General features: G+C 52.3%; 55 protein-coding genes, 3 tRNA genes, 1 pseudogene and 1 riboswitch (2 of these 60 cut by a window edge). Of the genes and pseudogenes, 44 read left to right on the forward strand and 15 right to left on the reverse strand.

Annotated features, from left to right (window positions below; all coding sequences use genetic code 11):
* The 3 genes from MGLY_RS08070 to MGLY_RS08080 all read left to right on the forward strand — a co-directional run.
* Positions 1-341: the 3' portion of a hypothetical protein gene (locus MGLY_RS08070; RefSeq protein WP_156272919.1), read on the forward strand. The gene continues 154 nt to the left of window position 1, outside the view; 341 of the gene's 495 nt are visible here — the last part of the coding sequence; its start codon lies beyond the left edge, outside the window; its stop codon occupies positions 339-341.
* A 335-nt stretch (positions 342-676) separates the two neighbouring features.
* Positions 677-1567: a radical SAM protein gene (locus MGLY_RS08075; RefSeq protein ID WP_156272921.1), complete on the forward strand. Its 891-nt coding sequence runs from the start codon at positions 677-679 to the stop codon at positions 1565-1567.
* 171 nt (positions 1568-1738) lie between these two features.
* A complete protein-coding gene (locus tag MGLY_RS08080) occupies positions 1739-2056 on the forward strand; it encodes a zinc-ribbon domain containing protein (RefSeq protein ID WP_054936134.1) in 318 nt (105 codons plus the stop codon).
* Positions 2057-2125: 69 nt separating this feature from the next.
* Here MGLY_RS08080 and MGLY_RS08085 read toward each other — a convergent pair whose 3' ends face one another.
* A complete protein-coding gene (locus tag MGLY_RS08085; protein WP_156272923.1) occupies positions 2126-3208 on the reverse strand; it encodes a coiled-coil domain-containing protein in 1083 nt (360 codons plus the stop codon).
* Positions 3209-3760: 552 nt separating this feature from the next.
* Here MGLY_RS08085 and MGLY_RS08090 point away from each other — a divergent pair.
* From MGLY_RS08090 to MGLY_RS08120, 9 genes are all read left to right on the forward strand, one after another.
* Complete coding sequence (locus tag MGLY_RS08090) at positions 3761-5575, forward strand: IS1634 family transposase (RefSeq protein ID WP_156272643.1); 1815 nt, start codon at positions 3761-3763, stop codon at positions 5573-5575.
* A 173-nt stretch (positions 5576-5748) separates the two neighbouring features.
* Entirely contained in the window at positions 5749-6660 is a 912-nt protein-coding gene (locus MGLY_RS08095) for a Druantia anti-phage system protein DruA (RefSeq protein ID WP_156272925.1), read from the forward strand.
* Between the two features lie 2 nt (positions 6661-6662).
* On the forward strand, positions 6663-8081 hold the full coding sequence (locus MGLY_RS08100) for a transposase family protein (RefSeq protein ID WP_156272927.1): 1419 nt from the start codon (positions 6663-6665) through the stop codon (positions 8079-8081).
* Positions 8082-8381: 300 nt separating this feature from the next.
* Positions 8382-8457: transfer RNA gene (locus tag MGLY_RS08105), tRNA-Ala, on the forward strand.
* 15 nt (positions 8458-8472) lie between these two features.
* A tRNA-Val gene (locus MGLY_RS08110) sits at positions 8473-8547 on the forward strand.
* A gap of 601 nt (positions 8548-9148) precedes the next feature.
* Positions 9149-9292 (forward strand): hypothetical protein, encoded by a 144-nt coding sequence (locus MGLY_RS18205; RefSeq protein WP_246187444.1) that lies wholly within the window; start codon positions 9149-9151, stop codon positions 9290-9292.
* Between the two features lie 41 nt (positions 9293-9333).
* Entirely contained in the window at positions 9334-9528 is a 195-nt protein-coding gene (locus MGLY_RS18210; RefSeq protein ID WP_246187445.1) for a hypothetical protein, read from the forward strand.
* A gap of 2 nt (positions 9529-9530) precedes the next feature.
* Positions 9531-9665 carry a hypothetical protein gene (locus MGLY_RS18470; protein ID WP_277997908.1) on the forward strand — a complete coding sequence of 45 codons (135 nt, stop codon included), beginning with the start codon at positions 9531-9533 and terminating at the stop codon, positions 9663-9665.
* Positions 9666-9694: 29 nt separating this feature from the next.
* Positions 9695-10015, forward strand: coding sequence for a ribonuclease toxin HepT-like protein (locus MGLY_RS08120; RefSeq protein WP_211662107.1), 321 nt, complete (start codon positions 9695-9697; stop codon positions 10013-10015).
* A 40-nt stretch (positions 10016-10055) separates the two neighbouring features.
* Here the strand turns inward: MGLY_RS08120 and MGLY_RS18000 are convergent, their stop codons facing one another.
* Complete coding sequence (locus MGLY_RS18000; protein ID WP_211662108.1) at positions 10056-10337, reverse strand: hypothetical protein; 282 nt, start codon at positions 10335-10337, stop codon at positions 10056-10058.
* Positions 10327-10719 (reverse strand): thioredoxin domain-containing protein, encoded by a 393-nt coding sequence (locus tag MGLY_RS18005; protein ID WP_211662109.1) that lies wholly within the window; start codon positions 10717-10719, stop codon positions 10327-10329. Before MGLY_RS18005 ends, MGLY_RS18000 begins: the two co-directional genes overlap by 11 nt.
* 242 nt (positions 10720-10961) lie before the next feature.
* Between MGLY_RS18005 and MGLY_RS08130 the strand changes: the two genes are divergently transcribed.
* The 9 genes from MGLY_RS08130 to MGLY_RS18475 all read left to right on the forward strand — a co-directional run bounded on the left by MGLY_RS08130 (position 10962) and on the right by MGLY_RS18475 (position 23240).
* Positions 10962-11285, forward strand: a complete 324-nt coding sequence (locus tag MGLY_RS08130) for a PIN domain-containing protein (protein ID WP_156272929.1) — start codon at positions 10962-10964, stop codon at positions 11283-11285.
* A gap of 120 nt (positions 11286-11405) precedes the next feature.
* A complete protein-coding gene (locus MGLY_RS08135) occupies positions 11406-12752 on the forward strand; it encodes an IS1380 family transposase (protein WP_156271486.1) in 1347 nt (448 codons plus the stop codon).
* Positions 12753-13371: 619 nt separating this feature from the next.
* Complete coding sequence (locus MGLY_RS18215) at positions 13372-13896, forward strand: thermonuclease family protein (protein ID WP_246187446.1); 525 nt, start codon at positions 13372-13374, stop codon at positions 13894-13896.
* A gap of 46 nt (positions 13897-13942) precedes the next feature.
* Complete coding sequence (locus MGLY_RS08145; protein WP_156272931.1) at positions 13943-15076, forward strand: hypothetical protein; 1134 nt, start codon at positions 13943-13945, stop codon at positions 15074-15076.
* 38 nt (positions 15077-15114) lie between these two features.
* Positions 15115-16788, forward strand: a complete 1674-nt coding sequence (locus MGLY_RS08150) for an ATP-binding protein (RefSeq protein ID WP_156272933.1) — start codon at positions 15115-15117, stop codon at positions 16786-16788.
* 24 nt (positions 16789-16812) lie between these two features.
* Positions 16813-20106 carry an N-6 DNA methylase gene (locus MGLY_RS08155; protein ID WP_156272935.1) on the forward strand — a complete coding sequence of 1098 codons (3294 nt, stop codon included), beginning with the start codon at positions 16813-16815 and terminating at the stop codon, positions 20104-20106.
* Positions 20107-20132: 26 nt separating this feature from the next.
* Positions 20133-21035, forward strand: coding sequence for a DUF3800 domain-containing protein (locus tag MGLY_RS08160; RefSeq protein WP_156272937.1), 903 nt, complete (start codon positions 20133-20135; stop codon positions 21033-21035).
* Between the two features lie 165 nt (positions 21036-21200).
* Positions 21201-22721: a B12-binding domain-containing radical SAM protein gene (locus tag MGLY_RS08165; protein WP_156272939.1), complete on the forward strand. Its 1521-nt coding sequence runs from the start codon at positions 21201-21203 to the stop codon at positions 22719-22721.
* Positions 22722-23114: 393 nt separating this feature from the next.
* Positions 23115-23240, forward strand: coding sequence for a hypothetical protein (locus MGLY_RS18475; RefSeq protein WP_277997909.1), 126 nt, complete (start codon positions 23115-23117; stop codon positions 23238-23240).
* Between the two features lie 355 nt (positions 23241-23595).
* Here the strand turns inward: MGLY_RS18475 and MGLY_RS08170 are convergent, their stop codons facing one another.
* The 3 genes from MGLY_RS08170 to MGLY_RS08180 form a co-directional block, all read right to left on the reverse strand.
* The gene (locus tag MGLY_RS08170; protein WP_156272941.1) at positions 23596-24006 is read right to left on the reverse strand and encodes a response regulator; all 411 of its coding nucleotides are present in this window, start codon (positions 24004-24006) and stop codon (positions 23596-23598) included.
* Entirely contained in the window at positions 23981-24874 is an 894-nt protein-coding gene (locus MGLY_RS08175) for an HD domain-containing phosphohydrolase (RefSeq protein ID WP_156272943.1), read from the reverse strand. The genes MGLY_RS08170 and MGLY_RS08175 overlap by 26 nt, the downstream gene beginning before the upstream one ends.
* Before the next feature lie 116 nt (positions 24875-24990).
* Positions 24991-27840, reverse strand: a complete 2850-nt coding sequence (locus tag MGLY_RS08180) for an MASE3 domain-containing protein (protein ID WP_156272945.1) — start codon at positions 27838-27840, stop codon at positions 24991-24993.
* A gap of 477 nt (positions 27841-28317) precedes the next feature.
* Here MGLY_RS08180 and MGLY_RS08185 point away from each other — a divergent pair, with 477 nt between their 5' ends.
* The 13 genes from MGLY_RS08185 to MGLY_RS08245 all read left to right on the forward strand — a co-directional run bounded on the left by MGLY_RS08185 (position 28318) and on the right by MGLY_RS08245 (position 40674).
* Positions 28318-29097: a GntR family transcriptional regulator gene (locus MGLY_RS08185; RefSeq protein ID WP_156272947.1), complete on the forward strand. Its 780-nt coding sequence runs from the start codon at positions 28318-28320 to the stop codon at positions 29095-29097.
* Positions 29098-29120: 23 nt separating this feature from the next.
* The gene (locus MGLY_RS08190) at positions 29121-29720 is read left to right on the forward strand and encodes a flavodoxin family protein (RefSeq protein ID WP_170290974.1); all 600 of its coding nucleotides are present in this window, start codon (positions 29121-29123) and stop codon (positions 29718-29720) included.
* A gap of 25 nt (positions 29721-29745) precedes the next feature.
* A complete protein-coding gene (locus tag MGLY_RS08195) occupies positions 29746-30363 on the forward strand; it encodes a flavodoxin family protein (protein WP_170290975.1) in 618 nt (205 codons plus the stop codon).
* A gap of 140 nt (positions 30364-30503) precedes the next feature.
* Complete coding sequence (locus tag MGLY_RS08200) at positions 30504-31541, forward strand: BMP family protein (protein ID WP_156272953.1); 1038 nt, start codon at positions 30504-30506, stop codon at positions 31539-31541.
* Positions 31542-31609: 68 nt separating this feature from the next.
* Positions 31610-33124 carry an ABC transporter ATP-binding protein gene (locus MGLY_RS08205; protein WP_156272955.1) on the forward strand — a complete coding sequence of 505 codons (1515 nt, stop codon included), beginning with the start codon at positions 31610-31612 and terminating at the stop codon, positions 33122-33124.
* A 15-nt stretch (positions 33125-33139) separates the two neighbouring features.
* The gene (locus MGLY_RS08210; RefSeq protein WP_156272957.1) at positions 33140-34240 is read left to right on the forward strand and encodes an ABC transporter permease; all 1101 of its coding nucleotides are present in this window, start codon (positions 33140-33142) and stop codon (positions 34238-34240) included.
* On the forward strand, positions 34215-35156 hold the full coding sequence (locus MGLY_RS08215; protein ID WP_156272959.1) for an ABC transporter permease: 942 nt from the start codon (positions 34215-34217) through the stop codon (positions 35154-35156). The genes MGLY_RS08210 and MGLY_RS08215 overlap by 26 nt, the downstream gene beginning before the upstream one ends.
* Positions 35157-35179: 23 nt before the next feature.
* Positions 35180-35959 carry a class I fructose-bisphosphate aldolase gene (locus MGLY_RS08220; RefSeq protein WP_156272961.1) on the forward strand — a complete coding sequence of 260 codons (780 nt, stop codon included), beginning with the start codon at positions 35180-35182 and terminating at the stop codon, positions 35957-35959.
* A gap of 15 nt (positions 35960-35974) precedes the next feature.
* The gene (locus MGLY_RS08225) at positions 35975-37006 is read left to right on the forward strand and encodes a zinc-dependent alcohol dehydrogenase (RefSeq protein WP_156272963.1); all 1032 of its coding nucleotides are present in this window, start codon (positions 35975-35977) and stop codon (positions 37004-37006) included.
* A 74-nt stretch (positions 37007-37080) separates the two neighbouring features.
* The gene (locus MGLY_RS18775) at positions 37081-37506 is read left to right on the forward strand and encodes an FGGY-family carbohydrate kinase (protein ID WP_156276299.1); all 426 of its coding nucleotides are present in this window, start codon (positions 37081-37083) and stop codon (positions 37504-37506) included.
* Positions 37507-37576: 70 nt separating this feature from the next.
* On the forward strand, positions 37577-37840 hold the full coding sequence (locus MGLY_RS08235) for a MoaD/ThiS family protein (protein ID WP_170290976.1): 264 nt from the start codon (positions 37577-37579) through the stop codon (positions 37838-37840).
* Positions 37841-37966: 126 nt separating this feature from the next.
* Positions 37967-39874, forward strand: a complete 1908-nt coding sequence (locus MGLY_RS08240) for an aldehyde ferredoxin oxidoreductase family protein (protein ID WP_156272967.1) — start codon at positions 37967-37969, stop codon at positions 39872-39874.
* A gap of 350 nt (positions 39875-40224) precedes the next feature.
* Positions 40225-40674, forward strand: coding sequence for a GatB/YqeY domain-containing protein (locus MGLY_RS08245; protein WP_156272969.1), 450 nt, complete (start codon positions 40225-40227; stop codon positions 40672-40674).
* Between the two features lie 46 nt (positions 40675-40720).
* On the opposite strand, the gene paaI is transcribed toward MGLY_RS08245, so the two are convergent.
* The 3 genes from paaI to MGLY_RS08260 form a co-directional block, all read right to left on the reverse strand.
* Entirely contained in the window at positions 40721-41143 is a 423-nt protein-coding gene (gene paaI / locus MGLY_RS08250; RefSeq protein ID WP_156272971.1) for a hydroxyphenylacetyl-CoA thioesterase PaaI, read from the reverse strand.
* A 67-nt stretch (positions 41144-41210) separates the two neighbouring features.
* Positions 41211-41453 (reverse strand): hypothetical protein, encoded by a 243-nt coding sequence (locus MGLY_RS08255; RefSeq protein ID WP_156272973.1) that lies wholly within the window; start codon positions 41451-41453, stop codon positions 41211-41213.
* A 61-nt stretch (positions 41454-41514) separates the two neighbouring features.
* Positions 41515-42657 (reverse strand): glycerate kinase, encoded by a 1143-nt coding sequence (locus MGLY_RS08260; protein WP_156272975.1) that lies wholly within the window; start codon positions 42655-42657, stop codon positions 41515-41517.
* Between the two features lie 108 nt (positions 42658-42765).
* Positions 42766-42931, forward strand: a riboswitch (M-box (ykoK) riboswitch).
* 68 nt (positions 42932-42999) lie between these two features.
* On the opposite strand from MGLY_RS08260, the gene MGLY_RS08265 reads away from it, so the two are divergent.
* Both MGLY_RS08265 and MGLY_RS08270 read left to right on the forward strand, forming a co-directional pair.
* Positions 43000-44721 carry an ABC transporter permease gene (locus MGLY_RS08265; RefSeq protein ID WP_156272977.1) on the forward strand — a complete coding sequence of 574 codons (1722 nt, stop codon included), beginning with the start codon at positions 43000-43002 and terminating at the stop codon, positions 44719-44721.
* A gap of 8 nt (positions 44722-44729) precedes the next feature.
* Positions 44730-45488, forward strand: a complete 759-nt coding sequence (locus tag MGLY_RS08270; RefSeq protein WP_170290977.1) for an ABC transporter ATP-binding protein — start codon at positions 44730-44732, stop codon at positions 45486-45488.
* A gap of 111 nt (positions 45489-45599) precedes the next feature.
* Here the strand turns inward: MGLY_RS08270 and MGLY_RS08275 are convergent, their stop codons facing one another.
* Together MGLY_RS08275 and MGLY_RS08280 are read right to left on the reverse strand one after the other, a co-directional pair.
* Complete coding sequence (locus MGLY_RS08275) at positions 45600-46946, reverse strand: citrate/2-methylcitrate synthase (RefSeq protein ID WP_156276303.1); 1347 nt, start codon at positions 46944-46946, stop codon at positions 45600-45602.
* A gap of 775 nt (positions 46947-47721) precedes the next feature.
* Positions 47722-48731 (reverse strand): annotated as a pseudogene (locus MGLY_RS08280) (Rpn family recombination-promoting nuclease/putative transposase).
* 461 nt (positions 48732-49192) lie between these two features.
* On the opposite strand from MGLY_RS08280, the gene MGLY_RS08285 reads away from it, so the two are divergent.
* Positions 49193-49876 carry a response regulator gene (locus MGLY_RS08285; protein ID WP_246187449.1) on the forward strand — a complete coding sequence of 228 codons (684 nt, stop codon included), beginning with the start codon at positions 49193-49195 and terminating at the stop codon, positions 49874-49876.
* 135 nt (positions 49877-50011) lie between these two features.
* Here the strand turns inward: MGLY_RS08285 and MGLY_RS08290 are convergent, their stop codons facing one another.
* The 4 genes from MGLY_RS08290 to MGLY_RS18780 all read right to left on the reverse strand — a co-directional run bounded on the left by MGLY_RS08290 (position 50012) and on the right by MGLY_RS18780 (position 53057).
* Positions 50012-50314: a hypothetical protein gene (locus MGLY_RS08290; protein WP_156271665.1), complete on the reverse strand. Its 303-nt coding sequence runs from the start codon at positions 50312-50314 to the stop codon at positions 50012-50014.
* Positions 50315-50325: 11 nt separating this feature from the next.
* Positions 50326-51126 carry an ExeA family protein gene (locus MGLY_RS08295; RefSeq protein WP_156271664.1) on the reverse strand — a complete coding sequence of 267 codons (801 nt, stop codon included), beginning with the start codon at positions 51124-51126 and terminating at the stop codon, positions 50326-50328.
* Position 51127: 1 nt separating this feature from the next.
* Positions 51128-52384, reverse strand: coding sequence for a helix-turn-helix domain-containing protein (locus MGLY_RS08300; protein WP_156271578.1), 1257 nt, complete (start codon positions 52382-52384; stop codon positions 51128-51130).
* A 142-nt stretch (positions 52385-52526) separates the two neighbouring features.
* Positions 52527-53057, reverse strand: a complete 531-nt coding sequence (locus MGLY_RS18780; protein ID WP_422880088.1) for a DUF6431 domain-containing protein — start codon at positions 53055-53057, stop codon at positions 52527-52529.
* Positions 53058-53168: 111 nt separating this feature from the next.
* On the opposite strand from MGLY_RS18780, the gene MGLY_RS08310 reads away from it, so the two are divergent.
* From MGLY_RS08310 to MGLY_RS08330, 7 genes are all read left to right on the forward strand, one after another.
* Positions 53169-53339, forward strand: a complete 171-nt coding sequence (locus MGLY_RS08310; RefSeq protein ID WP_246187450.1) for a hypothetical protein — start codon at positions 53169-53171, stop codon at positions 53337-53339.
* A 328-nt stretch (positions 53340-53667) separates the two neighbouring features.
* Positions 53668-54378 carry a response regulator gene (locus MGLY_RS18225; RefSeq protein WP_246187451.1) on the forward strand — a complete coding sequence of 237 codons (711 nt, stop codon included), beginning with the start codon at positions 53668-53670 and terminating at the stop codon, positions 54376-54378.
* Positions 54333-55280, forward strand: coding sequence for a GGDEF domain-containing protein (locus MGLY_RS18230; RefSeq protein WP_422880103.1), 948 nt, complete (start codon positions 54333-54335; stop codon positions 55278-55280). Before MGLY_RS18225 ends, MGLY_RS18230 begins: the two co-directional genes overlap by 46 nt.
* Before the next feature lie 259 nt (positions 55281-55539).
* On the forward strand, positions 55540-56022 hold the full coding sequence (locus MGLY_RS08320; protein ID WP_170290978.1) for an AAA-associated domain-containing protein: 483 nt from the start codon (positions 55540-55542) through the stop codon (positions 56020-56022).
* A 59-nt stretch (positions 56023-56081) separates the two neighbouring features.
* A tRNA-Ala gene (locus MGLY_RS08325) sits at positions 56082-56157 on the forward strand.
* Positions 56158-56454: 297 nt separating this feature from the next.
* Positions 56455-56583 carry a hypothetical protein gene (locus MGLY_RS18480; RefSeq protein WP_277997910.1) on the forward strand — a complete coding sequence of 43 codons (129 nt, stop codon included), beginning with the start codon at positions 56455-56457 and terminating at the stop codon, positions 56581-56583.
* Between the two features lie 162 nt (positions 56584-56745).
* Positions 56746-57671 carry the 5' portion of an ADP-ribosylglycohydrolase family protein gene (locus tag MGLY_RS08330; RefSeq protein ID WP_156276307.1) on the forward strand. It continues 10 nt past the right edge of the window, so the window shows 926 of its 936 coding nt (coding positions 1-926); it begins with the start codon at positions 56746-56748; the stop codon falls past the right edge of the window.

Raw genomic sequence — 57671 nt, forward strand, 5'->3', positions numbered from 1 at the left:
ACTACTTTGGTTTCTGGGCCTTCCGCCGTGTCGACCTGGTTAGTATCAGCGGGATACCCCTTTTCCTGGCGGCAAGCTGGTTTCCGCTAATAATTGTCTTCAGCCATCTCCTGGCCCAGTACAGGAGCATCCTGCCGGTGGTACTTATCCTGCTGGCCTTTCCCCTGGGTGCCACCTTGCTCCATTTACTCCTGCGGGCCAATGGCATGCTGTTTTATCGCAACTGGAACCTGCCCTTAACTTTCATTCTCTCTTTAGGCATCCACCTGGTGATCATGTTTTATCTTTATGCGACGGGCCGGCTGGAGAACTTGCGTGGACTCGCCCAAACTCAAACTTAAGGAGAGCGCGGTATTTTCACCATAACCGAACCGCCAGAAAAGCAGGGTATAATTTCCATCCTCACTGGTAAATTAAAAGGTCAGCCCGGGTAGAAAGGCTGACTTTATTTTATCCTTTTCAACTTAAGCAGCAAACCTGGGGATTACCAGGTATGGAGAAAGGATTCCATTACTGCCTTACGGTTAGTTTGATTGCATGCCCTGGCTACCCGGGATGCTGGAAAGAGGATTCTCCTGTGCTGCAGCGAATATAAACTGAAGCAATACTTCCGCGAAGGGCAACAGGTTTCACTGGCAACCTGCTTCGCTTTTATTTCGCCTCAACCAGAGGAGAGATGCGGCAGGTGGACGTCTTAAAACACTGCAATCTCTGTCCCCGGGCCTGCGGGGTTAACCGCCTGGCCGGCGAACGCGGTTTTTGCCGGGCTGGAGCCCGGCCAAAGGTAGCCAGGGCAATCCTGCATCACTGGGAAGAGCCCTGCCTGAGCGGCAGCCGGGGGTCCGGTACAGTTTTCTTTTCCCACTGCAACCTGCGCTGTATCTTCTGCCAGAACTACCGCATCAGCTGGCAGGGCAGGGGCCAGGAAATGGCAGTGGAAAGCCTGGCGGCCCTTTTCCTCGCTCTCCAGGCTCAAGGGGCCCATAACATCAACCTGGTATCCCCGACGCCCTACAGCCCCTTTTTAGTTCCCGCCCTACGGGAGGCAAGGAAACAGGGGCTACAGATCCCGGTGGTCTACAACTGCAATGCCTATGAAAGTATAGCCTCCCTGCGCTCCCTGGAAGGCCTGGTGGATATTTATTTGCCGGATCTTAAATATCCAGACCCGGAACCCGCCGGGCGTTACAGCCATGCGCCTGACTATTTTAATGTGGCTACGGCAGCCATCCTGGAGATGCAGCGCCAGGTAGGCACCCTGGTCCTCGATGATGACGGCCTGGCGCGGCGGGGTCTTTTAATTCGCCACCTGGTTTTACCCGGCCAGGCCAGGGCTGCCTGCCGGGTGCTGGAATGGATAAAGGCCACTTTACCCCGGGAGACGCATATCAGCCTGATGGCCCAGTATGTACCCGTCTGGCAGGCCGGGCGCTGCCCCGAGATTAACCGCAAGCTTACGGCTGCCGAGTATGAAACTGTCCTCGATTACTTTGAAAACCTCGGTTTCGAAAATGGCTATTATCAGGAGCTAGAGGCAGCTACAACGGCCTATATCCCTGATTTTTAAGATTACAGGTTTAAATGGAGTTGCAAAATTTTAGGAGGTGCGCTATACTAAAAGAGCCTCTAAAGAACGTTGGCCTGGCCTACTACTAACTATCTCCCCTGGGATAGCCCTGGTAAGTATGGTACATGCCCCGTTGGCTTTAGGGAGACTATCTTGTGGGGAGAAAGAAAGATGTTTTATCAGGACAAAACGTTAACGTGCAAAGAATGTGGCAGAGAGTTTATCTTTACGGCCGGCCAGCAGGAATTTTTCGCTGAAAAAGGTTTTACCAACGAACCGTCCCGGTGTCCCGATTGCCGGGCCGCCCGGAAAGCGCGCCAGGGCGGGGGCCAGAGGCGCAGCGATTTCCGTTTCGGTCCCCGGCAGATGTATAAGGCCATCTGCAGCCAGTGCGGTTCCATGACGGAAGTGCCCTTTGAGCCGCGGGGCGACCGGCCGGTATACTGCCGGGATTGCTACAGCAGCATGAGGGTCAGGAATTACCGTTAGCTTGGGAAGCCTCTAAGGGGCTTTATCTGAAACCCGGCTTAGCACGTAAGCCGGGTTTCGTGCTGGTTGCTATCTTTCCAGGACCAGTAGCATCTTACCAGGTTCCAGGGATATATTTTTAAACTTTAAACCATAATCCGGCGGTGGTAAATTCAGGACCAGCTTGTCCCGCGGCAGGAGTTCGGTCCAGGTGGAGGGGTCAAGGGGCAGGCCGGCGAAGGCCACATTTTGCGGAATAAACAGGAGCTGGTGGGGGCCATAAACCTGGAGGGTACCCTGGACCTCAAAGTCAGGTCCCGGGATTTTTATAACTTCACCTGGCAGGACCAGGCGGATGTCCCGCAATTGTGCTTGCGAACTCAACAGGGTTTCATTGAGGTTTTGCTGGCTGAAGGCAGCTACTACCTCGCCCCGGCCTAAATCAACCTGAATGGAATCCGGCCGTAAGCTTTGCCAGGGCAGGGCCGGCAACTGCTGCAAGAGATACTGCAAAGCCGGCAGGGCGCCGGACCAGGCCTTTTCCAGGGCCAGCAGGTCCCGGGCCCAGGTGGTATTCTGCTGGCGCAACGCATTAAGCTTTTTTTCTTGTTCTTCCTTTAGTGCCGCCAGAGTTTTCTGGGCCGCCAGGCAGGCTTCCCGGGCCTGCTCCAGTTCCTTTTCTTTGGCAGCCACCAGGTTGCTTTTTTCGCGGGCCAGCCTGGCCAGGGCCAGGTTATGACGGACGATACCGTAGAAATGACCGGCCAGGTGCTTTAGTAGCTCCCAGCGTATAAAGAAATCGGACCAGTTGGTACTAAACAAGGCGGCCGTTATAAAAGGGGAAGAGCCATAGGTGTAGAAAAAGCGTAAACTGCGGCCAAAATCTTTGCGCCCGGCAGCCAGATCAGCTTCCGTCCTGGCCTGTACGGCCCGGGCAGCCCGCAATTCTTCCTGGACAGTTTCCAGGCGCTTTGCTAGCTCCTGGCTCTCGGCAGTAGTTTTTTGTAACCTGACATCCAGGCGCAGGATATCCTGCAAGATACGGCTTTCCTGGTTCTGGCTGTCCTGGAGACGCTGCCTTAAGGCATCTTTGATATCCACGGCCCTGGAGGTCGGGATATAAACGGCCATTAAAAAAAAGAAAATCGTAAGCCAAGCGATCTGGCGGCGCATTTTTTTCCCTCCCTGGCCATAATATTCGCCAGGGAAAGGTTAAATCCTGCTGGTGATGGAAAATAATGTAAAATAAAACTGCGGGTAATTCGCCTTGACAGGTATACTTGACAGGTATATTTGACATTCACACTTGACCAGTGCTGACGCATCAACAAAGAAGGCTTTGCGACGCCTGAATAAATAACAGGTTTCGAAAAAAATTTATCGCAAATAGGACTGGACAGGCACGAGCCGATCTGAGATAATAGCCTTGGGAAAGTAGCGAGGTGAAATTTCAGATGGACGTGCCTTTTTCGATTGGCGACCGAGAGTTTACCCAGGCGGATATCAACTTAATACGTATTACAGTAAAGGAATTTTTCCATTTAACCCAACTTTGACACTAAAACTTCTATTTCAAGGGCTTAAAGACCACCAAGACTAGTAATATCAACGATCTTTCTCTACCGAAGTCGGCAAAACGTAGTGAAAACAAATCTGCCTTAGAGTATTTTCACGCCGGGCATCTCTTGGTATAATAGTAATGACGATAACCGAGGTGATGCCCCTTTGTTCCCCCGTATTATCACTACCAGGCGCGGCGGCCATACCTACCATTATCTGGTCCTGGTAGAATCCTACCGGGAAAAAGGCAAGGTAAAACAGCGCCAGGTTGGGCATTTAGGCAACATCGACCAGTATTCCCAGGAAGAGATACAGCGGCTTATTAATAAACTGCGGGAATTCCTTAAGGAAGATGAGCTGGGCACTGTTAAGGACCTCCAGACCTTCGGCACCAAGCATTATGGTATCCCCTATGTGGTGAATTTTTTCTGGGAGCGACTGGACCTGGACGCCTTCTTTAAAAACTATCTCCAAAATCGTCAAGTAGAGATGGATGTGGCCTTATGCACCAAGATTATGATTTTAAACCGCCTCATCGCTCCTAAAAGCAAGCTTGGAGTATCCCAATGGTTAAGGCAAATTTACCTGCCGGAACTGGAAGAGAAACAGCCTGAGTTGCATCATTTTTACCGTACTCTTGACGTCCTGGAAGAAATGAAGGATTATCTGGAACGCCACTTGTACAACCGGCTTACGGATCTCTTGAGTTATCAGCTTAACCTGGTGTTTTACGACTTGACCAGCAGCTACTTTGAAGGTACCCATTGCCCCCTGGCCAGGTTCGGTTATTCCCGCGACCACCGGCCGGACTGCCGGCAAATTAATATTGGCCTCCTGGTGACTCCGGAAGGCATGCCTATTGCCCACCAGGTATTTGAAGGTAATATACCTGATAAAGTAACCGTGGCTGGCGCCATCGAACAACTTAAGCAAAAGTTTGCCATCAAGAGCTGTATTTTCGTGGGCGACCGGGGTATGCTGACCAGTCATAATTTAGAAGAACTCAAGGAGGCTAACTTCCGTTATATCCTGGGCTTTCATAAACGCGGCCGGGAAGTGAGCGATGAACTACTGGCCAGGTACCAAAACCTCGAAGAATACCAGCTAATAGACGGCGATAACCCCCTCTTTTATGTGGAAGTACCACCAGAGCAGGTACAGGCTCCCCCTAAAGAAAACTTGGTAGAGGGAGAAGAGGAAGAAAAGGAAAACTTCGAGCCTCCGGTTCGCTATATCCTTTGCCACAATCCTCTCAAAGCCCAAGAGGATTATGAATTTCGGGTCAAAGCGATAGAAGAAGCCAGGATAAAATTGCAAGAGCTGAAAGACAGGCTGGCCCGGGAAACCCCGCGGCGGGGGCGCAAGCCTACCACAAAAGGAGTCATGCTTAAAGCAGCTGCTATCCTTAACAAGAAGGGCCTTGCTCCAATTTTTGATATTACTTATGACGGCAAGTCTTTCAACTTTGAAATTAATGAGCCGGCTCTGGCTAAAGAGGCTTTGCGGGACGGCAAATTTTTAATCCAGACTAATGCTGACCTGCCAGCTGAGGAGGTAATTGCCGCCTATAAAAACCTGCTCCAGGTAGAAACCGCCTTTCGCCATATCAAGGACTTCATTCGCTTGAGGCCTATCTACCACTACAACGAAAGTCGGGTTAAGGGACACATCTTTATATGTGTGCTGGCTTATCTCTTTGAAAAATGGCTGGAGGTGATACATCGCCGATATATTGAAGATGAGATTTTTAAGGCGAAACAAATCCCTGATCCTGAAAGTCAAGAAAGAGAGTTACGCCGCTGGAAGGTTGCCCATAAAAGCGGCCGCCGTATCCTGGAATTATTAGAAGAGATAAAGGCTGTTGACCAGCAGTTTCTTGATAAGCGGATTTATAGTATCACCCAGCCCGGACAAAGCCAGAGTGAATTGTTAAAAATTTTGGGCCTTCCACTTCCACCTAAAATTTTAACCTTCAGGTAGCCACTAAGAGCCCCAGAAAGGGGTTGTAGTGACAATTGTCCCTATGGACCCCTTGATTTTTAAGGGGCGGTGTCAAAGTTGGGTTTCGAAAAAAATTTATCGCAAATAGGACTGGACAGGCACGAGCCGATCTGAGATAATGGCCTTGGGAAAGTAGCGAGGTGAAATTTCAGATGGACGTGCCTTTTTCGATTGGCGACCGAGAGTTTACCCAGGCGGATATCAACTTAATACGTATTACAGTAAAGGAATTTTTCCATTTAAGCCGTGAAGAGATCGCGGCGACCATATGCGAGAATTTGCCTTGGAAGGCCCCGAACGGACGATTAAAGATGGAAGCCTGCAGAAAGCTGCTGGAATTAGAACAAAAAGGGGTCATTACCTTACCACCGCTGCAAAAGAATAAGGTACGCCAAGTCGGCGGGGAGCGACTGGGAACTGTGATACAGACCCGGCTTAAGGCTAAACTTCAAGAAGTGGCGCCGGTTACCATAGATCCGGTCACCCCTTTAGAGAGGGCGGACTGGAACGCCACCATGGCGGCTTACCATCCTTTAGGGTATCTGCGGGCCATCGGGGCGCAACAGCGGTATTGGATTAGGGTAAAGGGAGTGAGAGGCCGGGAGATAGTAGGGGCGATGTTGTTTGGAGCTGCTGCCAAGGCGGTGGCGGCGCGGGATAAGTGGATTGGCTGGACAGCTGAGGAACGCCGGCGCTATCGCCCGCGTATAGTCAACAACAACCGCTTTTTGATTCTGCCGGAGGTGCACATTCCCCATCTAGCCAGCCACTCCCTTTCCCTGGTAGCGCGGCGCATTCGGGCGGACTGGCGGGAACGCTATGGTTATGAACCGGTTTTATTAGAAACCTTTGTTGAACCCGAGTATCAGGGCACCTGTTACCGGGCGGCCAACTGGATTAAAATTGGCGAAACCGCAGGTCGAGGCCGCCAGGACGCCTTTAAGCAATATGCCGTCACGGTTAAAACAATCTGGGTATATCCCCTGGTACGGGACTGGCGCCGGCGGCTGGTGGAACCCTTCCCGGAGCCTGTTGAAGAAACCCTGGACGAGGGAGGGGAATAAGCATGGCCTTACGGCATCCCGGGTCCATCCACCCGTCTACCCTGCCCACTTGTAAAAGCGCCTATGCCACCAGCCAAGAAGAGAAAGACGACCGGCAAGGGGCTTTAGCAGCGCAGCTACCAGTATGGCGGGCGTATCTACCAGTATTGCTCGAGAAATTCGCGCGCATACCCGACCCCCGCCGTCCCCAGAGTATTAAGCATAAACTGACTGTCCTGTTGACCTTTGGGCTATTTCTCTTCGTCTTCGCCTATAACTCCAGGAGGGAAGCCAACCGGGAACTGACCCGGCCCGTCTTTTGGGAGCTATTGCGGGAGGTTTTTCCGGAGATTGACACTATCCCTCATATGGACACCGTTAATCGTCTGCTGGCAAAGATCAATCCGGAGCAGTTAGAAGAAGTGCTGATACAAACCATCAAACGACTGCTGCGCAACCGCCGGCTGCAGGCCTTACTGGTAGAAAAGCATTATATCATAGCCGTTGATGGGACCCAGAAGTTGGTGCGCAGTTTACCTTTTGCTGAAGAAGCCCTCCACCGGCAACATGGGGAAGAGGTATCATATATTGCCTATACGGTAGAAGCAGTTCTGGTCGGTCCCCAGGGGGTAACCATCCCCCTGCTCACCGAGTTCTGCGAGAACCCTATAGGGGAAAAAGAGGCCTTCACCAAGCAGGATTGCGAACTAAAAGCCGGCAAAAGGCTGCTGACACGCCTGCGCAAAGCCTTTCCCAAGCTACGTATCATGGTAGTAGCCGATGGCCTGTACGCCAATGGACCCATGATGGCCCTGTGCCGCCAATTACATCTGGACTTTATGTTTATCCTACCCCAGGACCGCCTGAAAAGTGTCTGGGAAGAGGCGGGAGGCCTTAGAAAACTGGAAAAGGACCAGAAACTCAAGTATCATTGGGGGAACAGAGAGCAAAACTTCTGGTGGGCCAACGATATCGACTATGAGTTCCAGGAGGCTTCCGGAGCCTGGCGGCGGTTCAAAATTCATGTAGCGGGATGTACAGAGACGTGGGAAGAGAAAGGCGAAAAAAAGGAAGCCCATTGGGCCTGGGTATCCTCGCGACCTTTCACCAAAAAGAATATCATCGCCCGCTGCAATCATGGGGCCCGCCACCGCTGGAACATTGAAGAAAATATCCTGGTAGAAAAACATCAAGGTTATCAGTATGAACATGCTTTCTCTCTGAACTGGACGGCAATGAAAAACTGGCATTTGCTTATGCACCTGGGACATCTGTTAAATATCTTGACACTACATACGGAAGCCCTGGTGGAGAAAGTTCGACAATTGGGCTTCAGGGGAACCCTTAAGTTCCTCCGGGAGACTTGGAGCAACCCCTGGATTGATCGCGACCAATTGTTGGCTCTCTGCACTAAGCCGCCCAGAATACGCTTGGCCTTTTGAAACTTTAATCTCTGCGTCAGCGACAACTTAATTCTTTACCTTCAAGTAGCTTATAGCCGCTTACATAAAGATGGCTTGCTTTGCTGTACTCAATTTTACCCCTCTTTTTTCCTGTTCGGAGCTTTTTTATCGTTTATAGAGGGTACCTACCTCCCCTTTTTGAGTTCTCACTGTTCGTTCGCCTGATTTTGGTCCCTGAACTTTGTCTTTATATATTTTCATGCGTCAGCACTGACACTTGACATATATACTTGACAGGTATAAAGGAAAAGAATATAATTAAACCTGCACTAAGGATAAGGGCGTGTAGCTCAGTTGGGAGAGCGCTAGAATCGCACTCTAGAGGCCAGGGGTTCGAATCCCCTCACGTCCACCAAAAAAGGTTTTCTGCGGGCGCGTAGCTCAGTGGGAGAGCGCTTGACTCACATTCAAGAGGTCGCAGGTTCAATCCCTGCCGTGCCCACCAGGTATAGCAAGCCCTCCGGGGATTACCGGAGGGCTAAAAATTTTGCTGGTGTAGCAACCGTGTAGGCCATCCAGCTTGCCGATGGCTTGCTCTTTTAGATACACGCATCGTCGCCAGGGATGTCACGGACATTATCGCCGCATAGCGAGGGGCTCGCCCCTCTTTTTTAAACCAAAGGGGTGATCGCGATTGAGGAAATGCTGAAGCTGGCGGCCAACTACGGCTTCTCGATGGTCATAATGTCTTTATACAAGGACCGCAGGAGTAAAAATTCCTGCGGTTTTTTGGAGGGTATATATCTACCGGGTAACCACGTAGGAGTCGCGACTGGGACCCGCAAATTTACGCTCCTTCCAGACCTATCCACACAAGAACTGGACCCCGGTTGCAGGATATTCCAGGAAATCGTAGAATAATTATCTAAAGAAGCATAACAGCTCCGCCTTAATGTCTTAATGTGGTGGCTGGGGTCCAGGTAGGTAGTGCAGCCGGATAATAACTCTATGCTGCAATGTTACTGTGGTATACTTAAATTACTGGAACTATGGGAAAGAGAATGAGGGACGAAACTGACAACGCTATTTTAGCAGGGGGGCTAAATATGGGTACCCAACCTGACGAACTGGCTGCTTATTACGCTAAAAAATACCCTTTTACTTTTACCGACGATTTTTCGCAAACTGACCCGTCCCTAACCGAACGTTATAAGCCTGGCAGGTTGCTACCAGAGCTGCAGCCATCTTAAAAGAGAGATATGGTGCCCAAAAAGTAGTAGCTTTCGGCTCCTTGCTTGATCGTTCCCGCTTTACACGCTGGTCCGATGTTGACCTGGCGGCGTGGGGCATCCCGGACGACCAGTTTTACGCCGCAGTAGGGGTGGTGACAGGTTTAAGTGAAAAGTTTAAAGTAGACCTTGTTGACCCGGAAGCCTGCCGGGACTCTTTACGCAGTGCTATTGAAAGCGAAGGGGTCGAGCTATGAATATGAAAAAGAAGTACCTTGCCCTGGCCGGCCGCATCCGGGATGAGCTCGCTGAAATCCAGCAGTCCGTCGACCGGGCCCGAACCGGATGGGAACGCATCAACTTTCAGGCGATGATTTTTACCTTGACAGCGTAGCTTTTAATCTTCACAGCTTTTATACGGGGTTGGAAAGGATTTTTGAACTAATTGCCGTCAATGTGGAGCAAAGTAAGCCGGAGGGACAAAACTGGCATCAGGAGCTCTTGCGCCAGATGGCGGTAGAGATTGAACTAATACGTCCCCCTGTCATCTCCAGGGAAACCAGGATCAGCCTGGATGAATACAGGGGCTTCCGTCACGTTGTGCGCAATATATATACCTTCCGTCTTTCTCCTGCCCGCATAAAGCCTTTACTGGATAACCTAGTGGAAATTTGGGAGTGCACAAAAAGGGAACTAGAAAGGTTTCTTCTTTTTCTTGAAGCAAGGAAGAACGAAAAACAGTGAAGGACCTCTTTGCTGCAGGCGCTACCCGGCCTGCCTGCCGTCAGCCGTCGGCCGGGACCCGCCACGTGTCTTCGTCCCGGAAGAGTTCCTGCATCTGCCGCGTCAAAGCCAGGGCTTCCCGGAGGTAACCTAACTCAAAGGTGGCCTGGTAGAGTTCGATGAGCCCCCAGGTGAGAAAGGCGTAATCGTCCAGGTAGGCCGGGTAGGCCGCCTGGCCTTCCTGGTAGCGGGCCTGCAGGCGCCCTTCTGCATCGCGCAAGTGGGTAAGGATAAATCGGGCCGCCCTGGCGGCTGCCGTGGCATAGGCAAGTTTATCCAGCATCACCATTAAACCCATTGCCACCAGTACCAGCGGTAAAGAGAGCTTCTTCCCGGTCGATCAAATTAGGAATACTGCACCCCTTGAAATTGCCCCCGGCGGTAATATCAAAGTAATGGCAGAAGAACTCCCCCTCCTCCGTACCCAGGACCTCCCGTACTTGGTCGGGGGTCCAGAGATAAAAACGGCCCTCCTCCCCTTCGGATTCGGCATCCTGGGCGGTATAAAACCCACCCTCCGGGTCAGTAATATCTCGCAGGACATAGGTAAATATCTCGCGGGTCACACGGCCGTAGACAGCATTGCCCGTTGCTTGCCGGGTTTCCAGGTAGGCCAGGGCAAGCAGGGCGTTGTCGTACAACATTTTCTCAAAGTGGGGGACCATCCAGCTGCGGTCGGTGGCGTAGCGGGCAAAGCCAAAACCGATATGGTCATAAATGCCACCGCAGTATATGGCCTGCAGGCTTTTTTCACCATGGCCAGGGCGCCCGTCTCATCATATCTTTTCTAGTAACGCAGTAAAAATAAAAGCTAATGGGGGCTGGGGAATTTTGGGGCTTCGCTGAAACCGCCGTATAGGGGGTCGAAACTGGCCCGGAGTTGTTGCCTCGAGCAAGAGGGGAAACAATGAACAGGGCCGTTTTTGTTGATGCCTCGGCTTGGATTGCAAGTGTAAGGGTTAGCCAGATAATGGAGGAAGCCGGGCTGAAAATATTCTTTGATTACCAGGATAAGAACTGGGGAGTGGTGGACTGTATTTCTTTAGCTACTATGCGCTTACTAAACTGCCGGCGGGCTTTTGTTTTTGATGGCGGTTTTTTGGAGGGTATATATCTACCGGGTAACCACATAGGAGTCGTGACTGAGACCCGTAAATTTACGCCCCTCCCAGACCTATCCACACAAGAACTGGACCCCGGTTGCAGGATATTCCAGGAAATCGTAGAATAATTACCTGAATCCGTGACAACCCAATAACAAAATATCTGGATATGGCTCAAAACCTCGCGAAAAATAAGGTATAATAGGCTGGATGGCAAACGAATCCATGTTCACCTGCGAGGTGCGGCCATGAAATTCATCATTGAACAGTCTGATGAACACCTTACCCCCGTTGCCGGACTGGCTCTGGTGGGGGAAATCATTGATCATACTGCTCTGAAACTCAGGCTAAATAAGACCCGGATACCTGGTGTTTCTTCTCCGGATATTTCTCACGGGGATGTTATCACCTCTTACGTGGGCCTGCTTTGCCAGGGTCGCAGTGATTTTGACCATATTGAGCTTTTTCGGGATGACCCCTTCTTCGCTGCGGCGCTGGGTATTCAGGATGTGCCTTCAAGCCCTACCCTGCGCCAGCGCCTGGATATGATAGCTCATAGTGTACCCTACCAGGAGATTATCCTCGAGGAAACGGCCAGGTTCCTTAAGAAACTTAAGGCACCGGTAACTCCTGTTACCCTGGGTTCCAGGGAACTAAAGCGCCAATATGTCCCTTTGGATATTGATGTTACTCCCTTTGATAATTCAAATTCCAAGAAAGAGGGTGTTTCCAGGACCTATAAGGGCTACGACGGTTATGCGCCTATCTTCGCCTACCTCGGTAGGGAAGGCTACTGCGTCCATACCGAACTGCGGGCCGGGAAACAGCATTGCCAAAAAGGGACGCCGGAGTTCCTGCGACAAGCTCTAACCTTTGCTCGCGCTATCACTTCGCTGCCACTTTTAGTACGGATGGATGGCGGTAATGACAGCCAGGATAATCTCCAGGTCTGTTTGGACCCGGAAATCAAAGCCGATTTTATCATTAAGCGTAACCTGCGCAAGGAAACGCCGGAGGCCTGGCTGGCCATTGCCAAGGAAAATGGTACCGCCACCCTAGAACGGGAGGGAAAAACCGTCTATCGGGGGCACCAGATGGTGAAAATCGAGGGTGCTGACACCCCTGTCCGTCTGGTGTATAAGGTCACCGAGCGGACGATATTACGAAACGGCCAGCTTCTCCTGGTCCCGGAAATTGAGGTCGAAACCTACTGGACCACTTTACCCGACCCGGTGGAGGATATCATTACCCTCTACCACGACCACGGCACCAGTGAGCAATTCCACAGTGAAATCAAAAACGATTTAGACCTGGAACGGCTGCCCAGCGGCAAGTTTGCCACCAATGACCTGGTGCTACACCTGGGTGTTTTCGCCTACAACATTCTAAGGCTTCTGGGGCAGTTTAGCCTCCCGCTAAAGGAGGTACCGCTGCGCAATAAGAAAGCTCAACGCCGGCGGCTGCGTACCGTTATACAAAACCTGATTACCATAGCGTCCCGGCTGGTTCACCACGCCCGGCAGGTCAAATTACGATTTGGGCAGCACAGCCCGTGGTATCCAGCTTTCCGGTACCTATATAAAGCGTTGGCTTAATACAGAACTTCTAGCTCCAGTTAGCTGTATAAGCAGGCTCCAAGCCTCTTAGGACGAGAGGTCTACTTTGTTATTCCCTTATCCAGGGGACCCAAGGTAAGAGTAAATAGCCTTCGTCCACATAATCAACTTTAGACCCAATTCAATGTATCAGCAGATGTTAAATATAACTGTTAATACCATTTACTGTTAGTGCGAGTTCTACCCAGTTGTTATTATCACGGATTCAGGACAGAACTTCTAGCTCCAGTTAGCTGTATAAGCAGGCTCCAAGCCTCTTAGGACGAGAGGTCTACTTTGTTATTCCCTTATCCAGGGGACCCAAGGTAAGAGTAAATAGCCTTCGTCCACATAATCAACTTTAGACCCAATTCAATGTATCAGCAGATGTTAAATATAACTGTTAATACCATTTACTGTTAGTGCGAGTTCTACCCAGTTGTTATTATCACGGATTCAGGTAATTATCTAAGCATAACAGATCAGCTTAATGTGTTGGCTGGGGTCAGGTGACAGGGCTTAATAAAGGCTTACGATAGAGAACGCTGTTTAGAGAGAAGCAAAAGAAGAAAGGTTGAAGAAAAACCTGAACAGGCTGCGCGAGAAGTAAGGACTGGTTGTGGTTCACCGTGCTGCTCCTTTTTTAGCAACCATTCTAGCCGGGTGCAGCGGCAGCCCCGGCGCTTCCTCTGCGCTGCAGCAGAGTACGGCGAGTAGTGCGAAAATAGCCGACACCCAAAATGCCACCAATAACCAGCAGGGTTCAGAGCAACAGCCAAAAACTGATAACCCGGCCGCCGGCCCGCTCAAGGTCCTCCCGGCCGTGGTCACTAATGTGGCCGACGGCGACACCCTGCAGGTCAAAATAGGCGGCCGGGAAGAAAAAGTGAGGTTGATCGGCGTCAATACTCCCGAGATCGCCCACCCGGACCTGAGAATTAAAGAGCAGCCTTACGGCAAAGAAGCGGCGGCCTACACCCAGAAGCGGCTGGCCGGCAGGCAGGTCTACCTGGAGCTGGACACCGACCTATTCACGAAACTCCAAAGGGAGGCCCGGGAGGCGGGCAAGGGCCTCTGGAGTGCGGCCGTGACCGCACCAGCCCCGGCCTTGCGAGGTGGTGTCAAAGCGAAGCAAGAATTATAGATGCTAACCATAAATGATAGGTTAGAGGAAAGAAGGTTTATAAAAAATGCCTAATCCATTAAGGGAATTGGCTCCCATTTTAGAGGTTTTGGCTGAAAATATTGATGTTCTCCCGGCGGCTGGAAAGGCAGTTGAAGATTACCTACATCCGGACCCCGAAGAGTTAGAAGACGTTTTAATAAACAATGAAGTAGGTGAAGTGACAGCTTTTGCTGAAGTACCTGAGCCCAAGTTGACCAATCTTTACCGCCCTACTCCCCCTATATTTCGCCATCAAAAACCCTTCTATCGTTATTTCATTGACGGTAGCATACGTACTTACTTTTTAGCAACCGGTATTGAAGGTACCCGTTCTTTCCCTATTGAGCTAGCTCAAGTAGGGGCAGCAGTAGTTGAGCGTAATTATGACGGAAATGTAAAGGTGCTTGCTAGCAACCATAAAGTATTACTCTTAATTCCTAAAGGTGCCCAAGGTGTTTCAGATGCTGTATGGCAACAGCTCGAAAAAATTAAAACAGCAGATGGACTAATAGAAATTCATAACGTTGATAAAAAGCATGCGCTTAATAAAAGCGAGGAAGGGGAAGGGGACCTACGTAATAAGGCGGGTGCAAAGGCCAGGCATCGCATGCATGAGTTAGAGATAGAGCTCATTAAAGCCACCGAAGGTTTGAGGAATGAAAGTAACTGGCTGATCCTCGATGGGGCGGTTAAACTGGATGATTTTGTTAATAGTCCTTATCTTATTGGGGTGGCCAAGTCTTTTCGTAAAGACCCTCAGTTTTATTTTGGTCGCAAGCATGGCCGCAATCAAGAACGCCACGATGTTACCGCAATTTTAGCGGGTCTTCCTCATGCCCATCGCACTGTGGCCTTTAGTGCTTACGGCGGCAAGGTGGCTTTTTGGTATGTTCGTTTACGAGAGCAACGGGAACTAGATTACCCTCTTATGGGAGTGGTCAAGGTTGAGTTGCCGCGTCCTCACAAGACCCCGGTGGATGCGGAACTTGCAGATCTAATATCCGGAGCTTTAGTAGCCGAGCGCAATGTTGCCCCTTACGGTCGCGATCGCCGCTGGCACTGCCACCTTTATCCCATCTTTATAGCTGAACAGGTAATTAAAAGTCGTTTTTTTTCTCAAGATGTGCTTCTGGGAGCCATTCGTTGGCCCCGGCGTTAGGATATTTCCAAAAATACTTAAGCAAGGGGGCGACGTAAATGTCTAATGATAATGATAGCCTAAATACGGCTCTATTTCCTTTAGGACGCTCTTCAGCTACCGAAAGGGAGGCCAATACTTCCGATAAATTTAGCTTTTGGCTGGCTCCAGGAGTGATTGTAAACCCCTTTGATATTGTTCAGGTAGAGCAGGTTAGTCCTGAAGCCGGGGAACCCAGTAAAACTTATGGTTTAGTAACTCTACTGGAACACAGAACCGATGCGCCCAATCACCTGGCCAATTTTATCTCCAATAATTTTGGAGAGCTTTCCGAAGAACCCAATACTTTGCGTCAGGGAGCCACTATAGCCAGGGTAAACGTCTTAAGCAACAATAAAGATATATATATGCCGGTGGCAAATGAGAAGCTGGTGTATTTTGCCGATCCAGGTGGTATAGAAGAAGCTTTGGGGATTACCGAGATGCCGGTGGCTGACCGGGTGCCTGCCGGCTTGATCAAAATGAGCAATGGCGCTTCTACAGTCGCCTACCTTGACAGGCGTTACATCCTGGGGCCGGAATCGGCTCATATTAACATTTCCGGTATAAGCGGACTGGCTACCAAGACCTCCTATGCCATGTTTATTATCCAGGCGCTTCTTCAGAAAGCCCCAGATCCAGAAAAGATTGCCGTAATAATCCTGAACGTAAAACAGGCCGATCTTTTGCAGATCGATAAGCCCGGCCCGCCTTTGCCGGTAGAAGAAATGGAGAAATGGGAAGCCCTGGGGTTGGAGCCTCGACCCTTTAAAAATGTTGTATATCTTCTGCCTCGTAGCGCCGAACACCCTGGTAGGCCCAACAGTTTTTATGAGCCTGATACTTATCATATCTATGCTTATGATATTGACTCTACCGCTGATAAACTAGACTTGCTTTTTACAGATGTTTCCGATCCTACTGGTACAATGGAGGCTATTATTGGGGATATCATGCAAGGAATTGTAAATAACGAAGGGGAGTTCAGAAATGTCCACAGTTGGACCCAACTACTGAACGGTCCACCTTTGTTCCGCGACGGACAGACCCAAAGATGGGGCGACCACCATAAATCCTCTGTAGGTAAGTTCCGGCGGAATCTACGACGGCTAGTATATACGCGGCAGTCAGGAATTTTTGTAGATGCCAGGGCCAAAAACGAGAAGGTCCTTGCCGAGGAAATCCGCAAAATTAAGGGCGGGTATACCTATGTAGTAGATATTGCCAAGCTCTATGATAATGAACAGACCCTGGTTTTCGGGGATCTCCTGCGTACCGTCTATGAGCTAAAAGCTGAAGAGCCTGAAGACCGCACGGACCCCATTCCTGAAAAGATTATCTTTTTTGTAGACGAGTTGAATAAATATGCACCTGGTGGTTCAAGAGTTTCTCCCATCACCGAGCAGGTTCTGGATATTGCCGAGCGCGGCCGCTCCTTAGGGCTAATCCTCATTTCCGCCCAGCAGTTTATGAGTGCAGTACACAACCGCGTTACCGGCAACGCGGCTACCAAAGTTTTGGGACGTACTGGTGCGGCTGAAGTGGCCCAGCCGGATTACCGGTTCCTCGACGATGAATTAAAAATGAGCATGACCCGTCTGGGCAAGGGAGAACTATTGATCAACCATGCTGTCTATCGCCAGCCGGTGAAAATTATCTTCCCCAAGCCGGCTTATCGACAAGAACAGAAATAGATAAAGAGGAGAGGGAGAAGATTTATGTCCTTAGATATTTTAGAAACCGAGCGTATCATTAAAGAAGAAGCCCCCAGGGTAGCCGCCCTGATCAGGCAGGCCGGAATAGGGGGTAACGAAGAGCAGTTCCGGCAAAGGGTGGCCCCGGCCATTGAGGAATTTGGGCGGCGCCTGGGTCTTAATTTTCACACCGAACATGAACGTACATTACTAAATGGCAGGGCCGATACGGTTTACAATCGATTGGTGGTGGAATATGAAAGGCCCCGCTCCCTTAATAAGAGCAATAAGACCCGGTCCAACCGTCATGCCCTGGACCAGGTGAAGCAGTATATTGACGCGTTACACCGTCTCGAGCGACATCGGCGAGAGCGTTTGGCGGGGGTGGTACTGGACGGTACATACTATATCTTTGCCCGTTACAAAGAGGACCGCTGGTTGGAGGACGACCCCTTACCGGTGAGCCCGGCCTCCACCGAGCGCTTCTTACGCTATCTCACTTCTTTAAGTACCGAAAAAGCGGTAACTCCTGATAAGCTGATAGATGATTTTGGCGAGAATACCGTTATTTCTCGGAAAGTGGTCAGTACTTTCTATAAGGCCGTAATCCAGAGTTATTCTTCGCGGGTAAAAGTGCTCTTTGACCAGTGGTCCCGGCAGTTCAGAGAGATCTGCGGTTATGCCGAGAATTCCTCCAAGCTGGAGATAGGAGCAGTAGCCCGCCGTTTTGGGGTCCAGAGCACTCGGGTCGAAACCCTACCCTTTTTCTTTGCCCTGCATACCTACTACGCCACTTTTATCAAGATCCTGGCCATGCAGGTGGTGACTTACTATGCTTTTCCCCGCCTTGGCACGGGGCTGGCCCAGGTAGCAAGTTTCCCTCCAGATGAACTCCTCAAGTATCTGCGCAAAAACCTGCAGGAAGGTGGCATATTCCGCGAGTTCGGCTTAAAGAATTTCCTGGAGGGGGATTTTTTCAACTGGTATTTAGATACCTGGGATGAGGCCATAGCTTCTGCCTTGAGCAGCCTTATCGCGACCCTCGCCGATTATTCTCTCGTAACCCTGGATGTTGACCCTGAGGAAACCCGTGACCTTTTAAAAAAGCTCTACCAGCAGCTGGTGCCAGCCAGCCTGCGGCACAACCTGGGTGAGTATTACACCCCTGATTGGCTGGCCGAGAGGCTTCTAAACCAACTGGAAGCCGGGAAATTCCAGGGGGATTTAAATAAAAAGATCCTTGATCCGGCCTGTGGCTCGGGTACCTTCCTGGTTCTGGCCATCCGTAAGATGCGGGAGTACGCCCTGGAAAAAATGATCCCTGAAAGTCAGGTGCTGGAAAAGATCTTGGAAGGTGTGGTGGGCTTTGACCTTAACCCTCTGGCGGTGATTTCTGCCCGTACAAATTATTTATTAGCCATAGGTGATCTACTGGCTCACCGGCGAGGAGAAGTAGACATCCCTGTTTACCTGGCCGACTCGATCTTAACTCCCAGTGAGGAACAGAACCCGCTAAAATCCATGCAGCAAAATGCCGTCTCCTTTAAGGCGGCCGAGCCGGTGGGCACCTTTACCCTCCCCAAATCGCTGGTGGATGCCAGCTATGTTGACCGGCTGACTGGCCTTCTGGAAGAGGGTGTAAGGGATAAACTATCTCTAGCGCAATTCCACCGGCGTCTATTAGCCAGTTTTCCCCTCCTGGGGGGTCAGGACGAGAGGGATATAGCCCTGGTGGAGAACCTCTACCAAAAGCTATTAGATTTAGAGGCAGGCGGCCTTAACGGCATCTGGGCAAGTATTATCAAGAATGCCTTCCAGCCTCTTTTCCGGCAAAATTACTTTGACTATGTGGTAGGTAATCCTCCCTGGGTAAATTGGGAAAGCCTGCCGGAAGACTACCGGGCGGACACCAAATTTCTCTGGGAGTATTATGGCCTCTTTCCCCACGGCGGCATGGATACCATCCTGGGCAAGGGCAAGAAGGATATCTCTATGTTGCTTACTTATGTGGCAATGGATCGCTACCTCAAGCCACAGGGGAAACTCGGTTTTGTGATTACTCAATCGGTATTTAAAACCTCGGGAGCCGGCCAGGGGTTCAGGCGGTTTAAGCTACCTGGAGAGGTTCCCGTACGGGTTATGTTTGTAGATGACCTTTCCGAACTACAGCCCTTTGAGGGCGCCAGCAATCGCACCAGCATTGTTATCCTGCAAAAGGGTATGCCTAACCGCTACCCGGTAGGCTATAATTACTGGCGTAAATCAGGTAGGGGTAATAGAATCTCTCCCGATCTGGACCTGGACGAAGTACTCAGACGTGTACGGGTTATGCAGTTTGCTGCCGGGCCGGTGGCGGCCGATGATCCTACCTCAGCTTGGCTTACCGGCAGAGAAAAGGCAATAAAGGCGGTCAAAAAAATTATAGGGCTTTCGGAATACAAAGCTCATGAAGGGGTTAATTCTGGCGGGGCCAACGGCGTCTACTGGGTGGAGATTGTGGGTCGGCGGCCGGACGGCCTGGTGGTAGTGAGCAATATTACCGAGGGGACGAAGAGGGAAGTGGAGGAAGTCACGGCTGCCATCGAGCCGGACCTTCTATACCCCCTCCTGCGCGGCCGGGACGTACGTAAATGGCAGGCCAGGCCTTCGGCTTGGATAATTATGGCTCAGGACCCGGTAAGACGCCGCGGGATCCCTGAAGATGAGATGGTCGAACGTTACCCCAGGACTTACAGTTACCTAAAGCGGTTTGAGGAGGTTTTGCGAGAAAGAGCGGCTTTTAAACGTTACTTTATTCGCAAGGACCGTAACGGGAATGTTATAGAGACAGGGCCTTTTTATTCCATGTTTGATGTAGGCGATTATACATTTAACCCGTACAAAGTGGTGTGGCCTAATATTGCTTCAAAAATAGAAGCAGCTGTTATTGATAAGCTGCTGGATGGGAAAGTATTACTGCCACAGCATATTGTGACGCTTATCGCTTGTGGTGAACCCGCGGAAGCTCATTACCTTTGTGCTTTGATGAACTCCAGTACGGTCAACTTCGCCTTGCAATCATACTCAATGAAAGGTGGCAAAAGCTTTGGCGACCCACATATTTTAGAGAACGTAGCAATTCCCATTTTTGACCCAACGAATAAGCTACACTTTACCCTTGCCTCCCTTTCACAAAAGGCCCATACTATGGTAGTAAATGGCGACAATAAGGCTCTGGCAGAGATAGAAGAAGAAATAGACCTGCTGGCAGCCCGACTTTGGGGATTGACTGAAGCCGAATTAAAAGATATTAAGGATTCCCTGGCAGAACTCGCTTAAGCTTTGGTTAACCCAATTACTATGCTTTGTATGCAGGGAGAGGATTAGAAACGATCACCGCAAGAAAGCGATTCAGGCTCTACATTGACGAGTCCGGGGATCACTCGTATGGGAGAAAAGAGCAACAAAATTTAACTATTACAATGAAAAATAAAGAGTTAGCGTTTTCTATTGATTATTACCCGGAACTAAAAGAAATTCAAAAAAGATATTTAGGGTTGCTTGGTTGTATTGTAGAATATGAGGCATACCGTACCTCTTTTTACCCGTCCCTGGAGGCCTTAAAGCAAAAGCATTTTCCGCATAGTCCAGATGACCCTATAATTCTTCACCGTAAGGAGTTAGTCAATAAAGAAGGGCCATTTTGGCGGCTGCGGCAACCGGAAAAGGAAGAACAGTTTAATAACGACTTACTCACCTTCCTTCAAGAGCAGCGTTATGTGTTAATTGTGGTTGTAATTGACAAAAAGTCCCATATAGAGCGTTATGGCAATGCCGCCTATCATCCCTACCATTATTGCATGGCGGCAATGCTTGAGCGCTACTGTGGTTTCTTAAATTTTTATAATGCCCAGGGAGATGTTTTGGCGGAAAGCCGGGGAAAAACAGAGGATCAGGAACTAAGGAAAGCTTATCAATATCTTTATAACTCCGGGACACAGTTTAGGGATGCAACCTTTTTCCAAAAGACTTTAACGAGTAAAGAAATCAAACTCAAACCAAAAACTGCTAATATTGCCGGGTTGCAGGTTGCTGATATTTTGGCCTACCCTTTAAAGCAGCAAATATTGTTGGAAAATGGCAGAATTGAGCCAGAGGTTTTCAGGGGCAAATTTGGAGAGCAAATAGTAGCTACAGTGGAAAATAAGCTTAATCGCCACCATTATTCCGGAAAGATCGAGGGATATGGTAAAGTGTTTTTAAAATAAAAATGAAAAGCCGGGCCATTTGGCCGCAGCTCTCCACGCTGGCCCCCTTCCCGGGCCATCCACCTCCAGACTTATCTGGATTACTATAATCATAACATATCAGGTGTATGCTTGCAAGAAGAAGTTTAATTTTGGATAAATTTACTTGTGAAATGGTGACGCAAAATGGGCATCGTTGTAATCAATAGAAATTTTTCCTTAAACTCCCTTCACGGATTTCCCCATGAAAAAACAGCCCTGTTGATCAACCCTCCCGTTTATGATACCCAATACTGGTCGGAGTGGTCACAACCAGCAGGTCTTTTGCGTATTGGGGCTTGGCTAAAAAAATGCGGTTATAAGCGGGTTGAGCTTTTTGATTTCTTGGAAACGGATGCCGAACGAAAAGTTCCCCGACATCGTATTAACCCCGAGGAGAAGTACGATTTACCAGGTAAGGAACCCAATTCGCCTATTAAGCCAATAGTAATTAGCAAAGATGGGGAAGAGCTACGTTTATATAAATATCATTTTGGCAAAACCTGGCGGGAATTTGAAATCTGGATGGATGGCCAGGGATTTACTGCTCAAAACCCCCCTGATGAGATCTGGATTTCGGCCATTATGACTTATTGGTGGGAGGCTGTACGGGATCTTATAGCCAGACTCAAATACCGTTTTGACCGCAAGACTACCGTAATTTTAGGGGGAGTTTACCCTACCCTTGTTCCTGAGCACGCAGCTACCATGACTCAGGCAGATATTATTGTAGTAGGTGAGGTAGCCGAGGCCAGTGATATGTGGACGGATCTTTCGCTCTATCCCAAACCTCCTAATTATGCAATTATTACTCCTAACCGGGGGTGTATTTACAACTGTAGTTATTGCGCCCAGCGCACCCTTAACGGTGGGCACCGCCAGGTACGCCAGCGCCCGCCGGAAGACGTAGTGAAGGAGATGTATTTTAAGTACGAGAGTTACGGTATCCGGGAGTTCGCCTTTTATGCCGATGCTTTGCTGCACGATTATGAAAACGGGTTTCAACGCATTTTAGAAATCCTAATTGAAAGAAAAGCGCCTTTTCGCCTTCATGCTCCTGAGGGATTAGATGTAAGAGCTTTAAGCCAATCTCAGCGTCTTTTGGAGCTCATGAAAGCAGCCCATATGGAAAAGATCTATCTTCCTTTAGAAAGTATCGCCCAAACCCAACTTACCAGACTGGGCCGGAGACATGTTACTCTGGAGCATTTCGTAAAGGCGGCCAAGATGGCTGAGAGGGCGGGGTTTAGGTTAAGGAACTTAGAGGTTAATGCCTTTGTACTCTACGGTCTTCCGGAAGAAAAAATTGAAGAGGTAGTTCAGACCATTATCTTCGTTTCTGAAGTTGTGGGTTCGATTATACCCATGCTTTTCGCCCCAGTTCCAGGGACAAAAATTTATAATACCTACCTCTCCTATATTACCGAGCGGGGCTGGGATAAGAACTTACATATGCTTAATGGCAAGCTCTACCCTTTTTTAGAACTCAACGAAGGTACGTTATCTGATTATATAGACCTCCAACGTTTGATGTTTACCCTTAATACCCATTACCGTAGCAAATCTTTTCAGCTTTTCGGGCCAACAAAGGTAAGTAAAACCTTTCGGGAACTCCTGAATAGCGATGTTGGTGAGTTAATAAAGGAGTATAAGGAAGTTGATGTTTGACAGATGAACCTACTGCCAATCGGTCTAATCAGGTTAGTCATCGATTCTTAACTTACCTTGGGTACAAATGGAGTGTCTTTCTAGGACTAGCCCTAAGCTCCGGCGATAGCCTCACGCTGCCTAAATGGTAATAAGATAATGCCTGGGAGTCTCTCTCCCCCTGGGCGCCTGCCGACGCCCGGCCCGCTCCTCCTGAAACCCGCTTTCCTCCCGGCCCTTCCATTGTACCGCCGGCCCTGCGGCCTCGGGCAAGGGTTCGCGCCGGCCTCCCTCCGTACCGTCCCAACCCTCCGGCCGGCGCCGGCTTCGCCGCCCTTGACCTCGGCCGGGCCGGCGGTCTGCCCACGGCGGCCGGGCAGGTCCCGGCGATTACGCTTACGGGAGGCTGGTACGATGCTGAAGGAGATCATCGCGCAGGTTGAGGAAGCCCGGGTCGGGCGTGCGGTGGCGGGCCTTATGTCGGCGGGCTACCGCTTTCAGGTAGTGCAGCCGGTGGATAATAATAATTTCATGCTATAATGGCTATTGAAAGCGAAGGGGTCGAGGTCTCCAACTGCATTCCTTGCCCCGTGACGGTGCGGCAGCTAGAGGATGTTTAATCTCACTTTATGAGACAATCGTCCATAAAACGGAGAGGAAGCGGCGAGGATGTGGAGAGGGCCTGGAGAGGCAGATTAAGTTATATTAAACCCGAACCATCTTCTTAGGTATTTCTTAAGGTGTTCTCATATATTTTAATAAGAGACGGTTATAGTATAAGCTGAAAGGAGGAGATCGAGATGGAAAATGTGTAGTTACATAAGCCTTGCCTTACCTACTTTATGAAATTAAAAGTGAGGAGATGGAATATGAGAAAATTCAAAAAGTACCTCAATCAAGCATTAATCAGGGCAGCAGGGCGCTGTATGGCCCTCTTATGACTACCTAGGAACCTGGGAGAGCAGTTGCGCACCGCGGCCGGGGTGACGGGCTTGGCGAGGTAGTGGTCGCACCCGCTGGCCAGCACCCTTTCCCGGTCCCCGGTCATGGCATAGGCGGTAATGCCCACAATAACTGTCTGGGGACGCGCCTGCTTCATGCGGCCGGCCAGGATGAACCCATCCACCACCGGCAACTGCATGTCCAGAAACACCAGGTCCGGCCCCTCTTTTTGAAATATCTCCCACCCCTGGCGGCCATCGGTGGCGGTTAAGAGTTCCATTTGGAGATCCAATTGTTCCAGGATGGCAAGAAGCAGCTCCAGGTTCAAATCGTTATCCTCAATAATTAACACCCGCATGGCCATACCCTTCCTCCATTTCTACCACCCGTTCCAGCAGGCGAAAGGCCTCCAGGTCCCACCAGCCCTTGGCGACTTCTGCTTCAATGATACCCAAGGCGCTTTCCCGGGGCATGGCCTTGCGGTAGGGCCGGTCGCTGGTGAGGGCATCGTAAACGTCGGCGCAGCTTAACAGGCGGGTCAGGAAGGAAATCTCCTGTCCCCGCTTGCCTGCCGGGTAGCCCGAGCCGTCCAGGTGCTCGTGGTGGTCCCGTACCAGAGGTACTATCGGAGCGGTGCGTTGCATTTGGCCGAGGATGACGGCCCCGGTCTCGGGGTGGCGCCTGATTACGGCCATTTCTTTAGGTTCTAGGGGCCCGGGCTTGTTGAGGCAACCGGAATCTACGACAATTTTACCGATGTCGTGCAGCAGCCCCGCCCGGTACAGGGTTTCCATCTTTTCTTCCTCCAAATTGACCTCCCGGCCCATGGCGGCCACGAGCTGGGCCACCCGCAGGGAATGGCCCTTGGTGTAGACGTCTTTGGCTTCCACGATGGCTACCATGGATTTCAAGATGTTGTCTACTTCTTCCAGGCGATCATGGTACTCGTTCAGGCGGAGCAGGCCGCGCAGGCGCAGGCATAATTCCACTGGTTGGAAAGGCTTGGTGACATAATCGTCAGCCCCGGCTGCAAAACCCGCGTTCTTACTCTCCAGATCTTCCATCGCGGTGAGCAGGACGACGGGGATGGAACGCAGACGGGGAAAGGATTTTACCCGCCGCAAAAGCTCGACCCCGGTCATTTCGGGCAGCATAATGCAGCATAATATCGAAGATAAAAATATCGGGAAGCTCCCCATCCCCAGCAATTTCCTGGAGAAAATCGGTTGCATAAAGGAAAATCTTGACCCTGGCCCCCATATCGGTCAAAAGTGCTTCCAGGAGCTCGCCGCTCAATAGGTCGGCCTCCACGGCGTAGATTACCGGCTGGCGCCCTTTTATACTCAGCTTAAACGCACCGTTTAGTGTCAAATACTTCTCCTTCCTTCCCGGCAAGGGGCCCCTTATCAATAACTTTCTGGAGTTGCTCCAGAAATTCACCCTTAAACAGGTCAACCTTGCTGTACACAGCCGAGGTGCAGCGGGCCAGGTACTGCCGCTCCTCAGGGGTGAGGGACTTAACGGTAAGGACGATCACCGGGATGGAGCGAATGGCCGGGTTTTGCTCCTTTTGGTGCAGAAACTCAAAACCGCTGGCCTCCGGCATCAGCAGGTCCAGGATGATCACGTCGGGTTGCCACTGGACAGCCCGCGCCAGGCCGGTGGCCGCACTATATGCCCCGGCTATGTTCAGCCCCCGGGCCTGCAGGTAACCTGTCATGATTTCTACGGCGCTCGGCTCATCATCAACAATCAATACCCGGGGTGCCCCTTCGCCCGCCCGCGGGGCACTCCCCTGGCGGCTCAAAACCTGGGCCACAGTAAAATACAGTTTTTCCTGGTCTACTGGTTTTACTAGATATGCTGCCGCGCCCAGGGCCATACCCTTTTCCTTCTCCGGCAGCACGGAAATAATGATCACCGGGATGGAGCGCCAATCCTCATGCTGCTGGAGGGCCACCAAGATATCCCAGCCGCTTTCCCCGGGGAGCAGGATATCCAAGGTAATGAGGGAGGGACGCTCGCGCTCCAGGCAGGCAAAAGTCTCCTGGGCATCCCGGGCCACCTGGGGAGCATAGCCCATTTCCTCCAGGTAACTGCAGAAAAGTGCAGCCAACCCAGCATCGTCTTCAATGATCAAAGCCATCCCTTTAGAGGCCGGCGGCCGCCATGACTCGATAGGGGTAACTGCACCTGCCGCCGTGGCCGCTGCCTCGGCCCCTGCCCCGCCCAGCCGGCCGATAACCACTGTATCCCCCACTTGCCGTATCGGCAGGGTAAAGGTAAAGCAGGCCCCGCCACCCGGCCGGTTGGCTGCCTGGATCGTTCCGCCGCCCAGCTCGATAAACTGCCTGACAATGGAAAGCCCCAGCCCGGTGCCCGGATAGCGGCGGGCCGGCCCGGTATCTATCTGGTAAAAGGGTTGGAAAATGGCTTCCAGCTTATCAGGAGGCAGGCCGATGCCTTCATCCCAGACGCTCACCTGCAGCCGGTCTCCCTCGCTGGCCGCCCGCAGGCCGATCTTCCGGCCCGCAGGGGTAAACTTGATGGCGTTGGCCAGCAGGTTATACACCACCTGCTTTAGCTTGCGCTCGTCGCCGTAAGCACTTGTCGGCAGGGTGGGGCTCAGGTCGAGCTCTATTTGCAGGCCGGCTTCCTCTACCCGCTCCCGCAAGAGGCTGGCGGCATTCTGCAAAAGTTCCGCGGGGTTGAAAGGCCCTTCCTCCCAGGTGGCTTTCCCGGCCTCCACCTTAGAAAGGTCCAGGATGTCATTGATGAGGCTCAAAAGGTGCTGGCCCGCAGTAACAATGTTGCTGGCATACCTGGCTTGCCTCTCATTTAGCCTGGCGCTCTCCTCCCGCAGGAGCTCCCCAAAGCCGATGACTGCGTTGAGAGGGGTGCGCAGCTCATGGGACATGGTGGCCAGGAACTCGCTTTTAGCCTGGTTAGCCCTTTCCACCGCGGCCATCTGCGTCTTGAGAGCTGTAAGGTCGTGGAACACCTGGACGATTTCCCCGGTTTCCCTGCCCGGCACCTCCACCGGGGCTGCACTAATTTGCAAAGGGACCACGCGGCCGTCCCGGCTGGTGATGTAGACCTCCAGGCCTTCAACATGCTCGCCCTGGAAAGCCCGGCAGAGGGCGCACACGGACGTACCACAGAGCGGTTCGCCGTTGGGCAGGGTATGGCGCAGGATCTCCCGGCATTTCCGCCCCAGGGTCTCCCGGGCCGGGTATCCCGTGATCTTCTCCGTACCCTGGCTCCAGGTCGTAATCGTATGCTCCCGGTCCAGGGTGCAGATGCCGTCGGGAGAGCAATAAAGCACTGCCTGGATGTGGCCCAACTGGGTGGCCGCCACTTCCGCCTGCTTTTTAGCTTCCGCGGTCCTGGCCTGCAGGTCATGGAAAATGGTATCGTACGGCGCCTCCAGGCCGGCCGACACAACGCCCCGATACACCAGGTAGTAGGAGAGTACCTTGAAGAGGTGCCCCACCATGTTCATAACCCCGTAGACATCAGTATACAGGGTGAAGCTCAACTCGGAAAGGACCGTGACGGCCATGGCGAGCATCAGGGTCCGGTACTCAGGGCGGCTGTTTTCTTTATGTAGCCGGGAAAGCCCCTTGATGCTGCCTACCAGGAGCACGGAAATAAGGTACTCGCTGGCCACCTTGAAGGTGGTGAGGCCCTGACCTTCGACGAAGCAGGCAGGGAAAAACCGCAGCCCGAGAATAAGGACCAACAGCAGGCCGGTAACCGCGGCGTAGGTCCCGAAAACCAGGGGGCGGGAGAAAGAGCGGCGGGCCAGAAAGAGCGCCAAAAAAAGGGATATCGCTTCCACATACCGGCCGGCAATCCATAACTGGGTGGGCGGGTCGGGGCCATAGCCCGGGAACACCCCCATGCCCTGGTAGGCCAACAGGTGGAAAAAGTCAAGGATGGCCACAAAGAGATAGGCGGTGCCCAGGAAGAACAAAAAATTATGGTGGGAATAGCGGTAGGTCAGGGTGGACAAGACATAGATTAAAACGGCAACAATGATGGCAAATCCTTCCACAAGAGAATGAAACAAAAGATAATTATACCTGGCCGTTAGGTAAAGGGCAAGGATCACCGCTGCGCCCAAGACAATATTCCTGAACTGCTGCCGACCATGCCTGGAGATAGCCTGGAAGACATGCGCTAACTGGGAGATCATGCACCCCTACTCCCTATTTCTGACAACCAGCGACAGGTGCTCTTAGTATATTTTGGTGGTAATCAGCGCCGTTGTCAAGGATAAAATCACTTTGTGTACGGTTCAGAGTGTACAGCCCGACCCTTGTCGATCGGGTTGCCTTGAATACGGCAGAAGCTGGCCGAGGTATTACTGAGATTGTGCCGGATTGGAACTCTTCAATATTGGAACTCTTCAATGAGCGAAAAGCTTTGATAAACCTGGATTTGATTAAATTTTTCTGCCGCGCGTTTTTCCTGCCATGGTTATGTACCAGCGGGAACTTTCCATTATATTGCCTGTATGTCACAGGAGAAAATTAATATAACTATCCGTATAATGAAGTATTATGCTTGTACCAGGAAAATAATTGGACTTATATCTTTTTTTATGGCCAAATTTATTGTTGCAAGGAGCAAAAAAGAGAGTTAAACTTTTCGTAAAATATGTTGTATATACGTGTCTAGTCATCTTGGTAATTGGGGTGACAGCGTGGTCAACCTCGAAGGGCCGGTGCCGGCCTACCATCAAATTAAACATGACTTGCAACAAAAGATACTTAACAATGAGCTCAAACCCGATGACCGGGTGCCTTCCGAAGAAACCCTGGCAAGAAATTACGGGGTTAGTCGTATGACTGCCCGTCATGCTATTAGTGAATTGGTGAACCAGGGTTATCTTTACCGGGTGCACGGGAAGGGTACCTTTGTTTCCCGCCCCAAAATCGAACGCAGTTATGCGCCACTTACGGGTTTCATTGATGATATGCGGGAACGTGGCATTCGCCCCTCTAGTAAACTCCTTGGATTAAGGCAGGTGATACCCGACCCGGAGTTGCGGAGCAAATTACATCTTTCACCCGGCATAAAAGTTTATCAAATCACGCGCCTGCGTTATGCTAATGCAGAGCCCATTGTCATCCAGGTTGCCTGCCTGCCCCAACCCCTCTGCCCGGGATTGGAAACAGAAGACCTGGAAAATAATTCTTTATATGCCGTACTGGAAAAACGATATGATATTCACCTGGATAGGGCCCAGCAGCGCCTGGAAGCCACCAGGTCAACACCCGAGCAAGCCCGCCTCCTGCAAATTCGTCCAGGAGACCCCTTGCTTTATGTCTACCGTCTGAGTTTTTTGGCCGATGGTACACCTGTTGAATTTGTGGAATCCTGGTACCGCAGTGACCGTTACGCTTTTGAAGTTACTCTCTATAAGGATTGGGGCGTTGCCCCCAAGTGAAATTCAAGGAGGAGGAGAAGGGGTTGGACGTTATCGGTCTTGTAGGCAGCCCGCGGAAAAAAGGAAATACTGATCTGCTGGTAGATCAAGTGTTAGCCGGAGTGGCAACCGCGGGCTTGCGCGTCCAGAAATTTTATTTAAACGACCTGCGCATCCACCCCTGTCAATACTGCAACTACTGCCGTAAACATTATTCCTGCCGCCAGGAAGACGATATGGCCCTTCTCTATACTGCCATCGAGCAGTGCCGGGGAATAGTCGTCGGTACACCCACCTTTTACGGTGATATTACGGCCCAGACAAAAATTTTCATTGATCGTTGTTACCGCTATGTGGAAGTCGTAAGACACCCGGATGGTCGAAACAGTTTCCCTAGCCGTTTACCGGATCGACGCCTGGGGATGATGGTGGGCGTTACCGGAAGCTTCGGGCCGGAAACCTTTAACAAACAGGTAGAAGTCATCGGCCTGCTGTTTAACGATCTCAATGTCGGATTTGCCGATAAGGTATTATATGCAGGAACAGATTATCGTCCTGTAAAAGAGAATCAGGCAATTCTAACTCTAGCTTATGCGAAAGGAGTGGAGTTTGGGAAAAGGATTTTAAATGGGATTTTTGCTTGAATTACTAAAGGTGGGAATAAAATATATGGTAAAAATACTCGGTCTTAGCGCCAGCCCGCGGCTAGCTGCAACCGCCTTCTGCGTCAGGGAGGCTCTGGCTGCGGCGGCCACCCTCCCTGAAATAGAAACTGAGTTCATCTCCCTGCGCGGTAAAGAAATAAAACCCTGTCTCCACTGTGATCACTGTCGGAAAACCGGCCAGTGTATCCACAGAGATGATGCCGCAGCCATTATTGATGTTTTTTTCCGGGCCGATGGCTATATCATCGGTGCCCCCGTATACGATATGAATATACCTGCCCAGTTGGCAGCGCTCTTTAATCGTTTTCGCATGCGTTTTAAAGAGTTATGTGAAACCGTACCCCGCAGGCTTGAAGATAGGGTGGCCGGTGCCATTGCAGTGGGAGGGAGTCGTAACGGCGGGCAGGAAATAGTTTTAGGAGCCATTCTTAATTTCTGCCTCTCAGAAGGAATGGTTGTTGTGGGGGGCGGGAAATTCCAGAATCACGGCGCTGCCGTTTGGTCCCAGGACCGGTTAGCTACCGGGGCCCGTGAAGATGAATTGGGTTTGGATGCTGTCCGCGCCATCGGACGGCGTGTAGCTTGTATAACTTCTTTACTGGCTATCTCCAGGGGTCTATGAACTACCCCTGAGATATAAAAATGGCCTGGCAAAATTAGTTAAAGAGGTGAGGTGGGGAATTAATTTAAGTTAGGTTAATCTGGGCAACAGGAACCCATGGCTGGAACTGCGATTACGAAAAAGAAGGAGGTAAGCTTAATATGGTAAAGTTTATCAAAAACCTGTTGTTGCTTATCCTAATCGCCATCCTGGCCACCGGGCTGACGGCCTGCGGCGGCAGCAAGGCAAGCGACAATAAAAGTGCCGGGGGAGGCCAGACCCGGCAAAGCGAAGGTAACCAGCAGGTACAAAAGACTTTTAAAGTCGCCATGCTCTTACCCGGTTCCGCCAGTGATGGCGGCTGGAGCACGAGTGCCTACGAAGGTTTGATGAAGATCCAGAAAGATCTGGGAGCCGAGGTCGCCTTTACGGAAAACGTCAAGAAAAACGACCAGGTCCAGATCATGCGCGAGTATGCCCGGAAAGGATTTGACGTTGTTATCGGTCATGGTTTCGAATTCTCCGACGCCTTAAAGCAGGTCGCCCAGGAATATCCTAACGTCAAGTTTGCTGGCGTAGGGACCAACGTAACCGGCCCCAACCTGGCATCGTTGCAGTTTAAATACGGGGAACTCGGTTACCTGGTAGGCATTGTGGCCGCCAAAGCTACTAAAAGCAATAAAATCGGTATTGTTACCGCTACCAAAGACCCCACCGGTCAGATTGAATTTGACAACCTGGAAGAAGAGGCTAAAAAGCTCAATCCCAATGTTTCCGTAACTATCGCTTATACCGGTAGCTGGGAAGATATTAATAAGGCCAAAGAAGCGGCCCTGGCGCAAATTGCCAGCGGGGTTGATGTTATTGTAACCAACTGTGACGCCGGCAATCTTGGCGTGGTACAGGCTGCCAAAGAGAAGAACATCATGGTTATAGGCTGGACCGGCGATTATTACGACCAGGCACCCGATAATGTGTTGACCAGTGCCGTTCAAAAAGTATCTTTACTGATCTTTACAGCAGTCAAAGAGTTTAAAGAAGGCCAGTTCAAAGGTCAAGTTTATCAGTTAGGGTTAAAGGATAAAGTTCAATATATAGGTAAATACGGCAACAAAGTCCCGAAGGAAGTCCAGGATGAAGTTGCTAAAGCAGCCCAGGATGTTATTGACGGCAAGATTCAGCTTAAAGGGAAACTATAGAACAGATTTGGAAGGCGGGCGGGAGCATTCCCGCCCGCAATAACCTACCTGTCCGGAGGGGCTTTGCCATGGCTGCTCTGCTGGAACTTAAGGGTATTTGTAAATATTTTCCCGGTGTCAGGGCTAACGATCAAGTTAATTTAGAAATTTTACCTGGCGAGATACACGCCTTGCTGGGCGAAAACGGTGCGGGAAAGACCACCCTGATGAACTGCGTCTATGGCCTGTATACCCCTGATGCCGGCCAGATTTTTTGGCAGGGGCGGGAAATAAAGATTCGCTCCATTCGCGACGCCATCAATATTGGCATCGGGATGGTTCACCAGCATTTCATGCTCGTGCATAATCTTACGGTACTGGAGAATATCATGCTGGGGTTGCTTTCCAGCAGGGAACCATTTTTAGATAAAAAACGGGTGGCTACGGAAGTCACGGAATTGATGCAGGCCTACGGTCTTCAAGTTGAACTGGACGCCCAGATATGGCAACTTCCGGTAGGCGTTCAGCAACGGGTGGAGATCCTGAAGGCCCTGTACCGTAAAGCCCGGCTTCTTATCCTGGATGAGCCCACAGCCGTGTTGACACCCAGCGAAGTTAAGGAACTCTTCCGAGTCCTGCGCCAGTTAACAGACCGGGGGCAGGCAGTTATTCTTATTACCCATAAATTGGATGAAGTTATGGCCGTCGCCCACCGGGTCACCGTGATGCGCGATGGAAAGGTTGTTCAAACCCTGCCAACCTCAGGCACTGATAAACAAACCCTGGCCCGTTTAATGGTGGGCAGGGACATTACCTTGGAAATGACCAGGACTCCGGCCCGAACAGGAGAGGTCATCCTGGAAGTTGAAGACTTGCATGCTTTAAATAACCGCGGCCTGCCGGCCCTCCGGGGAGTTTCTTTCCGCATCCACCGGGGTGAAATCCTGGGTATTGCCGGCGTTGCCGGCAACGGTCAAACCGAGCTGGCCGAAGTCCTCACCGGTTTACGTCCGGCCACCGCTGGCCGGGTCCGTCTCAAGGGGCGGGATGTTACCAATTATCCTCCGCGGGCTTTATATAACCTGAACCTGGCCCACATCCCCGAGGATCGCCAGCGACTCGGGTTGATTCTTGACTTCTCCCTGGAGGAAAACACCATGCTGGGAGTATATTATCGCCGGCCCTACGCCAGGGGGATCAAGGTTCAGCATGATATTATTAAAAATCACGCTGCCAGATTAATTAAGGAATATGATGTTCGTGCCCCCGGCATTTCTACCCGGGCCAGGTTCCTATCAGGAGGAAATCAGCAGAAATTGATTCTGGCCCGGGAACTGGACCGCCAGCCCGACCTGCTCATCGCCGTCCAACCCACCCGTGGCCTGGATATAGGGGCCACCGAATTTGTCCAGCAACAAATTTTAGCCCATCGGGAGCGCGGCGCCGCCATCCTTTATATTTCTACCGAGTTGGAGGAAATTATGAAACTCAGCGACATCATTGCCGTCTTTTATGAAGGCCAGATAGTCGGTCTACTGGAGGGCGATCAGGTTGATCTCGAAACAATTGGTTTAATGATGGCTGGTTCCCGGCGCCCGGCCTGATAAGAAGGGGATAAAATGAACACAAGACTTTCAGCCTGGCTCAAAATTTTCAACCGTGAAGGATGGGGGGCCATTCTAACTCCTATCCTGGGTATCATCTTCGGCTTTGCCGTTGCCGCCCTGGTCATATTCCAGCAGGGCAAAGATCCCCTGGCCGCCTATAAAGAACTATTCCTGGGATCTTTCGGTGATCTGGATAGCTTTACCTTTACCCTGCTGCGCTTCATTCCCCTGGCCTTTACCGGCCTGGCAGTAACCCTGGCTTATCGCGGTGGCGTCTTTAATATTGGTGCTGAAGGCCAGCTTTACGTTGCCGCCCTGGCCTCCACCTGGGTGGGGGTAAGTATGCCGGGTTTGCCGGTATTTATCCACCTGCCCCTGGCTTTATTCGCCGGCATGGTGGCGGGCGCCTTATTCGCTTTTATTCCCGGATACCTGAAAGCAACCCGTAATTTTAACGAAATCTTGATTACAATTTTAATGAATTATATCGGCATTAACCTGGTAGGCCTGGCAGTAAATAACTTCCTGATGGAACCCAATCAAACGGCCCCGCAGAGCTCTTTAATAGCCAGGAGCGCCTGGCTGCCGTTCATCCTGCCCGGCACCTTTCTGCATGCCGGTTTAATCCTGGTCTTTATATTTGCTTTACTGATTTATTATATCCTCTGGCATACTACCTGGGGCTACGAAATCAGGAGCGTTGGTACAAACCGGGAGGCAGCTCGTTATGGCGGGGTAGAGGTAAAGCAGGTTATCATCCTGGTCATGACAGCCAGCGGGGCCCTGGCTTCCTTTGCCGGTAGTTCGGAAATCTTAGGCGTCCAGCACCGTTTGCTGGAGAATTTTATGGTGGGTTATGGCTATGACGCTATTGCTGTGGCCCTCCTCGGGGGTCTGCATCCCTTTGGCACCCTCCTGGCGGCCCTCTTTTTCGGAGCTTTACGTAATGGGGCCAATTCCATGCAAATATCCGCAGGTGTTCCGGTAGCCATTGTTTATATAATCCAGGCCCTGGCGGTGTTGAGTATTATTGGTGCCACAGCAGCCCGTAAGGTATATTTTCAGGTGTGGTTTGGGGGGAAAATAAATGGCAGCCATTCTGGCCGCAGTTAGTTCTCTTGATTTTCTCATAGCCAGCCTGCGAATGACAACACCCCTTTTGCTGGCAGCCATGGGCGATATCTATGCCGAGCGTACGGGAGTTTTAAATATCGGCCTGGAAAGTATGATGCTTTTTGGAGCCTTTGGTTCCTTCATTTTAGCCTATTACTCCGGCAATCCCTATACCGGCCTGCTGGCCGCGATTGTCCTGGGGCTGATCATGGGGATCCTCCATGCCTTTTTCACTGTGACCCTGCGCTGCGATCAGGTAATTACCGCCGTGGGGGAAAATATCCTGGCTCTGGGAATCACCAGCACCCTGTACAGGACTATCATTGGGGTGGTTACCCAACAGCCTGAGTCCCCCGGCTTGCCCCAGATCCCTATTCCTTTCCTGCATAAGATCCCAATACTGGGTTCCTTGCTCTTTGATAATAATATACTTACCTACGCCGCCCTCCTGATGGTACCCGTAACCTATATTATCTTATTTCATACTACCTGGGGACTAAAGATTCGGGCTGTAGGGGAGCATCCGCGAGCGGCTGATACCCTGGGAATTAATGTTTACCTTGTTCGTTACCTTTGTATTATAATCAGCGGCATTTTGGCTTCTCTAGGGGGAGCCAGCCTGACGGTAGGCGGGCTGCGCTACTTTTTGGATAATATGACTGCCGGCCGTGGCTTCATCGCCTTCGCTGCCGTAATTTTCGGCCGTTACAACCCTATAGGCGCCTTTTTTGCCACCCTCCTTTTCGGGGTTACCGATGCCTTCCAGTTGCGGATGCAGGCCATAGGCATCCCCGTACCGCACCACATATTTCTCATGTTACCTTATGTCGTAACCCTGGCGGCCCTGGTTTTCCTGGCGGGACCGGCCTTTGTTCCCCGTTCCCAGGGAATACCATACATCCGGGACGAACGCTAAAATTTTGCCGAGGAGGAAAAATGATGGACAAAACCCGTCGCTTGCAACACATATTTAAACCTGATGGTCGGACATTTATCGTAGCCATGGATCACGGCACCAACGCCGGCGCGCCGCCGGGATTGGAGCATCCCGCTGAAACGATCGCCAGAATTACTGCCGGCGGTGCTGACGCCGTCATCGTCAATTACGGCGTCGCCCGGCAGTTTGCCCGGGAACTGGCTGGCTTAAGCCTCATCCTGCGCCTGGACCTGGCCCCGACTATCCTGGGACAGGGGCACACCAGCCAGCTGATTTATGGGGTAGAAGAGGCCCTCCGCCTGGGGGCCGATGCTGTCATTGTCAATGCCGGTCCCGGAAAAGGGGTAGAGGAAACCACCCTGCCGCAGTTAGCCACCATAGCCCGCCAGTGCGATATATGGGGCCTGCCCCTGATCGGGGAGATCTCCCCCGGAGGTTTCGATAGCGACCCCGGCATACGTACCCTGGCCAACATCCAGTTGGGCGCCCGGATTGCCAGCGAACTGGGAGTGGATATCATTAAGACCATCTACCAGCCAGGCTTCCAGGCTGTGACAGGAACCTGTTTTGTACCAGTGGTAGTCCTGGGAGGAGCTAAAACCGATGATGAGCAATCTTTCCTGGTTGCGATAAAGGATGCCCTGGAGGCAGGGGCCGCCGGCGTAGCCATTGGCCGTAATGTCTGGGGGCATCCCCGGCCGGAAAAAATGGCTGCAGCCCTGGCCGCCCTGATTCACGAAAATGCCAGTGTGGCAGACGCCCTGGCGATTATTCACTGCTAATGGGAGAGGATAAAAATGTTAAGGGCAGTAATGGTAGGCCCCGGGGCCATTGAACTACAAGAAGTACCCTTAAGGGAGCCAGGTCCCCATGAAGTGCTGGTCAAAGTCAAGGCCTGCGGCATCTGTACCTGGGAACAGCGTTTTTATCAAGGTGTTGAAGGCGCATACCCTTTCCTGGGCGGCCATGAAATCGCTGGCGAAGTGGTAGCCACAGGTGACCAGGTAGCAGAAAAGCTACCGCCCGGTCAAAAGGTGGCCGTGGCCAGCCTGACCCGCTGCGGTGAGTGTTATTTCTGCCGCCGGGGGCTGGACCACCTGTGCGCCAATGCCGGGGAAAAATCAATCCCCGGCGAATACTGGGGACCGGCGGGGTTCGCCGAGTATATTATTGTTCGGGGTTATGAAGTTTATCCCCTGGACAACGGAGTTGATTTCGTCCACGCTACCCTGGCAGAGCCCCTGGCCTGCGTTACCAGGAGCATCAACCGCGCTAACCTGCGTTTCGGTGATACGGCCGTCGTCCTAGGCGCCGGGGTAATGGGTCTTTTACATTTAAAACTGGCCTGCCTCAAAGGAGCCAGGGTGATCGTCAGCGAACCCGATGCCGCCCGGAGGCAAAAGGCTCTCCAACTGGGTGCTATTGCTGCCATTGATCCTTTACGGGAAGATCTTGCCGGCAAGGTGAAAAAACTCACCGCCGGCCGGGGTGCCGAAGCAGTCTTCTTTACCGCCGGCGGTACGCCGGCCCTGGCCGAAGGGATCCGGTTGCTGGTAAAAGGCGGCACCCTGGTGGTTTACGGCTCCATTCACCCGGCTACACCCCTGAACCTCAATCCCAATGACCTGCATTACCATGAATACACCCTGACCGGTTCCATCCGCCATGATAAGGAAAGTTTCCGGCAAGCAGCCGCCCTTTTATCCCGGGGACTCGTGGAGGTAGGAGATTTAATCAGCAGCTGCTTTCCTTTTAAGGAAATAGACGCCGCCTTTCAAGAGGCAATCCGGCCGGAAACCTTCCGGGTGGTGCTAACCTTTACGGACTAAACATTAAGGCAGGCGATTACCTTGCCCTATCTGCTGGGAATTGATATCGGTACCCTGGGGCTTTAAGCCCGGCCATCCTATATTGCGGCTATCCTTATCCAGAACGCAGAGGGCCGGCACTAGCTTACGAGTTCAAGTCCGGGTATCTACCCGTAAAAAATAAAGTAACGCGCCTGATAATAGCAGGGGGCGGCGCCGGCAATGCCATCTGGCGACAGATTATCAGCGACGTCCTGGAGCGGGAAATCGCTTTTAACCACTATAACAATACTGCTTTAGGCACGGCGTACCTGGCTGGTTACGCCGTGGGGCTTTATTCCGATTTTAAAGACCTCCGGGAAAAGTGGAATCCAGTCCGGGGGTGGCATACACCGCGGCCCCGGGAAGTTACCTTCTACCAGCAGGCTTTTAGTTTTTACAGGGAATTAAATCAGAGTTTAGATCGTCTTTATACAAATCATGATATTAACCATGCTGCCCAAAGCCTTCTTAAGTTATAAATCTTCGCCAGGCGGCAGGATTTCCTTAACTTATATCGAATTCAGACGGTATATATTAAGGTGGGATTATATGAAGGTCCACGTAAACTTTTATGGTTTTCTTCAAGCTGCCGCCGGCACAATGAAGGTAATCCTTGACCTGGAAGCTCCAGCAAACCTGGTAGCCTTATGGCAGCAGTTAGCCGTAAGATATCCCCAGTTGGACGGGAAAGATCCGGCGGCAATCCTGGCCGTATCCCTCAACGGGCGGCGCCTGGGTCCGGAGCAGTGGGACGATATTTACCTGCGTGACGGCGATCAGGTAGATATCTTTAGTATCATGAGCGGGGGGTAAATGCCCTTCCTGGCAGGGACTTTTCTTGGCAATCACCGCCAAGATATGGACCTCTTTTACCGCGGGCTTATCCCGCGGCATCTCCCTTTTGAAGGGTAATGGTAGCTTGGGAAAGGGGTGCTCCTCATGGCCAGAACGGCCTGGATAGACTTAACAACCGGCAAAATCGAAATTCAACCAACACCGCAAGACGATTTATTAAAATTTCTGGGCAGCCGCGGCTTAGCAGCTAAAGTGCTCTACGATCACGTCGGCCCGGAGATCCGGCCTTTTGACCCGGAAAACCTGCTCATCTTTTCCACCGGGCCCCTGACCGGTACGTCCTGGCCCTCGGCGGCCCGTTATACGGTAACAGCCAAATCGCCAGCCACCGGTGCCTATGGTTACGCCAACAGTTCCGGCTTCTTCGGTCCCGAGCTGCGTAAAGCCGGTTACGACATGATCGTCTGCCGCGGCCGGGCCGGCAGCCCGGTGATCCTGCATATCGAGGACGACCACATTGAAATACTTCCCGCCGGCGACCTCTGGGGCCAGACAACCGGGACTACGGAAAAGATTCTCCGCGAGCGCTACCCCGGCAGCCGGGTAGCCTCCATCGGCCCGGCCGGCGAGAACCTGGTACGCATCGCCGGGATTATTAATGACTACGCCCGGGCCGCCGCCCGTACCGGCATGGGGGCCGTCATGGGGTCCAAGAACCTGAAGGCCATCGTAGTTAAAGGCAACCACCGGGTAGAAACCCCGCCGGGGTTCAAGGAGGTGGTTCGCCGGGTAACGGCGGCCGTCCGCAACCACCCCGAGAGCCAAATGTACAGCAAGTGGGGTACCGTCTGCCTGATTGATGCGAAGAACATGAGCGGTGACATGCCCAGCAAGAACCACCGCTGGGGCCAGTTCCCCCTGGCAAAAGAGATTAACGCCGCGGCCGTGGCCCGTTATACGGTGAAAACCCAGGGGTGCTACGCCTGTCCCATCCGCTGCGCCCGCATCACCGAGATCCCGGACGGCCCCTTCAAGACGCCGGTAAATGAAGGGCCAGAGTACGAGAGTACCAACGCCCTCGGTTCCAACCTCTGGAACGGCAATATTGAGCTGGTCATTCACGCCAACAAGCTCTGTAATGAAATGGGCCTGGACACCATATCCACCGGCCTGGTCATCGCCTTTGCCATGGAAGCCCATGAAAGGGGCCTGCTGCATGACCGGCAATACAACCTGGAATGGGGCGACCCGGAAACCATTATCGGTCTTATTAAAGATATTGCCTACCGCCGGGGCACCGGTGACCTCCTGGCCGATGGAGTTAAGGTAGCCAGCTCCCGCCTGGGCCGTGGTAGTGATTTCTTTGCCATGCACGTCAAAGGGGTGGAATTGCCGCGCCAGGAGGGCCGGGTTCTGAAGGCCTTCGGCCTGGGCCACGCCACCAGCAACCGCGGCGCCGACCATCTCTACGCCCTGCCGACCATCGACGTAGCCGGGATGACCGACGTGGCCGCCAAAGTGTTGCCGGAGTGCGGCCCGGAACTCATGGAAGTAACCTCGGAAAAATTCAAAGCCCAAATGGTACGCTTTACCGAAGCCTGTAACGCCCTGGCCGACGCCGCCGGCATCTGCAAGTTCGCCTTTACGGAAACCTATGCCATCCTGCCGGCCGACCTGGCGGGAGGCCTGCGCGCCCTGGGGCTGCCCATTAGCGACGCCGAAATCATGCGGATCGGGCAGCGCATTGTCAACCTGGAAAGGATGTATAACGTCCGCCACGGTTTCAGCCGTAAAGACGACTACCTGCCGCCGCGCTCCTTGCAGGAACCCCTGGATGTCTATGCCAACCCGGAAGAGATTGAAAGGGTGCCGGCGGATAAAGCCAGCCTCTCCCGCTGTGGCCTGACTATTGACCTGGACACCATGCTGGATGAATACTACGCCCTGGGCGGCTGGACCCGGGAGGGTATCCCCACCGCCACCAGGTTAAAGGAGCTGGGCCTGGAAGAACTGGTCAGGGACTTGCCCGGGTACGGTTCAGAAACCTTTTAGAGATTAACTCTCCCTACCCGCCAGGCACAACTGCCTTGACTACTCATAGGGGCGGTAGTACACTCCGGAGTGCGCCGTCCCCCTCCGGACACCTAACCGGAACCTCCAGGTAATAGCCAGGACGGTGCGTGACTTTAGCCGGCGCCGGCGATGATTTCCGTGTTAAATCCTACTTTATGATACTATAGTTCAGAAAGCGGAGAGAAAGCGGAGGGAAAGCGGAGAGGGTCCGGGGCCGGCTGTTTAATTATACTTAATTCTGAGGGGTAAGCCCACCATAAATTGACTTTCGCCGGGTGATGGTTTACTATATTAGGCAGATTACCAGGAAACGGGGAGGATTAAATAATATGAAGGCCAGGCTCCAGCAGGACATGAAAGAAGCCTTGAAAAGCCATGATAAAATCCGGTTGCAGACTATCCGCATGGTTCTAGCCGCTATCAAAAACGCCGAAATTGAAAAAATGCATCCCCTGGCGGACGAAGAAATGGCTGCCGTTATCCAGCGGGAAATAAAAATGAGAAAGGAAGCTCTGGAACAATTCGCCCGTGGGGGACGGGAAGACCTGGTGCGGCAAACAGAGGCCGAGATCAAGGTCCTGGAAGACTACCTGCCACAGCAGCTGAGCGATAGCGAACTTAGAAAGGTCATCCGGCAAACCATCAGCGAAGTAGGGGCGCAATCAAGCAAGGAAATTGGGAAAGTAATGGCCGCCTTGATGCCGAAAATCCGCGGCCGGGCCGACGGCAAGAAGGCCAGCGAAATGGTAAGGGAATTACTGGGGGCTGGTATTAGTTGAAGCGGGACCAGAGGACGATCCGGGCCGCTGCCAGCCCCCGGTCATTTTAACTGTACTGTTCCGGGCACCGTTTTTTAGCCTGGCGGTAAACGGTACCCTGCGCCAGAGCAATGTTCTGGCCGTTACTGGTAGTAACCGTCAACCGGTAGACGCCGGTATGCCGGGTGAGGTGCTCTTCCTCGGCAGTAGCCACCAGCCTGGTTCCTACGGGGGCCGGGCTGAGGTAATTGATGGTTACCGTCAGGGCTACGGCCGGGTCACCACGGGAATTGCTGGCTAACCCTAAAGCCGTATCGGCCAGGGTAAAAATGGCACCCCCGTGGCCGATGCCGTGGAAGTTGACCATGTTTTCTGTGAGGGTCATGGCCACCCGGGCATAGCCGGGGGCCAGTTCCAGGAGTTCAATCCCCAGGGAGCGGGGAAAGGTATCAGCATCATATCTTGCCCTGACTTCCTCCAGGGAATCCACAACAACTCCTCCCCCGTAAATGGAAGTTATGGAGAAGGCAGGTTCCTTGTGGATAAGGCTGCCCTTTTCAACTCGTTTCCTGGCGGCAGGCTATAACATGATACGTCCTGCCATCGCTATCACCGCGGCTCTGGTAGTCGAGGCCGTGGTCCGCTAAAAGCTTTAATACCAGGTCGGCCTGGTGGGCATCGGCGGCCTCTATGGTAATAGTCAGGTGGTCCCCCGGATTCAGGCGCGGCAGGACGTCCCGCACCCGGGCCAGGTCGTTGCTGGTAATGGCGGTACCCATCCTTAAGGCAATATCAGGCATCAAAGGGCCTCCTTCCTGACTTTTTCCTTAGTTTTGCCGGGGAGGGGGCCTTTTAATGCTCTTATTTATTCATCACAGTCAACAGCCGCACCAGGCGTTCGGCGGCGTCGGCCAGGAGGGAGGCGGCGTTTTCCAGGCAGTAGGCTAAAGGTACCGGCCGGGGGACGATGCTCATAAAACCTTTAATGCCGTGGTCATAGACGGTGCTGGCGCCTTCGCCAATGGAGCCTACCAGGGCGACCACCGGGATGCCGTATTTCCCGGCTACGCGGGCGACGCCGGCGGGAACTTTACCGTAGGCCGTCTGGCGGTTGATTTCCCCTTCGCCGGTAATGACCAGGTCGGCGCCTCTGGCCAGGAAGCCGTCCAGATCTACGGCCTCCATCACCAGCTCGATGCCGCGCCGCAAGTTAGCGTCCAGGAAGGCTACCAGGCCGGCCCCCAGGCCGCCGGCAGCACCGGCGCCGGGCAGCTCCCGGACGTCTTTCCCCAGGTCCCGTTCAATGATATCCGCCAGCCTGGCCAGGGCGGCATCCAGGCGGGGGACCATCTCCGGCGGGGCGCCCTTCTGGGGACCGTAGACGGCCGAGGCTCCCCGGGGACCGCATAAGGGGTTATCCACGTCGCAGGCCACCAGGATTTCCGCATCCTTTACCCGCGGGTCCAGGCCCTGGATATCGATGTGGTCCAGTTCCTCCAGCCCGGCGGCACCCGGCTTGATATCCTGCCCCCCAGCATCCAGGAGCTTTACCCCCAGGGCCTGGGCCATGCCGGCACCGCCGTCGTTGGTAGCACTGCCGCCGATGCCTACAATCAACCGCCGGCAGCCGGCGTCCAGGGCCTGGCGGATGAGTTCACCGGTACCGTAGGTGGTGGTAAACAGGGGGTTGCGCTTTTCCCGGGGTACCAGGGGCAGGCCCGAGGCCTGGGCCATTTCCACCACGGCAGTGGTACCATCCCCCAGGATACCCCAGGCGGCCCGGACCGGTTGCCCCAGGGGACCGGTGACGGTGGTGGTGATTGCCCGCCCGCCGGTGGCGGCTACCAGGGTGGTCGTTAAACCTTCACCGCCGTCGGCCATGGGTACGGTGACGGTTTCTACTTCCGGGAAAACCCGCTTGATACCTTCAGCTATAGCCGCCGCAACTGCGGGAGCATCCAGGCTTTCTTTAAAGGAATCCGGGGCAATGACAATGCGCTTCATTTTTTTACCTCCAGTCGCAAGAACCTCCCTGTAAATATTCGCCGGGAAAATAAAAATACCTACCTTACTTCAACCTTGACACTTAAAAAAGCCCAATTTATAATGAAATTAAACCTTCGTTAGGTGAGGCTTCTGCATAGACAGACGCCACTGCCCGGAAACGTCGAAAGACGCCAATGGGTCAACAGGTATTACCGGCTTAAGGTTCTACCTAATGTGGCTGAGAGTTATCTCTAGCTATGCACGTGCCAAAGCTCAACGAGTGGGGGTATATAGGGCTATTTATGAACTCTATGTCTTCCCACTTGGGAAGACTATTTTATTGGTTGGGAGGTGAACCCCGTGGCGCGGGCAACGAACCTGGCCCTGACCATGATTATGGCCGCCCTTTTAATCGCCTTTGCCTACTTTGCCTACCAGGGCCACCGGGCTGTTACCCTGGCAGGAGGGACAACAGTTGTTACCAGCATCGGTATCCTGCCCTATTACGCCTTCCGGTCTTTTGTGCGGATGCTGGGCGCCTATATCCTGTCCTTTATCTTTACCCTTACTTATGGTTATAAAGCCGGGACAGACGAACGAGCCGGGCGCTGGCTCATTCCCATCCTGGATATCCTGCAGTCGGTGCCCATCCTGGGGTTCTTCCCTGCTGCCGTTTACTTTTTTGTCTCCCTTTTCCAGGGCCGCCTCCTGGGAGTGGAACTGGCTTCCATCTTTCTTATCTTCACCAGCCAGGCCTGGAATATGACCTTCGGTTTTTATGAGTCCCTGACGACTATACCCAGGGATCTCAGGGAAGCGGCTGATGCCTACCGGGTGAGGGGTTGGCGCCGTTTCCAGAAACTCTACTTACCCGCCGGTATACCCAAGCTGGTATATAATAGCATCATGTCCTGGGCCGGTGGCTGGTACTTCCTTATTGCCGCAGAAATTATTGCCATCGGGCCGGTAGAGTATTCCCTGCCGGGCCTGGGGAGCTACCTCATCAAGACCACGGAGAAGGGTGAGCTGGGGCTTACGGTGGCCGGCCTTTTAACCCTGATCATGTTAATTACTTTAATGAATATCTTTATCTGGCGCCCCCTTTCTACCTGGGCGGAAAATTTTAAATATGAATTTGGCAGCGGCGGGGGTAACCATATCCCGGGCGGTTGGGGTTACCACCTCTGGTGGCAGGCGCCGGGCTTCCGGGAAATAAGGTTGCTGGTCGTGAAGGGCGGCGCGTCCCTGACCCTTGCTTTAGAAAGTTATGCCGCGAAACTTGAAAGGAATTTAGCAGGATGGGATTTCTGGCAGCGTTTGGTGGGGATCACCCGGCGCCTTATTTCCTGGGGCCTGGCCTTGTTGCTGGCTTACGCCCTGATGCGCGGCCTGGTGGCCCTGGGCACCCTTTTCCTGATGCCCTGGCAACCGGAAGTCTTCAGCATCCCCAGGGCCATCCTGTTTTCTTTCCTGCGCTTGCTGGCAGCATACCTCCTGTCCCTCGCCTGGACGGTACCGGTGGCCATCTGGATCGGGCACAATGAACGGGTCTATGAAATCCTGACACCTGTGTTTGAAATACTGGCTTCAGTGCCGGCAACAGCTTTATTCCCTATTATTGTTTTTATCCTGGTAGGCCTGACGGGGGGTATGAACCTGGCGGCCGTACTCCTGGTGCTGACGGGGATGCAATGGTACCTCCTTTTTAACCTCATCGCCGGGGTGAAAAGCATCCCCAGGGATTTAAAGGAGGCGGCGGCAGCCTTTGGCCTGAAAGGTTTCGGGTACCTGCGCCGGGTAGTCCTGCCGGCCATGGTGCCGTCCTTGATTACCGGTAGTATTACTGCCTGGGGTGGCGGTTGGAATGCCCTGATTGTTGCCGAATATGTGGTCTATGCCGGCCAGACCTATACGGCCTTTGGTATTGGCTCCTTGCTGGATACGGCTACTTATAGCAGCGGCAGCTTCCAGTTAATCTGGTCCAGTCTAATAGCCATGATGGTGACTATCGTTCTCATGAACCGTTTCTTCTGGCGGCGGCTCTATGAAATGGCTGCCCGGCGGTTTAAAATAGAAGCCTGAAGGGGGTGGTGTCCCTGGCTTTACTGCTTGAAGTCAGTCATGTTTTTAAAACCTATACCGATGCCAACCGGTCCCTGACGGTCCTTAATGATATTTCCTTTACCATTAATAAAGGAGAATTTGTCTGCCTGGTAGGCCCGTCGGGTTCTGGTAAGAGTACCCTGCTGAGGATGGTTGTCGGCCTGGACCGGCCGTCCCGGGGGCAGATTTTTTACCGCGGCCAGGAAGTTAACGGCGTCATGGACAAAATGGCCATGGTCTTCCAGTCCTTCGCCCTGTTGCCCTGGTTGACGGTTATGGGCAACGTGGCCCTGGGCCTGGAAGCTAAAGGTATACCCAGGCCGGAAAGGGAGGCCATTGCCAGTAAATATATTGATAAGGTGGGCCTGGATGGTTTTGAAGAGGCTTACCCGCGGGAGCTTTCCGGCGGTATGAAACAACGGGTGGGCATTGCCCGGGCCCTGACCATGGAACCGGAACTCCTCTGCATGGATGAACCCTTTTCTGCCCTGGACGCCTTTACGGCCCAGAACCTGCGGGAGGAACTACTGGACCTGTGGCTGGATGTAACGTTGCCCGTCAAGTCGGTCTTCATGGTGACCCACGGCATTGAGGAAGCCGTTTTTATGGCCGACCGGGTAATTGTGTTATCAAAAAGGCCGGCCCGGATACTGGCCGATGTCAGGGTAGACCTGCCCCGCCCGCGCAATATGAAGGATGAAGCCTTCGCCCGGGTTACGGATAAGATATACTCGCTTTTGTTCTAAGAAGGAACAAGAGGACGGGTTTGATACCCGCCCCCTTTAGCTCTTATGCGGACAAAAAGCCCTCCCTGTCCGCCTTGAAAACCCGGAAATTCCTCTCCTGGCAAGGGAGGTTTACCTCTGCTCCAGGGGAACATACTTTCTTTTACCTATCACATTCTTGTAGGCCGGTCTAATAATCCTGCCCCCGCTTACCAGCTCTTCCAGCAGGTGGGCACACCAGCCGGAGATTCTGGCTATGGCAAAAATTGGTGTATAAAGTTCCACGGGAATATTTAACATCTTGTACACAAAACCCGAATAGAAGTCCACATTGGGAGCGATAATCTTTTCATTTCCTTTTTTTGAGGCAAATAATTCGGGTCCAACTTTTTCTATGGTCAGGTAGAGGCCGAATTCATCTTCCATGTTTTTCTCTTTAGCCAGTTCAGCAGCTTTGGCTTTTAATAATACGGCCCGTGGATCGGACAGGGTGTAAACGGCATGGCCAAGGCCATATATTAATCCTTTTTTGTCAAAGGCTTCCTTGTTGAGAATTTTAGTCAGGTAATATTTAACTTCTTCTTCATCGGCCCAGTCTTTTACATTGTTCTTTATATCATCCATCATTTCCATAACTTTAATATTGGCGCCGCCATGCTTGGGACCCTTTAACGAACCCACCGCTGCCGCAATAACCGAATATATATCAGTTCCCGTGGAAGAAACCACATGGACGGTAAAAGTTGAGTTGTTCCCCCCGCCGTGCTCGGCATGGAGTACCAGTGAAAGGTCCAGCAATTCAGCTTCCAGGCGGGTATAATGGTTATCAGGTCTAATCATGTACAGGAAATTTTCTGCTATACTCAGGTCCTTCTGCGGCAGATGAATATATAGACTTTGGTTTTCATAAAAATGGGCTTTAGCCTGGTAACCATAAGCTACCATGATGGGGAAGCGGGCAATCAGCTCAATACTCTGCCTGACGACGTTTTTGATACTTAAATCATCCGGGTTTTTATCGTAGGAATAAGATGCTAAAACGCTCCTCGCTAATTTATTCATAATATCATTACTGGGAGCTTTTAAAATCATGTCTTCAACAAATCCCTCAGGAAGGAAGCGATTTTCTGCAAGGAGATTGCTAAAGTTATCCAGTTCCTGGCGGTTAGGCAGTTCCCCAAAGAGAAGGAGATAAGAAACTTCCTCAAAACCAAAGCGTCCTTCCGCCTGGAAATTCTTAACAATATCCCAGATATCAATTCCCCGGTAGAGCAACCGCCCTTCATCGGGAATCCTTTCGCCTTCATCTAGAATGTAACCGTGAACTTCCCCGATCTCCGTAAGCCCTACCAGCACGCCGGTGCCATCGCTGTTGCGCAAGCCCCGTTTTACATTGTATTTTTCATATAAAGTGGGCTCGATGTAATTATTTTTTTCAGCCAGTGCAGCAAGTCGTTCCAGGTAGCTCTTGTCTTCTATCTGCACATTAATACATCCTTTCTACAAGGATAAAGTTACTTATCCTTTATATATTCTTCACCAAAACTTGTTTTCCTTTTTTGCAGGGGAAAAATTCAGGTTCAAGTTACCCCCGGACGGCCGTAAGCCTGTTTTGTTGATGCCCCTGGCGCAACGCGGGGAAAAATACCATAAGTTGTCCCCGGGAAGCAGTTATTTTATAGCTAAACCCCGGCAATAAAAGTTTGTATGAGGTGCTGAATCCTGTTCTAAGATAACGTATAAGTTTTTGACAGTCCAAAAATCCAGTAGAATCAAGGCTGGACGGGATTTGACAGAATAAAGAAGCCCAAAAGAGCAGGTTTTGCGAAAACGCCCCTACCTTAAGGTGGAATGGTGCTAGCGGGCCATACGTAAACCAGAGTATCGTGAAGTGCAGCCAGATGGGCGAATACGTCACTGGATATATGTCCCGGAGCTGGGAAAATACTTGCGAGTGGTAACCCTGGAAGATGGCTAAACGGTTCACAATGCCTTTCCTGATCGCAATTTTAAAATTGCAACCACCAAAGAGGGGTGAAAATATGAAATTCCATTACTACGCGGATACTGACACCCTGTATTTTGTTTAGAGCCGGTATTCCACGGTTTTTTGCCGGGCCAGGACGTCGTAAAGCCTGGGAAGACGAGGGCAAAATTGCCGGCAAGGGGCCGCACGGCTCCGGCAGGTTATTATAACAAGGCCCGCCCCGGTGGATAAGGCGGGCCTTTTCCCGGACCTGCGCCCGGCAAAAAATCACTGCTCCAATTGTTTCTTCATCACGGCGATCTCGTCCGGGGAAAGCCCCGTAGCCTTAATTATGGTTTCAATGTCAACGTTGAGCAAAAGCAGGTTCCGGGCCACTTCCCGTTTGCCTTTCAGTTCGCCTTCCAGTTTTCCTTCCAGTTTCCCTTTCTGTTCGCCTTCTTTTAGGCCTTTTAGCAAAGCCTGCTGCTGCATCTCTTCCAGGGTTAATTCCAGGTTGTAAATCATCCGTTCCACCTCCCAGGGATTGCTTGCGTCCAGGATGCCGTCGATTTTTGCGCTAAAATCTCCAGGTATTCTGGGCTTGACGACGTTCTTCAGCCAGGTCGTAAAATGGCGGAACTCATCAGGCGTGAGCCGCCTTAAAATACCTGATAGTTTCTGCAACCTTCCAACCAGGTCTTCCGGGTGCATCCTCTGGTCCAAAAGAAAGATGCCGGCTATCAGATTGGCCACCCTGATTAGCTCTTCTTCGTTGTAACGGTTGACGTCAAATAGCAGGTAGCGGTAGTCCAGAAAATGCCCGCTGAAGTCTTGGTAACCGTCTAGCATTTCTTTGAAGGAGAGCGCCGCCGTCCAGGAGCCGGCCCCGTTGTAGAGCACCGCCGGGATGATGGGCGGCAGGCGGAAATGCTTGCTCTCCCGCTCGTGCTGCGGGGTGTTGTTGTAGATTTCCCGCCAGATTTCAACCATATAGAGCAGCAGCCGGAAAGGGATCAGGTAGTCTACCGTTGACTGCAGCTCCAGCAGGACGTAAAAGATGACGTTTCTATCTTTGGTCTTGAGCCGGTAGACGATATCGGCTTCTTTCTCGCTGAAATCCTGGAGGACGTAGGACTTGTTCACCAGATGAGGTCGTCGGCGTCAATGGCCTCCACCCAGTCTTCCCGGACGAAGGTCTTCAGCAGTTCCAGGAATACCCTTTTGTCGGCCAGGAGCTGCCTGTAACCCTTGTCGTGGGGGTGGTGGGGAGGCCGGGGTTGCCCTTCGTTTTCTGGCAAGGGATCACCTTCTTCTGGATTTTATTATAGCATATTTCTGGAAAATGGGGATACTTTTCTGAAAGCCTGCGCTTCCCGCTTCCTGAATTTACAAAGAATGTTACGATTCACCGGCCGCAGCGGCAGCGATAAATGGTTTTAATACTTTCCAGGACCAGCTTATTACCCGGAATACCGGGCAAGGAAAAGCCTGCTTCTCCTGGCAGTTAAACGTAAAAAGCATAAGCTTTTTGCGAAGATCGGATAACCTTGGAGGAAACTGGTAGTTTGTGTCGAATTTTTAACTTGATTAGCGGAAACGGAACCCTAGCAATATGATAGCTGTGAGACGAGGAAGCTGGGGCAAATATTTCGATCCGGCCTTTATCCCTGGTGATAAAAAGGGAGAAAACCCCTTGATAAATTCAGAATAGATTCCGGGACCGGACCAGAAAACGGTCTCGAAGGGAGGGCCGAAAATCTTGTTAGCCTTGCCGGAAAAAAGCATCCTGCTAGTGGAAGACTCGAACCTAACCAGGTTTTCCTCCAGGAGAACACTGGAGGAGAAGGGCTACCTGGTGGACGAAGCCGCGAGCGGCCAGGAGGCGCTGGTTAAGGCCAGGGGAAAAGGAGAACCGTACGACCTGGTGATCCTCGACATCCACCTCCCGGGAATGGACGGCCTGGGAGTGCTGGAGAACCTCAAGCGCCTGCCGGAATACCGGTACGTCCCGGTGATGGTGGTAACGGTCGAGAGCAACGTCGCCGTGGTTAGGCGGGCTATAGAGCTGGGGGCGGTCGAATACCTCTGCAAGCCCTACTCGTTAGAGGAGCTGGTGCGCCGCGTAGAGAAACTGATAGGTCCTGGCGCCCGGGGAGAAGCTGCCCCCACAGGACTGCTCCATAAAGTACTTAGAAATGAAATCAACCGGGCGAGCAGGGGCGGGCTAAATGTAGCCCTGGTTCTGGCCAGGTCGGAAAGGTTGGGCAAGGGAAAGATAGGGGAATGCGCCAGGCAGGCGCGGCGGCGCTTGCGCGAAATAGACACCGTCATCGAGCTTAGCAAGAGTACGCTGGCGATAGTCCTCCCACATACGGGGAAAGAAGGCGCACAGGTGGTAACGACGAAACTGGAGGGCTTCCTGTCATTTAGCACATTAAATTAACCACCGTTTTTCAAATTAAAGTAACTCACGCCGCCGGCACAAACTGCAAGATTATCAAATTACAGCACCCCAAATTCTCAGGAATTGCACATTAGCACAATAAAATCCCCAAAGAAAAAAGCCGCTCAACGCGGCCTAAAAAGAAGGGGCCTTGAACCGTTCCGCCAATTTTTTATCAAGGGCAGCCAGGCGTTTTCTCTGGAAATCAAATCCTTGTTCCAGTTGCAACTGGCAAATAAAGCTGTAATAATGGGGTTCCTCGCGGGCGGTATAGAAAGACTCCAGGTATTTTAGCAATTCAGCGTAAAGGTCGCGGGCGAAATCCAATACCGGGCGTTCCAATTCCTCACCGTAGGACCCAAAAGTATTCGCCCAGAGGACGAAAGCCAGGATCTCCAGGAGACTTTCCACGTCTCTGGGGGAATCAAGCTTAAGCATAGCCACCACCCTTAAAGGCCAATTTCGGTAGCTGCCTGGCGTACCACATCAGCACTAATCAGCTGGGCTTTAAGCTGGGCGCCCCAGAGGAGGGAAGTCAGGGCCAGGTTGTTCACCAGGCGCGGCCAGCCGCGGGAGCGAGAAGCGATGGCCTCGACGGCAGGCGGCTCAAATAAAGGCCTGGTAGCCCCCACCAGGGATAAATGGTGCTCCAGGTAGGCGCCCACCTCCTCACGGTTTAAAGGTTCCACCTGGAAGCGAACCACCAGGCGTTGGGCCAGAGACTGGGTCTGGTTCAACTCCAAGCGGCTCAACAAAAAAGGCAAGCCGGCCAGGACCAGGATAAAAGGATTAAAGGCGTCCATGGCGAAATTAAAGAGCAGGGCCAGGTCCAGCAGGAATTTGGGGTTAGCCAGGTGCATCTCATCCAGGATGAAGACGGGCGTAATCTTTTTATCCCGGAAGAACACCTGGACCGCCTGCTGGATCTGGTGAAAAAGGTCAATCTTGCGGAAAGACGGTTCTTCCCCCAGGCCCCGGGCCAAACCGCGGTAAAAATCCATGACCGTCCCTGTGGCCAGGGGCAAATAAATAACCTTAAAGAGGGCCGGGTTTAAATTAGCACAAAAGACCCGCAAGGCAAAGGTCTTACCGGCTCCCGGTTCTCCCACCAGGACCCCCATGCCCCGGACGCGGGATAAATACTCCAGCCGGGCCCTCGTTTCTTTTAAACTGCAGGAAAGGAAGGCATCCTGGGGTTTTAGCTCCTTGCCAAAAGGAGCCCCTTTTAAGCCATAAAAAGCCTGGTACATTCTAGTTTTGGCCCCCTCCCTGTAAGCTGGCAAAAGAAAGTTTGCTCTCCCGCTTTGCCCGGGCGTTAACACTGAGCGCCACCGGCTGTGCCACCGCCACCTCTTTACCGGCCACAAAAATCAAGACCCGCTCCAGTTTTTCCGGGTCAAAGCGCACCTCCACCCGGTTGCCGATAAATTGAGGCGGCACCTCAAAAAGGCGCTTGTTAATGGAGATAGTAGCATCATGATGTACCCGCCGTTCCTCCCGCTTGAAAAAAAGCGGCTCCAGAACAGCCGGGTCGCTCACCATCTTAACCTGGCTGAACTGGGACATAAACTTATCCAGGGGGCTCATACCCAAAGCACTGTGGACCTGGCGGTGATAATCTTCCTCCAGCCACTGCCAGAAAGAGCGGTTCAAGTTATCCAGAGATTTAAGGTGTTCATCTTTAACCAGGGGCAAGAAACGCTGCCTGACGGTCAAGAAGAACCTTTCGATCTTACCCTTGCTCTGCGGGTCATAGGGTTTAGTATTGATCAAGGCTATCCCCAGGGCCGCGCAGGCCAGCTGCAGCTGCTCCGAACGATAGATTTTACCATTATCCACGTAGACCATCTGCGGAATGCCCCGGCGTAAGATAGCCTCCTTGAAGACCACCTTCAAAGACTCAAACTTCTCGGAAGTAAAAAACTGGGCAAAAGTCACCAGGCGGGAACAATCATCGATAAAAGCAAAGAGGAAAGTAGCCACCTTTTTGTTGCCAACGCGAAGGTAAGGCCCGGCCGCCACATCCCCCTGCCAGAGGGTATTCACCGTATCATAGGCAAAGCGTTTCCGTTCCGGCTCCCGCCGCATCTCCCGGCCTAAAAGCCCCCTGGATTTCAGGAAACGGTAAATGGTAGCGTAAGAAACGGCGTCCGGTAAAATAACACCTTTAGCCACCAGTTGTTCATAAAAGACAGAAGCCGGACAGGAACGCTCCTCCTGGCGCAGGGCCAGGAGTTGCTCCTGTAACTCCGGGGATAAGGCCCGCGGCCTTCCCCGGTCAGAACGCCTTTTCGGTTTTAACCCCTCAAACCCCTCGCGGCGGTAATCCCTGAGCCAGCTGGCAATGGTCTGGGGGCTATAGTCGCAGAGGCCATAATACGGTACTTCATGGGGTCTGGCCGTAATACTCTCCAGGTAGGCCTTCCTGCTGGCTACCTGACCCTGCAACAACGGCGCAATCAAGCTAAAGCGAAAAAGAGCGATATTTTCCCGGTCCTTCTCGTCCATCACAACCCCTCCCCAGGATTTAAGGTTAACCGGTCCGGTCATTTACCAGTTTAACCTTAACCTGTCCCCCAGGACAGGCAAAAGGTGTGTGGTGGCTAATGTAGCAGGGAGGCTTTACGGAACCGGGGAAAGCATGGTAAAATTAATTAGCCATAAAATTGCGCCGGAAATGATTATGGAACCTTTGGGAAAAGGTTTCGGCGTTGGGGAACGCGGCAATCATTTCCAGCAATTTTATGGCCCTTTGTTTAAATTCCGGCGGGATTATTTCCTGGTAACCCTGCTCCCGGAAGAAGGCCTGGATGCAATTCATGTTCTTCGCCCAACGGCGGCGGTAGAACTGGAGCAGCTGGTAGTAAATAAGGAGGCGGGCCTTGGAGAAGAAATATATGAGACAGTCCAGAATGAACTTAAGGGAATACTGGTAATACGGCAGGAGAAAGGAAGGCAAAAGAGAGAAGGTGTGCCGGCAGGAGCGGCACCAAAAGCGGCAGATGGGCAGCTGTAGCCACTTTTCCGAGTCACTACCGGCATTACGCCAGTAAAAACCATGCCGCTTTAGAGCCTGCCGGGCCATACAGATAGGGCAAGACTCTATGACGGGAAACTCATTTTTCTTACCCCGGGCAGCATAATCCTCCAGGGAAATACCGAAATTGTATACCAGTTGCATAAACAGCCCCCCAGAATAATTTGCTAAAATTATATCACTTTGGGGGAACTGTTACATGTTATCTCGATATTTTAAATTGATAAAGTTAGGACTAGTTTTAAGGATGATAGTGTGCTAAATGACAGCTTCCTGCCCGGGACGTGGAGCTACGGGATTGCGGTATACCCCGACAACGGGAAGGACGGGGAAGGGCTTTTCGCTTACGCCGAAGCTTCTTTAAAAGAAAGCTGGAAGAATAAAGGCCGCGAAGAATTGGCCCAGCAGCATGATATTGATACTTAGTTTTTAACGAAAACTGTCAACCGCCAGCAAGGCAGCGACCAGTAGAAAGAGAACAGCCGCAGTTCTGCCGATAAAAACCGCCCAAAAACCTGTTTATTATTCTACGAGAAGGGTCGAGATGGACGGCAAAAAAATGCATTAGAGAGTTGTATTTTAAAGCGGGACACTCTGTTGGGGCCACAAGCCGTAAGGTTGCAAGTGGCTCTTCCTGTTAATAAATCTGCCCCTTTACATAAAATACAGGACATGCAGGGTTAATCCCCTGGAGACGCATAATCGAGACTACCGGCTGCGGGCAGCAGACGGCTTTTTACCTGGAGGTAGGCTGATGGACAGGGTTCCGGAGAAGAAAATACTCATAGTAGAGGACAGCAGGCTTCAGGCCCAGATAGCGGCGGATATCCTCAGCAGGCACGGATATATGACTGAAATTGCCCTCACCGCAAAAGAAACTCTGCAAAAGGCATCCGGTCCGGGGTGTCCCGACCTCATTTTGATGGATATTGACCTGGGAGAAGGGATGGACGGAACGGCGCTCGCCAGACGCATTCAGCAGGTTAAAGACGTCCCCGTGGTATTTCTCACCGCCATCTCCACCCAGGAGGCTCTAGAGCAAGTCCGGTCGGTCACGCGCTACGGGTATGTTCTGAAGGGCGCCCCGGAACACGTGCTGTTGTCCACCGTAGAGATGGCCCTGAAGCTCCATGAAGCCCTCTCCCTGGCGCAAATGTACCGCAGGATAGTCGAAGACTCCTTGACGGAGGTCTATATCTTTCATCCCGATACGTTGAAGTTCCTGGCGGTCAACCGGGGGGCCAGCGAGAACCTTGGCTACGCCGAAGAAGAACTTTTGGACATGAACATCCTGCAGCTAATGCCGGAGTTTGACCGGGAGAGCTTCAGAGCCCTTCTGGCTCCTTTACAGCAGGGCCAAAAAAAGAAAAGATCATATTTGACGCCAAGCACCGCCGGAAAGACGGCTCCCTCTACCCGGTGGAGACACACCTGCAGCTCTTCGGCCATGGGAAAGGCAGCATAGGCGTGGCCTTCATATTGGATTTGACAGAACGTAAGAAAATGGAAGAGAAACTGAGGCAGCAGGGAGAGTTTCTGCGGTCGCTCCTGGCCACCCTGCCCGTCGGGATCTTTATCATCGACCCCGCATCCCACCGCATCGAGAAGGTAAACCTGGAAGCGGCCGCCATGATTGGAGCCGCACCCGAAGAGATCGAAGGCAGATCCTGCCGGGAATTTTTCATACAATCCGCAGAAAGCTGTCCCATTACTGCCTCGAATGAAGAGGTTGACCGCTCCGAAAGGCTTTTACGCCGGAAGGACGGGCTGGAGATCCTCGTGCTCAAGACGGTCAAGCGCGTGCGGACGGACAGTGGGGAGAAACTGGTGGAAACCTTTATAGACATCTCCGAACGCAAATACCTGGAGGAAGAGCTTTACCGCCTCTCCATCACCGACCCCCTGACCGGCGCTTACAACCGCCGCTATTTTTTAGAAATGCTGGCAAGAGAAATTGAGCGTACGCGGCGGACGGGACTTCCCTTTGCCCTAATCATGTTTGACTTGGACCACTTCAAGAGTATAAACGACCGTTTCGGACACGCCGCTGGCGATCGAGTTCTTAAGAGCTTGGTGGCCGCATTTAAGGAGAGGCTGCGCAAGACAGATTGCCTTGCCCGCTGGGGCGGGGAAGAATTCGTGATCCTTTTGCCCGACACGACCGCGGAAGGGGCCGCCGGTCTGGCAGAAGAACTCCGCCGCCGGCTGAGCCAGATGGAGATTCCGGGTGTGGGGCAAGTGACGGCCAGCTTCGGGGTGACCGGATATTATACTGGAGACACCGTAGACACCATCACCCAGAGAGTAGACAGTATGCTGTACAGGGCCAAGGAAAATGGGCGGAACTGTGTATGCGCCTACCAGTAAAGTAGTCCGGCAGCACGGACGGCCACAGATGGCACGAAGGTGAAGAAAGCAAAATCATTATTGGCCCCTGGGAGGAGCATAAAAGCTCTCCCCGGGGGCTCCTGCTTTTGGCAGTCGGCAGGGGAAAAGAATCTTAGCAGCCCGAAAACCCTGATAACAAAAGATTTTTTAGGGATAATGAATTCTGTTCTAAGATCTGGTATAATATGATAAAATAGTGGTACCTGAAGATGGTATCCAATAGGGGGTCATAGCCACGGTGGACGCTGGGCCTTTACCCCAGGTAGGTATAGGGATGGTCATTGGCCTGCTCGAAATGCTGGAGGATGTCCGGGGGAGGGAAGATATCTTTAAACTGGCCGGCAGTCTTTCGATGGAACTGGATGATATCGGACCGGTCATAGAGGCAGCTAAGGTGTTGGGCTTTATTGAAACTACCAATGGCGATATTACCCTGACCGGTCTGGGCACCCGGCTGCTCAATGCTGACATCAACGAGCGGAAAGATATAATTGCCAGCCGATTACAGCAGTTACCGGTTTTTAAAGAGGTCTTGCAGCTAATTAATTCGAGGCGTAGCCGGCAGGTGCGGCGGGATCAGGTTATCAGCAGCTTTGCCCGCCGGATGTCTGATGAAGATGCCGAACTCCTGTTTAAAACCGTCGTCGACTGGGGCCGCTTTGCCGGGATTATCGGCTATGATACCAAAGGAGAAGTTTTATACCTGGATAAGGGAGAATAAAGATTATCTAACTGGCCCTTGACAAACAGGTCAGGGGCCAGTATAATTAACACTGCTATGGGGCTATAGCTCAGTTGGGAGAGCGCTTGAATGGCATTCAAGAGGTCAGGGGTTCGACTCCCCTTAGCTCCACCAGAAAAGCAAAACATTGCAAGGGTTTTCGGAACCGTGAACAGCTTCTTGTAGGTAGAAACAGGAAGCTGTTCACATTTTGTTCACCTGCAACCTCCAGGGCCGGCAGTCATGAATTGCTGGCCTTTTTTGTGTCCCCGCCGCCGAAAAGGAAGGGATCGTCAACCGGATCCTGCACGACAGCTTTGAGCAGACCCTGCGGGTGGTGCTGGACGAAGTGGCGGTGACCAACGAAAATCTGCTGGAGCTGCACCAGTTCCGGCCCAACGAAGCGGTGATGGTGACCATTACGCCCGATAAATGAACGTGATGGAGCTTCTGGGACCGGGGACAAAAACGGCAGCGGGCGACATTAAGGGTGAAGAAGAACTCTTTATCACGGACGATAGCGGCGTTGCTAACAGCGGGGGCCAGGTGGTAAAGGAGTAGAAGTTCAAAGTTTAGGGGCAAAGAACTGCCCTTTTTATTTTTAGAAAAAGGATTCAATGACCACCATATAGAATTTATTAGCAGCAGAACCAAAAACAACATACATACCTGATTAGCTTTTTTAACTAATCCCGAAAAGAAGAGATTTTTTAAGAGAATATGATAGAGCCTATTCATCGCTACCGCGGAAGCTTTCTCGGCCTGGCGGTGGGGGACGCCCTGGGGACCACCCTGGAGTTCCGGTCGCCCGGGTCCTTTGAGCCCATCACAGGCATGGCCGGCGGCGGGCCCTTCAACCTGAAACCGGGTCAGTGGACCGACGACACCTCGATGGCCCTGTGCCTGGCGGAGAGCCTGGTGGAGCGCAGGGGCTTTGACTTCATTGATCAAATGGAAAGATATCTGCGTTGGTATCGAGAAGGCTACCTGAGCAGCACCGGCCGCTGCTTCGACATCGGTAACACAGTCCGATCGGCCTTAGAGCGCTTTGAGCGTACCCGGGAACCTTACTGCGGCTCGACAGATCCCTTTACCGCCGGCAACGGCTCCCTCATGCGGCTGGCGCCGGTGCCGCTGTTCTACGCCCGGAAGCCGCGGGAAGCGGTCGAGAAGGCGGGGGAAAGCTCCCGCACCACCCACGGCGCTAAAGAGGCCGTGGACGCCTGCCGCTACATGGCAGCTCTAATCGTGGGAGCTGTAAACGGCGCATCGAAAGAGGAACTCCTGTCCGACCATTATGAGCCGGTGCCGGGGCTGTGGCGAGAGGCCCCCCTGGCGCCGGGGGTCGCCGCCGTGGCCTCAGGCTCCTTCAAAAGGCGCAACCCGCCCGAAATCCGGGGTACGGGCTACGTGGTCGACACCCTGGAAGCCGCCCTGTGGGCCTTCTACCACAGTTCTTCCTTCCGGGAAGGGGCGCTCCTGGCCGTAAACCTGGGCAACGACGCCGACACTACCGGCGCCGTCTACGGCCAGCTCGCCGGCGCCTATTACAGCGAGGACGGCATACCGGAAGAGTGGCGGGAGAAGATAGCCATGCGGGAACGGATCGTGTCCCTGGCGGAAGGGTTGCTGGCCCTTGCCTGGGGATA

The organism is Moorella glycerini, assembly GCF_009735625.1.
Classification (GTDB): Bacteria; Bacillota; DSM-521; order Neomoorellales; family Neomoorellaceae; genus Neomoorella; species Neomoorella glycerini.

What these genes read in the sequence shown, in the direction of transcription:
- MGLY_RS08075 (WP_156272921.1), top strand. Translation starts at nt 677, where the DNA reads ATGCGGCAGGTGGACGTCTTAAAACACTGCAATCTCTGTCCCCGGGCC.
- MGLY_RS08080 (WP_054936134.1), top strand. Translation starts at nt 1,739, where the DNA reads ATGTTTTATCAGGACAAAACGTTAACGTGCAAAGAATGTGGCAGAGAG.
- MGLY_RS08085 (WP_156272923.1), bottom strand. Translation starts at nt 3,208, where the DNA reads ATGCGCCGCCAGATCGCTTGGCTTACGATTTTCTTTTTTTTAATGGCC.
- MGLY_RS08095 (WP_156272925.1), top strand. Translation starts at nt 5,749, where the DNA reads ATGGACGTGCCTTTTTCGATTGGCGACCGAGAGTTTACCCAGGCGGAT.
- MGLY_RS08100 (WP_156272927.1), top strand. Translation starts at nt 6,663, where the DNA reads ATGGCCTTACGGCATCCCGGGTCCATCCACCCGTCTACCCTGCCCACT.
- MGLY_RS18205 (WP_246187444.1), top strand. Translation starts at nt 9,149, where the DNA reads ATGGGTACCCAACCTGACGAACTGGCTGCTTATTACGCTAAAAAATAC.
- MGLY_RS18470 (WP_277997908.1), top strand. Translation starts at nt 9,531, where the DNA reads ATGAAAAAGAAGTACCTTGCCCTGGCCGGCCGCATCCGGGATGAGCTC.
- MGLY_RS18000 (WP_211662108.1), bottom strand. Translation starts at nt 10,337, where the DNA reads ATGCTGGATAAACTTGCCTATGCCACGGCAGCCGCCAGGGCGGCCCGA.
- MGLY_RS18005 (WP_211662109.1), bottom strand. Translation starts at nt 10,719, where the DNA reads ATGGTCCCCCACTTTGAGAAAATGTTGTACGACAACGCCCTGCTTGCC.
- MGLY_RS08130 (WP_156272929.1), top strand. Translation starts at nt 10,962, where the DNA reads ATGAACAGGGCCGTTTTTGTTGATGCCTCGGCTTGGATTGCAAGTGTA.
- MGLY_RS08135 (WP_156271486.1), top strand. Translation starts at nt 11,406, where the DNA reads ATGAAATTCATCATTGAACAGTCTGATGAACACCTTACCCCCGTTGCC.
- MGLY_RS08145 (WP_156272931.1), top strand. Translation starts at nt 13,943, where the DNA reads ATGCCTAATCCATTAAGGGAATTGGCTCCCATTTTAGAGGTTTTGGCT.
- MGLY_RS08150 (WP_156272933.1), top strand. Translation starts at nt 15,115, where the DNA reads ATGTCTAATGATAATGATAGCCTAAATACGGCTCTATTTCCTTTAGGA.
- MGLY_RS08155 (WP_156272935.1), top strand. Translation starts at nt 16,813, where the DNA reads ATGTCCTTAGATATTTTAGAAACCGAGCGTATCATTAAAGAAGAAGCC.
- MGLY_RS08165 (WP_156272939.1), top strand. Translation starts at nt 21,201, where the DNA reads ATGGGCATCGTTGTAATCAATAGAAATTTTTCCTTAAACTCCCTTCAC.
- MGLY_RS18475 (WP_277997909.1), top strand. Translation starts at nt 23,115, where the DNA reads ATGCTGAAGGAGATCATCGCGCAGGTTGAGGAAGCCCGGGTCGGGCGT.
- MGLY_RS08170 (WP_156272941.1), bottom strand. Translation starts at nt 24,006, where the DNA reads ATGGCCATGCGGGTGTTAATTATTGAGGATAACGATTTGAACCTGGAG.
- MGLY_RS08175 (WP_156272943.1), bottom strand. Translation starts at nt 24,874, where the DNA reads ATGCAACCGATTTTCTCCAGGAAATTGCTGGGGATGGGGAGCTTCCCG.
- MGLY_RS08180 (WP_156272945.1), bottom strand. Translation starts at nt 27,840, where the DNA reads ATGATCTCCCAGTTAGCGCATGTCTTCCAGGCTATCTCCAGGCATGGT.
- MGLY_RS08195 (WP_170290975.1), top strand. Translation starts at nt 29,746, where the DNA reads ATGGTAAAAATACTCGGTCTTAGCGCCAGCCCGCGGCTAGCTGCAACC.
- MGLY_RS08200 (WP_156272953.1), top strand. Translation starts at nt 30,504, where the DNA reads ATGGTAAAGTTTATCAAAAACCTGTTGTTGCTTATCCTAATCGCCATC.
- MGLY_RS08205 (WP_156272955.1), top strand. Translation starts at nt 31,610, where the DNA reads ATGGCTGCTCTGCTGGAACTTAAGGGTATTTGTAAATATTTTCCCGGT.
- MGLY_RS08210 (WP_156272957.1), top strand. Translation starts at nt 33,140, where the DNA reads ATGAACACAAGACTTTCAGCCTGGCTCAAAATTTTCAACCGTGAAGGA.
- MGLY_RS08215 (WP_156272959.1), top strand. Translation starts at nt 34,215, where the DNA reads ATGGCAGCCATTCTGGCCGCAGTTAGTTCTCTTGATTTTCTCATAGCC.
- MGLY_RS08220 (WP_156272961.1), top strand. Translation starts at nt 35,180, where the DNA reads ATGGACAAAACCCGTCGCTTGCAACACATATTTAAACCTGATGGTCGG.
- MGLY_RS08225 (WP_156272963.1), top strand. Translation starts at nt 35,975, where the DNA reads ATGTTAAGGGCAGTAATGGTAGGCCCCGGGGCCATTGAACTACAAGAA.
- MGLY_RS08235 (WP_170290976.1), top strand. Translation starts at nt 37,577, where the DNA reads ATGAAGGTCCACGTAAACTTTTATGGTTTTCTTCAAGCTGCCGCCGGC.
- MGLY_RS08240 (WP_156272967.1), top strand. Translation starts at nt 37,967, where the DNA reads ATGGCCAGAACGGCCTGGATAGACTTAACAACCGGCAAAATCGAAATT.
- MGLY_RS08245 (WP_156272969.1), top strand. Translation starts at nt 40,225, where the DNA reads ATGAAGGCCAGGCTCCAGCAGGACATGAAAGAAGCCTTGAAAAGCCAT.
- MGLY_RS08255 (WP_156272973.1), bottom strand. Translation starts at nt 41,453, where the DNA reads ATGCCTGATATTGCCTTAAGGATGGGTACCGCCATTACCAGCAACGAC.
- MGLY_RS08260 (WP_156272975.1), bottom strand. Translation starts at nt 42,657, where the DNA reads ATGAAGCGCATTGTCATTGCCCCGGATTCCTTTAAAGAAAGCCTGGAT.
- MGLY_RS08290 (WP_156271665.1), bottom strand. Translation starts at nt 50,314, where the DNA reads ATGCTTAAGCTTGATTCCCCCAGAGACGTGGAAAGTCTCCTGGAGATC.
- MGLY_RS08295 (WP_156271664.1), bottom strand. Translation starts at nt 51,126, where the DNA reads ATGTACCAGGCTTTTTATGGCTTAAAAGGGGCTCCTTTTGGCAAGGAG.
- MGLY_RS08300 (WP_156271578.1), bottom strand. Translation starts at nt 52,384, where the DNA reads ATGGACGAGAAGGACCGGGAAAATATCGCTCTTTTTCGCTTTAGCTTG.
- MGLY_RS18780 (WP_422880088.1), bottom strand. Translation starts at nt 53,057, where the DNA reads ATGCAACTGGTATACAATTTCGGTATTTCCCTGGAGGATTATGCTGCC.
- MGLY_RS18225 (WP_246187451.1), top strand. Translation starts at nt 53,668, where the DNA reads ATGGACAGGGTTCCGGAGAAGAAAATACTCATAGTAGAGGACAGCAGG.
- MGLY_RS18480 (WP_277997910.1), top strand. Translation starts at nt 56,455, where the DNA reads ATGAACGTGATGGAGCTTCTGGGACCGGGGACAAAAACGGCAGCGGGC.